The sequence below is a fragment of the Arthrobacter sp. GW460-12-1-14-TSB2 genome (assembly GCF_059423525.1).
In genome coordinates this window covers 1-41,656 of the sequence record NZ_JBWKYC010000029.1, presented here as the reverse complement: position 1 = coordinate 41,656, position 41,656 = coordinate 1, and the positions used below count along the sequence as shown (strand labels likewise).

At 65.5% G+C, this 41,656-nt stretch carries 27 protein-coding genes and 1 tRNA gene; 22 read left to right on the top strand and 6 right to left on the bottom strand.

Going from position 1 to position 41,656, the window contains the following annotated elements; genetic code table 11:
• A partial coding sequence (locus AC07YR_RS21650; RefSeq protein WP_494735213.1) for an aldehyde dehydrogenase family protein occupies positions 1-868 on the top strand: 868 nt, incomplete at its 5' end.
• Between the two features lie 24 nt (positions 869-892).
• On the opposite strand, the gene AC07YR_RS21645 is transcribed toward AC07YR_RS21650, so the two are convergent.
• Genes AC07YR_RS21645 through AC07YR_RS21635 form a run of 3 tightly spaced genes read right to left on the bottom strand, consistent with a single transcriptional unit; the run spans position 893 to position 5,957 of the window.
• The gene (locus tag AC07YR_RS21645) at positions 893-3,427 is read right to left on the bottom strand and encodes a transglutaminase TgpA family protein (protein ID WP_494735212.1); all 2,535 of its coding nucleotides are present in this window, start codon (positions 3,425-3,427) and stop codon (positions 893-895) included.
• Complete coding sequence (locus AC07YR_RS21640) at positions 3,424-4,824, bottom strand: DUF58 domain-containing protein (protein ID WP_494735211.1); 1,401 nt, start codon at positions 4,822-4,824, stop codon at positions 3,424-3,426. The genes AC07YR_RS21645 and AC07YR_RS21640 overlap by 4 nt, the downstream gene beginning before the upstream one ends.
• A 14-nt stretch (positions 4,825-4,838) precedes the next feature.
• Positions 4,839-5,957 carry an AAA family ATPase gene (locus tag AC07YR_RS21635; RefSeq protein WP_494735210.1) on the bottom strand — a complete coding sequence of 373 codons (1,119 nt, stop codon included), beginning with the start codon at positions 5,955-5,957 and terminating at the stop codon, positions 4,839-4,841.
• A 173-nt stretch (positions 5,958-6,130) separates the two neighbouring features.
• On the opposite strand from AC07YR_RS21635, the gene AC07YR_RS21630 reads away from it, so the two are divergent.
• From AC07YR_RS21630 to AC07YR_RS21610, 5 genes are all read left to right on the top strand, one after another.
• Positions 6,131-7,018, top strand: a complete 888-nt coding sequence (locus tag AC07YR_RS21630; protein WP_494735209.1) for a TatD family hydrolase — start codon at positions 6,131-6,133, stop codon at positions 7,016-7,018.
• A gap of 293 nt (positions 7,019-7,311) precedes the next feature.
• Complete coding sequence (locus AC07YR_RS21625) at positions 7,312-8,463, top strand: resuscitation-promoting factor (protein ID WP_494735208.1); 1,152 nt, start codon at positions 7,312-7,314, stop codon at positions 8,461-8,463.
• A 202-nt stretch (positions 8,464-8,665) separates the two neighbouring features.
• Positions 8,666-9,553, top strand: a complete 888-nt coding sequence (gene rsmA / locus AC07YR_RS21620) for a 16S rRNA (adenine(1518)-N(6)/adenine(1519)-N(6))-dimethyltransferase RsmA (protein WP_436057068.1) — start codon at positions 8,666-8,668, stop codon at positions 9,551-9,553.
• Between the two features lie 82 nt (positions 9,554-9,635).
• Positions 9,636-10,598, top strand: coding sequence for a 4-(cytidine 5'-diphospho)-2-C-methyl-D-erythritol kinase (locus AC07YR_RS21615; protein WP_494735207.1), 963 nt, complete (start codon positions 9,636-9,638; stop codon positions 10,596-10,598).
• A 62-nt stretch (positions 10,599-10,660) separates the two neighbouring features.
• Complete coding sequence (locus AC07YR_RS21610) at positions 10,661-12,487, top strand: ABC-F family ATP-binding cassette domain-containing protein (protein WP_436057070.1); 1,827 nt, start codon at positions 10,661-10,663, stop codon at positions 12,485-12,487.
• 105 nt (positions 12,488-12,592) lie between these two features.
• Here AC07YR_RS21610 and AC07YR_RS21605 read toward each other — a convergent pair whose 3' ends face one another.
• Positions 12,593-13,195 carry a TetR/AcrR family transcriptional regulator gene (locus AC07YR_RS21605; protein ID WP_436059279.1) on the bottom strand — a complete coding sequence of 201 codons (603 nt, stop codon included), beginning with the start codon at positions 13,193-13,195 and terminating at the stop codon, positions 12,593-12,595.
• Between the two features lie 192 nt (positions 13,196-13,387).
• Here AC07YR_RS21605 and AC07YR_RS21600 point away from each other — a divergent pair.
• From AC07YR_RS21600 to AC07YR_RS21545, 12 genes are all read left to right on the top strand, one after another.
• Positions 13,388-13,459 (top strand) — tRNA-Gln (locus tag AC07YR_RS21600).
• Positions 13,460-13,552: 93 nt separating this feature from the next.
• Complete coding sequence (gene glmU, locus AC07YR_RS21595; protein WP_494735206.1) at positions 13,553-15,079, top strand: bifunctional UDP-N-acetylglucosamine diphosphorylase/glucosamine-1-phosphate N-acetyltransferase GlmU; 1,527 nt, start codon at positions 13,553-13,555, stop codon at positions 15,077-15,079.
• On the top strand, positions 15,076-16,056 hold the full coding sequence (locus AC07YR_RS21590) for a ribose-phosphate diphosphokinase (protein ID WP_028270407.1): 981 nt from the start codon (positions 15,076-15,078) through the stop codon (positions 16,054-16,056). Before glmU ends, AC07YR_RS21590 begins: the two co-directional genes overlap by 4 nt.
• Positions 16,057-16,278: 222 nt before the next feature.
• The gene (locus tag AC07YR_RS21585; RefSeq protein ID WP_494735205.1) at positions 16,279-16,878 is read left to right on the top strand and encodes a 50S ribosomal protein L25/general stress protein Ctc; all 600 of its coding nucleotides are present in this window, start codon (positions 16,279-16,281) and stop codon (positions 16,876-16,878) included.
• A 91-nt stretch (positions 16,879-16,969) separates the two neighbouring features.
• Complete coding sequence (pth, locus tag AC07YR_RS21580; protein ID WP_055803952.1) at positions 16,970-17,551, top strand: aminoacyl-tRNA hydrolase; 582 nt, start codon at positions 16,970-16,972, stop codon at positions 17,549-17,551.
• Between the two features lie 327 nt (positions 17,552-17,878).
• Positions 17,879-20,521 (top strand): helix-turn-helix transcriptional regulator, encoded by a 2,643-nt coding sequence (locus AC07YR_RS21575; RefSeq protein WP_494735204.1) that lies wholly within the window; start codon positions 17,879-17,881, stop codon positions 20,519-20,521.
• On the top strand, positions 20,499-23,279 hold the full coding sequence (locus tag AC07YR_RS21570) for a helix-turn-helix transcriptional regulator (RefSeq protein WP_494735203.1): 2,781 nt from the start codon (positions 20,499-20,501) through the stop codon (positions 23,277-23,279). Before AC07YR_RS21575 ends, AC07YR_RS21570 begins: the two co-directional genes overlap by 23 nt.
• Before the next feature lie 330 nt (positions 23,280-23,609).
• Positions 23,610-26,288 (top strand): helix-turn-helix transcriptional regulator, encoded by a 2,679-nt coding sequence (locus tag AC07YR_RS21565; protein ID WP_436059280.1) that lies wholly within the window; start codon positions 23,610-23,612, stop codon positions 26,286-26,288.
• Positions 26,285-28,984 carry a LuxR C-terminal-related transcriptional regulator gene (locus AC07YR_RS21560; RefSeq protein WP_436057075.1) on the top strand — a complete coding sequence of 900 codons (2,700 nt, stop codon included), beginning with the start codon at positions 26,285-26,287 and terminating at the stop codon, positions 28,982-28,984. The genes AC07YR_RS21565 and AC07YR_RS21560 overlap by 4 nt, the downstream gene beginning before the upstream one ends.
• Positions 28,985-29,542: 558 nt before the next feature.
• On the top strand, positions 29,543-30,973 hold the full coding sequence (locus AC07YR_RS21555) for a nucleotide sugar dehydrogenase (protein ID WP_494735202.1): 1,431 nt from the start codon (positions 29,543-29,545) through the stop codon (positions 30,971-30,973).
• A gap of 52 nt (positions 30,974-31,025) precedes the next feature.
• Positions 31,026-32,033 carry a dTDP-glucose 4,6-dehydratase gene (locus AC07YR_RS21550; protein ID WP_055803938.1) on the top strand — a complete coding sequence of 336 codons (1,008 nt, stop codon included), beginning with the start codon at positions 31,026-31,028 and terminating at the stop codon, positions 32,031-32,033.
• Positions 32,034-32,130: 97 nt separating this feature from the next.
• Positions 32,131-32,913, top strand: a complete 783-nt coding sequence (locus AC07YR_RS21545; RefSeq protein WP_436057077.1) for a hypothetical protein — start codon at positions 32,131-32,133, stop codon at positions 32,911-32,913.
• A gap of 24 nt (positions 32,914-32,937) precedes the next feature.
• Here the strand turns inward: AC07YR_RS21545 and AC07YR_RS21540 are convergent, their stop codons facing one another.
• Complete coding sequence (locus AC07YR_RS21540; protein WP_494735201.1) at positions 32,938-34,119, bottom strand: chitinase; 1,182 nt, start codon at positions 34,117-34,119, stop codon at positions 32,938-32,940.
• A 591-nt stretch (positions 34,120-34,710) separates the two neighbouring features.
• Between AC07YR_RS21540 and AC07YR_RS21535 the strand changes: the two genes are divergently transcribed.
• The 3 genes from AC07YR_RS21535 to AC07YR_RS21525 all read left to right on the top strand — a co-directional run bounded on the left by AC07YR_RS21535 (position 34,711) and on the right by AC07YR_RS21525 (position 39,556).
• Positions 34,711-36,162 (top strand): polysaccharide deacetylase family protein, encoded by a 1,452-nt coding sequence (locus AC07YR_RS21535; RefSeq protein ID WP_494735200.1) that lies wholly within the window; start codon positions 34,711-34,713, stop codon positions 36,160-36,162.
• A 107-nt stretch (positions 36,163-36,269) separates the two neighbouring features.
• Positions 36,270-38,114 carry a polysaccharide deacetylase family protein gene (locus tag AC07YR_RS21530; protein ID WP_494735199.1) on the top strand — a complete coding sequence of 615 codons (1,845 nt, stop codon included), beginning with the start codon at positions 36,270-36,272 and terminating at the stop codon, positions 38,112-38,114.
• A complete protein-coding gene (locus AC07YR_RS21525; protein ID WP_436057081.1) occupies positions 38,111-39,556 on the top strand; it encodes a glycosyltransferase family 2 protein in 1,446 nt (481 codons plus the stop codon). Before AC07YR_RS21530 ends, AC07YR_RS21525 begins: the two co-directional genes overlap by 4 nt.
• Positions 39,557-39,630: 74 nt before the next feature.
• On the opposite strand, the gene AC07YR_RS21520 is transcribed toward AC07YR_RS21525, so the two are convergent.
• Complete coding sequence (locus AC07YR_RS21520; RefSeq protein WP_494735198.1) at positions 39,631-40,680, bottom strand: hypothetical protein; 1,050 nt, start codon at positions 40,678-40,680, stop codon at positions 39,631-39,633.
• A gap of 403 nt (positions 40,681-41,083) precedes the next feature.
• On the opposite strand from AC07YR_RS21520, the gene AC07YR_RS21515 reads away from it, so the two are divergent.
• On the top strand, positions 41,084-41,656 hold a 573-nt coding region (locus AC07YR_RS21515; RefSeq protein WP_494735197.1), incomplete at its 3' end, for a P-loop NTPase family protein.

Sequence of the window (41,656 nt, the reverse complement as noted above, 5' to 3'; positions counted from 1 at the left end):
CGGCCTGCCCGCCGGTGTCCTGAACCTCATCCCCACCTCAACGGCCGGTGCCACCACGGGCCCGCTGATCAAGGACTCCCGGCTGCGGAAGCTCTCCTTCACCGGCTCCACCGAAGTTGGCCGCCGGCTGCTCTCGGACGCCTCCGAAACCGTGCTGCGGACCTCCATGGAGCTTGGCGGGAACGCCCCGTTCGTGGTGTTCGAGGACGCCGACGTGGACGCCGCCGTCGCCGGGGCGATGCTGGCGAAGCTGCGGAACATGGGCGAGGCCTGCACCGCCGCGAACCGGTTCATTGTGCACGAGTCCGTCGCCGACGAGTTCGCGGAGAAGTTCGCCGCGAAGATGGCGGACATGACCACCGCCCGCGGCACCGAACCCGAGTCCAAGGTCGGCCCGCTGATCGACGCGAAGAGCCGGGACAAGGTCCACGAGCTCGTCACCGACGCCGTGGCCTCCGGTGCGGTGGCTGTGGCCGGCGGCGGCCCCGTGGACGGCCCGGGCTACTTCTACCAGCCCACCATCCTGAAGGGCGTCACCGAGGGCACCCGCATCCTGTCCGAGGAAATCTTCGGACCCGTCGCACCGATCATCACGTTCGACACCGAAGACGAGGCCGTCCGCCTGGCCAACAACACCGAATACGGCCTGGTGGCCTACGTCTTCACGCGCGACCTGAACCGCGGCATCCGGATGGGCGAACGCCTCGAGACCGGCATGCTCGGCCTGAACGCCGGCGTCGTCTCCAACGCGGCCGCCCCCTTCGGCGGCGTCAAGCAGTCAGGCCTGGGACGCGAAGGCGGCCTCGAAGGCATCGAGGAATACCTCTACACCCAGTACATCGGCATCGCCGACCCCTACGCCGGCTAGTCCGGACGCAGGGCAACCGGCAGGCTAGCCCTGCCGCAGCCGCCGCAGGCCGTCGCGCACCGTCCGCCAGGACCGCGCGGCGGCCTGCGCCGGTATGGCGGCGGCCCGTGCGATGGCACGGAACGGGGCGGTGACCATGCGCCCCCACCGGTTCATGACCGACGGCGGGAGCCATTCCGCCCGGAGCCGTCGGGCCGCCCGCGAGTGCCTCCGCAGCGATGCCTGAACCACCGCTATCCTGTCTGTCGCGGAGGGCGGGGCGGCACCGGCGGTCCCGCCGGCCCCGGCACCGGCGGTCCCGGCGGCACCGTCCGTGTGACCGGGCGGCGGCCCGTACTGCTGCCGTTCGTAGTCCGCGGTCAGTGACGCAACCGCCCGGGCTCCGGCGTCGTCCGCATTGTCCGGCCCGCCCAGAGCCCCCGACCCGCGAAGACGGCCGGAGAAGTGCCGCGGAGTTTCGCTGAGGCCGGGAGCCAGTCCGTAATCGGTGGCCAGGTCCCGCAGTTCAGCCCAGGCTGCCACGGCCGTGTTGCCCCCGGAGGACGGTGCGCGCCGGAGCCGTCGTGACCGCAGGCCCGTGCGCACCATCCGGGGCGATGCGGCGATCAGGGCAAGGACCAGGAGGCCGGCAGCGCCGTAGAGCGGCAGCGTCAGCGGGTGCCCGGCTTCACCGGCCGAATCCAGCCCCGGGAGCGGCGCCGGCGTTTCCGGTGTGGCGCCCGGCGTGGCGGCATTGGACGGAATGAGGTCGTCGTTGTTTTCGTTGGTGCCGGCGCCGCCCGGGGTGAAGGCCTGCGCTGCGTAGTCCGGCACCATTCCACGTGAAGGCGTCGGTTCAAACGCCACCCAGCCGAGTCCTTGGAAGTAGAGTTCGGGCCAGGCGTGCGCGTCCCTGGAGTCAACTTCGTATTCGGTCAGTGCGCCCCGCCCGGGAACCGAAACCGTGCCACCCGTGGACCGGCCCGGCGCGTAACCCACGGCGATGCGGCTGGGGATCCCTTCCAGCCTGGCCATCACGGCCATGGCCGAGGCGAAATGGATGCAATAGCCGCTCTTCTGGCTCAGGAAATCCGCGAGAACTGAGAGCCCGTTGCCGTCGTAGCCGCCCTGCACCGGGGACTGCAGGGAATACGTGAATTCGACGGAGCGCAGGTAGTTCTGGATGGCCATTGCCTTGGCATACGCCGTGCTGCTTCCCGCGGTCACGGTGTCCGCGGTGCTGCGCACGATGTCCGGCACGTTGTTGGGCGGCCGGATGAATTCCTCCGAGATCCCGCGCACGGCCGTTGTGGACTGGGACAACAGTTCGGGCGTGAGCCTGGGGGCGGTGGACTGCACAACATACTGCTGGTTCCGTGAGTTGGTGTCCACGCCCTTGATGCTCAAGGTGGCCGGATCCCAGCTCCACCGTCCGGCCAGGCCGTTGACCGAGTCCGGAGCGTACGGCGCCGGCAGGTACGGGCTGGTGAAACGCCCGGTACTGATCGCCGTGACCTGCCGGACCTGCTCGTCAGCGACGATCTCGTACCCGGTGTCCATCCGCCCGACCCCCACCCGGCGGGAAGGGTCACGGTCGTCGGGTGACCACGAATCGCCGTCGAACCGGTCCACGGTGACGGACCGCAGGTAGGGGGGCCTGCTGGCACTGGTGGCATAGGTGATGCGCCCGTCGCCAGCGGGACTCCGCAAGCTGTTGCCCAGGCTGATCATCGGGTTGAGGCCGGTGGACGAACCCCACGGATTCAGCCTGGAACCCTGCGGGAAGGTGCCTTGGTCAAAGCCCGGAACGGCGAGGGGAAGGAGGAGCGTGATCGCCAGCGCCATGCCGCCGGTGAGGGCTGCGCGGCGGAACTGTCCCGGATTCCGGGCGGTGTCGGCCGTGGTGCGGTCAGCCGGAGCGAACCACTGGCTGCAGGCAAGGATCATCAGGTAGCCGGCGGCAGCGGCCGCGAACGCCCACGGCCCGACGCTCTGCGGTTTGACCATGGCCGGCACCACCAGGATGGCCACGAGCCCCAGCCCGCTGGTTGCCGGCAGAGCCAGGGGCACTGCAAGGGCATCGACCAGGATGACCACCAGGCCCAGGACGGCGCAGGTGACCAGTACGATGCCGGCGTTGGGCGCCACCGGGGAGCTCTCGGCCAGGACTGTTTCGCTGGCCCGGCGCAGGTACCTGCCCAGCTGCTCCATGGTGTCGCCGGATGGAATGAACCCGGCGATGCTGAACCTGCGGAAGAACGTGAAGGTCAGGATGAAGATGAGCGCTGCGAAGCCGCCCAGCGCCACCAGGAAGGGTTGCGCCCGCAGCGCCCGCAGGACGGCCATGGCCAGGGCAACAACAAAGACTGTGGTCAGGACCGGAAGATACCAGGCCCAGCCCCGCAGCACCCCGTTGAGGGACAGGGCGGCGCCGGCGACGGCAAGGGCGACAGCCGCGGCCATGACCCACGGATGCGCACCGACTCGGCGCCGCCGTGGAGCGGGAGCCGTGGATGGTGCCAGGACTTCGGAGGTGCGGCCGGTCCCCGGACCGGAGTGCCGCTGGGGAGTCATGGTCATCGGCTGACTCCTGTGGCGCGGCGGACGTCCGCGGCGGCCGTGGCGGCAGCCGCATCGCGCTGGTCGAAAGAGGACCATGCCGCTGCCACCGATGTGGCGGGGGTGATGGCCACGGCCCGCCAGCCGCCGGACCGCAACGACTCAACGGCGTCGCGGCACTCTCCCGGATGGTCGGTGACGATGATCGCAAAAGCGTTGGCCCCGAACCCGGCGGCGGCGGACAGCGAGCGTGCCTCGGCTGCCTGCACGTGTCCCAGGATCGCCATGATGGGGCCGCGCTGGCGGTGAGCGGAAAGCTTGTCCATGAGCCGGTCGTCGAAGGCCCGCTGACCCGACTCGGGCGCCGCGTGGTGTGCGGCATGGTGCGCGCCGGAGAGCTGGATGGCCGCGAGGCTCTCGGCGATGGACTGCAGGCCCGCGGACCCGGTGTATTCCTCGGCCTCAGGTTCCGGGGCGGAGGGAGAATGCAGGAAGGCGGCTTCCCCCGCGGGATCGAGGAACCGCAGGGCATAGTTGCGTTCGGCCAGATGGGCGCTCACCGACATGGCGGCCGTAACCGCCCATTCGAAGGTGTCGCTGGTGATCAGTTCGTGGCCGTCCTCACCGGATGTGGCTGAAAAGGCGGCGCCCGGTCCGCGTGCAAACGCCGACCACCGCTGGTCCAGGATGATGGTGGCCTCCGGCGTGGTCACGGATTCCTCCTGCCGCACCATCAGGGCACCGTGCCTGGCGGTCGCAGCCCAGTGGACCCGGCGCATCGGATCTCCGTGGCGGTACTCCCGGGTCATGACGTCGTCGTCGCTCGGGTTCGCCCGGATCCGCGTGGCCGTAACGCCGTCGTTGCCGCGTGCGCCGGCAAGTCCCGTTGCGGGGAGTTCGACGGCGGCGGGCGTCACCGTCAGTGTGTCGCCGTCGTCGATCGCGTGGCGGTGCAGCGAGAGTCCGAAGGGGTCGGTGAACTCGGCCGTCACCGGGCCGATGACGAACTGACCCCGTTTGCCGGACCGGAGGTGGTATTCGTAGCGGCTGGTCCCGCCGGTCGCCGAGCGGGACGGGAAACGGAAGGCCGGCGATTCGCCGAACCGTGACGGCAGGCGTTCCTCCATGATCACCTGGCCGGTGGCCGGGCCGGTCCGGGCCACGGCGAGGCGCACGGTGGTGGTCGAGGAGGTTTCCACGCTGGCGGGGCTGAATTCGCGGTACACCTTGAACCGGGGCTTGAGGAGGCGGATCCCTGCCAGCGAGACCAGCGGGAGGACGATCAGCAGGATGCCGAGCGAAAGGAGATCGCGCCGGCCCATGACCTGTGCTGCCAGCAACGAAACCACACCGGCAGCCAGCAACCCCCAGCCGCGTGTGCTGAAGAGGTGCCGCGGGAGCCTGTCGGTGAGGGCCATCGTGGCGCCGTCCGCTAGCGGGTGTGCCGAAGGTCCGTGCCGCCGCGCGGGCTGCCGCCCCGGGACGGTGCTGCGGACATTTCCTGGGGCACCGGAAGTTTGGCCAGGATGCTGCGGATGACACTATGCGGAGTTTCGCCCGTGCTGGCCGCCTTGCGGTCGAGGATGATCCTATGCGCCAGCACGGCTTCAGCAACGCTGACGACGTCGTCGGGGAGCACGAAGTTCCGCCCCTCCAGCGCGGCGGTGGCCTTCGCTGCCCGCAGCAGCTGGAGCATGGACCGGGGGCTGGCGCCGAGGCGTAGCATGGCGCTTTCACGGGTGGCGCGCCCCAGCGACACGGTGAACTCCTTGACTGCCTGCGAAACGTAGACGCGCTGGACGGCGGCGATCATGGCGGCCACATCGGCCGAGGTGACGACGGCGGTCACCCGGGTCAGCGGCGAGGTCGCCTGGTGCGTCTCCAGCATCTCGATCTCCGAGTCCTTGTCCGGATAGCCCATGGAGATACGGGCCATAAACCGGTCCCGCTGCGCTTCCGGCAGCGGATAGGTCCCTTCCATCTCAATGGGGTTTTGGGTGGCCACCACCATAAAGGGTTCGTCCAGCTTGTAGGAGTGCCCGTCCACGGTGACCTGGTGCTCTTCCATGCACTCCAGAAGCGCAGACTGGGTCTTTGCGGAGGCGCGGTTGATCTCGTCCCCGATGACAATGTTGGCGAACACGGCGCCGGGCCTGAATTCGAACAGCCGCGAGGCCTGGTTGTAGATGGACACACCCGTGACGTCCGAGGGCAGGAGGTCCGGGGTGAACTGGATCCTGCTCACCGAACAGTCGATGGTGCGGGCGAGTGTCTTTGCGAGCAGCGTCTTTCCCACACCGGGAACGTCCTCAAGCAGCAGGTGCCCCTGGGCCAGGAGTACCGTCAGGGCAAGCTTCGCCGCTTCGGCCTTGCCGTCGATGACCGTATTAATGGCTGTCAGGATGCGCTCGCTGGCAGCGTGGAAGGCTTCTGCGTCCATGGCCGGCGGCCGGGTCCCGTTCAGCGGGTTTCCCGCCACTCCCGCACTGTCGGGGAAGACCTGCCCGTCAGGGAGGGCTTCATCTACTGTCGTGCGTCTGGGGGAGTCCATCGGCAGCCTTTCAGACCTGGGGAAGCCTGGCACGGGTTGGCAGGAAGTGCCGGCGCCCGCCGTCGGGCGTTCGCCCGTATGCCACCAGACTACTAACACAACTGCCGGAGCTAACAGAGAGTTCCGGTATTTCCCGGCAGGATCCGGAATGCCCGGGAAGCTAGGGTAGAAGGATGAACACCCCGTTGACGCCAGCCCCGTTTCGCGTGCCCGGAAGCGATGGTTCCAGCCGGCAGGGCTATCCGCCCGCTCCCGAGCCGCTGCCCGTCCCGGTCATGGACAACCACACGCACCTGGACTTCCCCAACGCCGACGTGAAGGTGGAGGTGGCTGCCGCCCTGGACGTGGCCGCGTCAGTGGGCGTGCAGGGAGCCGTGCAGGTTGGCTGCGACCTGGAGTCCTCCAGGTTCACGGTGCAGGCCGTTGACCTGGACCGGCGTCTTCTCGGCGCTGTGGCCATCCACCCCAACGACGCCCCGGACTATGCAGCCCGCGGTCAGCTGGAGGATGCGCTGGCCGAGATTGAAGCCCTGGCAGCGCATCCCAGGATCCGCGCCATTGGTGAGACGGGCCTGGATTTCTTCCGCACCGAGGGGGAGGGGCTGAAGCACCAGCGGTACTCGTTCCGGCGCCACATCGACATTGCCAAGCGCCTCGGGCTGACGCTGCAGATCCACGACCGCGACGCCCACGACGACGTCGTCCAGGTCCTGCGCGAAGAGGGCGCCCCGGAGCGGGTGGTGTTCCATTGCTTCTCCGGAGACGAACAGCTCGCCCGGACCTGCAACAACGAAGGCTGGTACATGTCCTTCGCAGGCACTGTCACGTTCAAGAACGCGGCCAACCTGCGCGAAGCGCTTGCGATTGCCGACCCTGCCAGGGTTCTGGTGGAAACGGATGCGCCCTTCCTGACCCCGCACCCCTTCCGCGGCCGCCCCAACGCCAGTTACCTCATCCCGCATACGGTCCGGGCAATGGCCGAGTTGACAAGCACTGATTTGTCGGACATTTGTGCCCAAATAGCCCAAAATTCCCTGCAGGCATACGGATCCTGGGACTAGCAACGACCTCGCTCAGGGAACCGTCAGGAATACCAGGTATGCACAATATCTTGGCTGCTTTATAACGCTTCGGTTACAGTGGATAACTATTAGCCGGGGTCGGGGAAGGCCTTCGGATAATTTCGCTCAGTTCCGGACCTGCCGAGAGGCGGTCTGCGGAGTCCTGAGTATGGCGGCGCACACGTCTGCTGCAAACATCCGGACCATGTCCGGAGTTGCCCTGAGGGTGTTTGCGTCGGTGGGTGATGTGCGTTTTTCCCCGTGCCCGGATGGTCCTAGAGTTACGGGCAATCGTGGTCAAGTTCTTCACTTCGGACGGTAAATTCAGTTTCGTCAAGGTCGGCGCCCAGCTGCTTGTGCTCTCGGCACTCGTGCTGGGCCTCGTGGCCTTCGTAGGCAACAACAAAACAGTCACCCTGAACGTGGACGGCAAAGTCAGCTCCGTCCAGACCTTCGGCGGGACCGTAGGCCAAGTGGTCAAGAGTGCCAAGGTGGAGCTGCAGGCCGCGGACCGGGTATCCCCGTCTGCGGACGCCCGCGTGGAGGATGGCTCAGTCATCAACGTCAATCTCGCCAAGGCTGTGAAGATCAGCCTCGACGGGGCCGAAAAGACCATCAACACCACCTCGGCCAATGTCGAAGGACTGGTCACGGAACTCGGCGTTGCCAGCGCCTCGGAAGTCTCCGTGCCGAAGGATGCCCAGCTGGCTGTTTCCGGTTCCTTTGTGGCCATCTCCACGCCCAAGACCGTCAGCATCCTGGCGGACGGCAAAGCCACTAAAGCGACCACCACTGCGGCAACCGTGGCTGAGGTCCTCAAGGACGCGGGAGTGACCGTCGGCGCCGGCGACCGGCTTTCCCAGCCCCGGAACGCCCACGTCGTCAATGACATGGCGATCAAGGTGTCAAGGGTGGATTCCACGAAGACAGCTGCCACGTCCGAGGAGGTTCCTTTCGACACGATGAGTTCCGAAAGCGCCGACCTGTTCGTGGGCGAGAAGAAGGTCACCCAGGCCGGTGTCCCCGGCAAGGTGGACAAGAACTTCAAGCTGGTGCTGGTGGACGGCCGCGAAGCCGCCCGGACCCTCGTCTCCGAGACCGTCTCCGTCCAGCCCGTGACCGAAAAGGTCTCGGTGGGGACCAAGGAAAAGCCCAAGGCTGAAGCCGCTGCGAACACCGGTGCAGCAGCCCCCGCCATGATGAACGAAGCCATGTGGGACAAGATCGCGCAGTGCGAATCCACCGGTAACTGGTCCATCAACTCCGGCAACGGCTACTATGGCGGCCTGCAGTTCGACATCCAGACCTGGATTGGTTCCGGCGGCGGGGCGTACGCACCCAACGCCAGCCTCGCAACCAAGGCGCAGCAGATAGACATCGCCAACCGCGTCTACGCACAGCGCGGCCTCTCGCCCTGGGGCTGCGGCTGGGCAGCGACCAGCTAGCAGTTACTCCAGATAGCAGGCACCACCGTCAACAGCCGCGGCAGCTGACCACCGCCGCGGCGGCATCGAAGGCCGGGTCCGGATTTTCACCGGACCCGGCCTTCGCCGTATCCCTTCGCCGTTCCAGTTTGTCCCTGGTCCCCGTCCCGCGGTCGGGCTTCACGCGCCGTGCCGCCGCAGGCCGGCGGGATAGGATACCTAGGTGACTGAACCGACCCCCGCCGCCTCCGGCACCGCGCCCGCACCACTTCTTGGCGCCTCCGACGTCCGCCGGCTCGCCGAGGAGATCGGGGTCCGCCCCACCAAGACCCTGGGCCAGAACTTCGTGATCGACGGCAACACCATCCGCCGGATCGTCGCGGCCGCTGACATCCACGCCGACGAGACCGTCCTTGAGGTCGGTCCCGGACTGGGCTCGCTCACCCTGGGATTGCTGGACGCCGCCAAGTCGGTCGTCGCCGTCGAAATCGACCCGGTCCTTGCCGCCAAACTGCCGGGCACCGTGCAGCAATGGCGCCCCGACGCCGCCAGGGATTTCCATCTGGTGCTGGCCGACGCCATGAGGGTCACGGAACTGCCTGTGGAACCGACCGCCCTCGTGGCGAACCTCCCGTACAACGTCGCGGTGCCCGTGGTGCTCCACCTCCTGCAGCACTTCCCGAGCCTCCGGCACGGCCTGGTCATGGTCCAGGACGAAGTTGCGGACCGGCTCGCGGCCGGCCCCGGTTCCAAGACCTACGGCGTTCCGTCGGTGAAGGCCGCCTGGTACAGCAGCATGCGCAAGGCCGGCGTGATCGGCATGAACGTTTTCTGGCCTGCACCCAAGATCCACTCGGGGCTTGTCGCCTTCACCCGCCGCGAACCGCCCGTGACGTCGGCCACGCGGGAACAAGTATTCGCTGTGATCGATGCCGCGTTCGCCCAGCGCCGGAAGACCCTGCGGGCCGCCCTTGCAGGATGGGCCGGAAGTGCGGCGGAGGCCGAACGTTGCCTGCTGGCGGCAGGCGTTGACCCCACTGCCCGGGGCGAAGTAATCGACATCGCTGCGTTCGCGCGGATTGCCGAAGCCCGCCAGGCTGCGCAGGATTGATGCCCGGGGGCGCTGCCGCATCGGGTGTCTCCATGGGGGCGCATGCTTGGAGCCTGACGCCGCCATGCCATAGCTTGGACTCATGAACGCAGTGAGAGGGCGCTTTGCCGCGAGGACGGTCCGGGTCAAGGCTCCCGGCAAAATCAACGTCTCGCTGGACGTGGGCCCGCTGCGTGAGGACGGCTACCATTCCGTTGCCAGTGTCTACCTGGCCGTTTCCCTCTACGAGGAAGTGGCCGCCACCAGCACTCCCGCGGAAGGCATCACGGTCAGCATCAGTCCGGCCAGCACGCTGGACCTGGCGGACGTGGACATACCGCTCGACGAACGGAATCTCGCTTACAAGGCGGCCGCCATCATGGCCGACGTGTCCGAGTACTCCACCGGTGTCCACCTGGAAATCACCAAGCGGGTCCCCGTGGCCGGCGGCATGGGAGGCGGCTCGGCAGACGCGGCAGCCACGCTGCTCGCGTGCGACGCCCTCTGGAACAGCGGGCTGTCCCGCGACGAGCTCGCCCATCTGGCCGCAGAACTCGGGGCCGACGTCCCGTTTTCCCTGCTCGGCGGCACCGCCGTCGGACTAGGCGTAGGGGACGAGTTGTCTCCAGCACTGGCCAAAGCGCAAATGGACTGGGTCTTGGTCACAGCTGACTACGGGCTGTCCACGCCGGAGGTCTTCCGCACCCTGGACCGCCTTCGCCTGGCCGAAGGCATCACCGTGGAAGAGCCCGACGCCGTGGATCCAAAGATCCTGCAGGCGCTGCGCAGCGGGGACGCGGACGCCTTGAGCCGCGTCCTGGTCAACGACCTCCAGCGCGCCTCCATTGAGCTGGCGCCGGGACTACGCGATATCCTTGGACTTGGCGAATCGTGCGGAGCGATCGCGGGACTTGTTTCAGGCTCCGGCCCCACCGTGGCCCTGCTCACGCACAGCCCTGCTGCGGCTGCCAGCCTCGCGGAAGACCTCAGTCATCACGGCCTGAACGCGCTGGCCGTCCATGGACCAGTGCACGGGGCCCGCATCATCTCCGATACGCTCCTTTAGTACTTTCGACTCCGTTCGATCCTTCACGTTCAACGAATTTCCACCGAAGAAAGCAGTTCCCAGTGGCTCACCTGCTCGGCGGCGAGAACCTCACGGTCTCGTATGCAACCCGCACCGTCCTCGACGGCGTAACCCTCGGCCTTGAAGAGGGTGACCGGATCGGCATGGTGGGCCGCAACGGCGACGGCAAGTCCACTCTCATGCGCCTGCTGGCGATGCGCTCGACGCCCGATTCAGGGCGCGTCACCAAACGCAGCGAAGTCAACATCGGCTACCTGGACCAGAGCGATGTGCTCGACGGCGACCTGACGGTCGGTGCCGCCATCGTGGGCGACCAGGCGGACTACGAATGGGCCCGCAACCCGCAGATCCGCGAGGTGATGGGCGGCCTGGTGTCCGACGTCGACTGGCACGCCAACGTGCACGCCCTCTCCGGCGGGCAGAAGCGCCGCGTTGCGCTGGCCAAGCTGCTGATCGAAGACCACGACGTCATCATGCTCGATGAGCCCACCAACCACCTCGACGTCGAAGGCGTCGCCTGGCTGTCCCGACACCTCAAGACCCGCTGGCGCGCCAACCAGGGCGCCTTCCTGGTGGTCACCCACGACCGCTGGTTCCTCGATGAGGTCTGCAACAAGACCTGGGAAATCCACGACGGAATCATGGACCCCTTCGAAGGCGGCTACGCGGCCTACGTCCTGGCCCGCGCCGAACGTGACCGCTCGGCTTCGGTAATGGAAGGCAAGCGCCAGCAGCTCGTCAAGAAGGAACTCGCCTGGCTGCGCCGCGGCGCGCCCGCCCGCACAGCCAAGCCGAAATTCCGCATCGAGGCAGCCAACGCGCTGATTGCCGACGTCCCGGAGCCGCGCGACTCGATGGCCCTAAGCAAGATGGCCACGGCGCGCCTCGGCAAAGATGTGCTGGACCTTGAGCACGTGTCGCTGGACTTCCTCGGCGGCGAGCCCGGGCAGAAGCTCTTTGACAACATCACCCTCCGCCTTGCACCGGGGGAGCGGCTGGGGCTGGTCGGCGTCAACGGCGCCGGCAAGACCACCCTGCTCAAGCTCCTCAACGGCGAAATCCAGCCCACATCCGGCAAGGTCAAGCGCGGTAAGACTGTTGTCACCGCCGTGCTGACCCAGGAGGTCAAGGAGCTGGACGACGTCAAGGACCTGCGCGTCATCGAAGTGATCGAACGCGAAAAGCGGTCCTTCAATGTCGGCGGCAAGGAATTCAGCGCCGGCCAGCTGGTGGAACAACTGGGCTTCACCAATGAGAAGCAGTGGACCCCGGTCAAGGACCTGTCAGGTGGCGAACGCCGCCGGCTCCAGCTCCTGCGCCTGCTCGTTGGCGAACCCAACGTGCTGATGCTTGACGAGCCCACCAACGACCTGGACACCGACACCCTCGCCGCCGTCGAAGACGTCCTGGACGGCTGGCCGGGCACGCTGGTTGTGGTGAGCCACGACCGCTACCTGCTGGAGCGCGTAACCGACCACCAGATGGCACTGTTGGGCGACGGCAAGATCCGCGCGCTGCCGCGCGGCGTGGACCAGTACCTCGAACTGCGCGAAGGCGCCTTGGCCGGCTCCACCATCACAGGCGGCGGCAACCCCGTCATCGGCGCCAGCGGCAGCTCGGCACCCGCCACCGCCGGCCCGTCCGAAGCAGAGAAGCGGGACGCCCGCAAGGCCAAGAACCGGATCGACCGCCAGCTGGGCAAGCTGACCCAGCAGGAAGACAAGATCCACGCCCAGATGGTCAAGAGCACGGCCGACAACGACTTCGACGCCATGGCCGACCTGAACAAGAAGCTCAAAACCCTGGCCGAAGAACGCGAAGCCCTGGAACTCGAATGGCTGGATGCCCTGGAAGTCCTGGGCGAATAACCACCAGGGTGGCAGCAAGGCGGGCGAGGGAGTTATCCGGCAGCGTGCGTCAAAGCGACGAAGGAGCAGCACGCAGAGGATGACTGCCTCGCCCGACGGCCGGCCCTAGTCCAGGTCGGACCGGAGCTCCGGTTCCTTCTGCAGACCCGTGAGACCGTTCCAGGCGAGGTTCACCAGGTGGGCGGCCACGGCGCGCTTGTCAGGGGTCCGGCTGTCCTGCCACCACTGCCCGGTCATGGCCACCATGCCGACCAGCATCTGGGCGTACATGGCACCGTCCGCCGCGCTGAACCCGCGGCGGGCAAACTCGTCGGACAGGATGTGCTCCACCCGCGCGGTGACGTGGGAGAGCAGCGTGGAGAAGGCGCCTTCGGGCTGCGACGGCGGTGCGTCGCGCATCAGGATCCGGAATCCGTCGGTGCGGTCCTCGATGTACGTCAACAGGGCCAGGGCTGCCCGCTCCACCTGGACACGTGGCTTGGCTTCGTCCGTGAGGGCGTCATTGATGGCGGCCAGCAGGATCCGGAACTCGTACTCCACCACCTGGGTGTAGAGGCCTTCCTTGGACCCGAAGTGCTCGTAGATCACGGGCTTCGACACGCCAGCAGCCGCCGCAATCTCTTCGATCGTGGTGCCGTCAAGGCCCCGGATGGCGAAGAGCCCGCGTCCGATGTCGATCAGCTGTGAGCGACGCTGCGCACCGGTCATGCGGGGCCGGGGGACGTATCCGGGTGCCCTGACGGGCCTGCCGGGAGGGTTTCCGGCGCCATCGGGCGCACCGCTGATCTTGCTCACCGTCCCATCATGCCTTAAGGGATGCGCAGGGCCCCGAGTCGCAAGTGCGCCGACCTTCGTGGCAGAATTGGTTCTCGTGCCACGGGGCTGCGGGTCCGGGCACGGTCCGCCCTGGTGTAATGGCAGCACCCCGGCCTTTGGAGCCGTGGAGTATAGGTTCGAATCCTATGGGCGGAACTGCCGCTGTAGACGGGTCCCGGATCCGGAACAGACCGGCGAAGGTGTGAAAGTGCGCGCAACTGAGATCCACCAAGCAAGGAGAGCCTGTACGTGAGCCCCGAGACAACCGGCCCCGCCGCCGTCATCGTCCTAGCTGCAGGTGCCGGTACCCGGATGAAATCCCGGACGCCAAAGATTCTCCACGAAATCGGCGGCCGGTCGCTGGTTGGCCACGCCCTGCGCGCCGCCCGCACTATCGACCCCCGTCAGCTGGCCCTTGTGGTCCGGCACGAGCGCGACCTCGTGGCCGCACACGTCTCCCGGCTCGATCCCGCAGCGCTGATCGTGGACCAGGATGAAGTCCCCGGCACCGGCCGAGCGGTGCAGGCGGCGCTGGAAGCCCTCGACGCCGACGGTCCGCTCAGCGGCACTGTGGTGGTCACCTACGGCGACGTGCCGCTGCTCTCGGCGGAGCTGCTTGCCGAGCTGGTCCTCATCCACGAAGACGAAGGCAACGCCGTCACAGTCCTGACCGCGGTCCTGGACGACGCCGCAGGCTACGGCCGCATCCTGCGGGCGGCCGACGGCACTGTCACGGGAATCCGCGAGCACAAGGACGCCTCCGACGAGGAACGTGAAATCCGCGAAATCAATTCCGGGATCTACGCTTTCGACGCCGCCGTCCTCCGCGACGCCCTGGCCCACGTCACCACGGACAATGCCCAGGGCGAAATGTACCTCACAGACGTTCTGGGCATTGCCCGCGCGGCCGGCGGGAGGGTGGCCGCTGTGGTCACCAACGACCGCTGGCAGGTGGAAGGTGCCAACGACCGTGTCCAGCTCTCGGCATTGGGAGCCGAACACAACCGGCGCACGGTGGAGGCCTGGATGCGCGCCGGAGTTACGGTCGTGGATCCCGCCACCACCTGGATCGACTCAACGGTGACGCTCGCAGAGGACGTCCGGATCCTGCCCAACACCCAGCTGCACGGCGCCACGACTGTGGCGAGGGATGCCGTCGTCGGGCCTGACACCACCCTGACCGACGTCACCATTGGCGAGGGCGCCAAGGTGACGCGGACGCACGGCTCCGGAGCGGCGATCGGCGCGAACGCGAGCGTCGGGCCGTTCACCTACCTCCGCCCGGGAACGGTGCTGGGGGAGACCGGCAAGATCGGCGCCTTCTACGAGACCAAGAACGTCACTATCGGCCGCGGTTCCAAACTGTCGCACCTCGGCTACGCCGGCGACGCGGAGATCGGGGAGGACACCAACATCGGCTGCGGCAACATCACGGCCAACTACGACGGCGAGCACAAGCACCGCACCGTGATCGGTTCCGGCGTGCGCACGGGTTCCAACACGGTCTTCGTCGCTCCGGTCCAGGTGGGTGACGGCGCCTACAGCGGGGCCGGCGCAGTGATCCGGCAGGACGTTCCCGCCGGCGCGCTGGTCATCTCTGTGGCCAAGCAGCGGAATGCCGAAGGCTGGGTCGTCTCGCACCGCCCGGGCTCCATCTCAGCAGTACTGGCCGAAGCCGCGGGGGCAACGGTGCCGGTCAGCGAAACAGCCGCGGCACAGCCGCCCCTGGATTCCTCAAGCACCCCGGCACCTACAGAAGAGGGCAAGCAATCATGACCGAAATTACGGCACGCGGCGAGAAGAAACTGGTACTCGCCGCAGGGCGGGCCCATCCCGAGCTTGCGCGGGAGATCGCCAAGGAGCTGGGCACTGAACTGCTGCCGGTGGATGCCTACGATTTTGCCAACGGGGAAATCTACGTGCGCGCCGGAGAAAGCGTCCGCGGCACCGACGCCTTCGTCATCCAGGCGCACCCGGCCCCGCTGAACAACCACCTCATGGAACAGCTGATCATGATTGATTCGCTCAAGCGGGCATCCGCCAAGCGCATCACCGTGGTTTCGCCCTTCTACCCCTACTCCCGCCAGGATAAGAAGGGCCGCGGCCGCGAGCCGATCTCCGCCCGTCTGGTGGCTGACCTGTACAAGACGGCCGGCGCGGACCGCATCATGAGCGTCGACCTGCACACGTCGCAGATCCAGGGTTTCTTCGACGGCCCGGTTGACCACCTCATGGCCATCCCGCTGCTGGCTGACTACATCCGCACACGCGTCGCCGCCGACAACATCACTGTTGTCTCGCCGGACACCGGGCGCGTCCGCGTGGCTGAACAGTGGGCCGAGCGCCTCGGCGGTGCCCCGCTGGCGTTCGTCCACAAGAGCCGCGACCTCACGGTTCCGAACCAGGCCGTGTCCAAGACCGTCGTGGGCCAGATCGAAGGCCGCACCTGCGTCCTGATCGATGACATGATCGACACCGGCGGAACCATCTCCGGGGCCGTCCAGGTGCTCAAGAACGCCGGCGCCAAGGATGTCATCATTGCGGCGACCCACGCCGTCTTCTCTGACCCGGCAGCCCGCCGGCTCGCGGAGTCGGGCGCCCGCGAAGTGGTGGTCACCGACACGCTGCCCATCCCGGCCGACAAGCGCTTCGCGCAGCTGACAGTGCTGTCCATCGCACCGTTGATTGCCCGCGCCATCCGTGAAGTGTTCGACGACGGCTCCGTCACCAGCCTGTTCGACGGCAACGCCTGAGCTTCCTGACCTAAGCCCGCCGGCGTTGGGCCCCGTTTTCAATAACGGGGCCCAACGCTGGTAGGCTGGTCCACGATACCTTGGCGAGGGAGAGCAGTCTCCGTTATCGACTGGGTCTGAATCTCCCTTCTTGAAGGGCCGGCCACGGGCCGCCCGGCGTTGAAGGTCGCAAACAGACCTCCGCCCTTGCTGAACACCCGTTTAGATTTCAAGGAGATTTACATGTCTGAGCAGAAGCTCGCAGCAGAAGTACGCACCGAATTCGGCAAGGGCTTCGCCCGCCGCGCACGCATGGCCAACCTGATCCCCGCCGTCATCTACGGCCACGGCGCAGATCCGATCCACATCACCCTCCCGGCGAAGGCCACCACCCTGGCCGTCCGCACCGCCAACGCCCTGCTGACCCTGGACATCAACGGCGAACAGCACCTGGCCCTCGTCAAGGACATCCAGCGCAACCCGATCAAGCAGATCGTCGAGCACCTCGACCTCCTGACCGTCCGCACCGGCGAAAAGGTCACCGTCGATGTTCCCGTCCACCTCACCGGTGAGCTGGCTCCGGGCAACGCCTACAACCAGGAAATGACCGTTGTTTCCCTCGAGGCCGAGGCAACCCACCTGCCCACCGCCGTCGAGGTCAGCATCGAAGGCCGCTCCGCCGGCGAGCACATCCACGCTTCCGACCTGGTCCTGCCGAAGGGTTCCATCCTGCTGGCCGACCCCGATTCCCTGGTGGTCAACATCTCCGAGGCCACCGAGGTCTCCGAGGAAGAGGCTTCCGAAGGCGCCACCTCCGAGGCATCCGGGGCTGCAGCCGAGTAATTCCGGCAGCCCGTTTCTCGTGGCCGGGTCCCTGTCGGGGCCCGGCCACTGCCGTGTTAAAGCCCGTTTGTAACAACCCTAGGATTGACGCATGACTGACACTTGGCTGATCGTGGGCCTTGGCAACCCCGGCACCGAATACAGCAACAACCGTCACAACGTCGGCCAGATGGTGCTGGACGAACTCGCGCGCCGGGTGGGCGGCAGTTTCAAAGTGCACAAGGCCCGCGCCCACGTGCTGGAGGGCCGGCTCGGGATCGGCGGACCCCGCGTCATCCTGGCCAAACCCATGAGCTACATGAACGTCTCCGGCGGTCCGGTGTCCGCCCTGTCGAAGTTCTATGACATAGGTCCGGAGCACGTCGTGGCCGTCCATGACGAAATCGACATTCCCTTCAATACCGTCAAGCTCAAGATCGGCGGCGGCGAAGGCGGCCACAACGGGCTTCGGGACATTTCGAAAGCGCTGGCCACCAAGGACTACTTTCGGGTCCGCGTCGGAGTGGGGCGTCCGCCGGGCCGGATGGATACCGCCGACTTTGTCCTGAAGGACTTCGCCACGGCCGAAAAAAAGGAACTGCCGTTCCTCCTGGATGACGCCGCCGACGCCGTGGAGACCGTGGTCAAGGACGGCCTGGCGGCCGCGCAGCAGAAATATCACACGTCGGTTTAGTAAAAATGCCTCGAAGCCGCCATTTTAGCGGTAGCCTGCGGGTGGGGACTGGTCACGGTTAGTGCAATGCAATTGGTTAACCAGTTGCACAAAGCGGCCTAATTGTTTAGCCATACCTGCTATGGTAATTTTCACATTCAAGGTCTTGTTGCCTCGTTTGGCGGCATCGGAAAACTGAACACCCGACGGCTCAGCCAACTCGCATCAGCTGGAGCCACGAAGGTAGCGTGATCGATCGTGCTTGCATCACCAGGCTCTGAACACGGGGGGCTCCTGGAGACTGAACGCCGGGGCATGGGAGCCTCCGCGCGTCGTAAGTGGTCGTCTTTGGTCAGGCAGGACATCCAGGCGTCCGTCGTTTCGATCCTGTCCGAGAACGAACTTCACGGCGTCGTAGTTGTCGGCGCGCAAGGCGTCGGCAAGTCTACATTTGCGCGCGCAGTGGAAGCCAAGCTGGTGGGCAAGATGCATGTCATCCACCTCCACGGAACCACCACCGATCCTGCCATTCCGTTCGGTCAACTGGCGTTTCTCGTTGCCCGGCTGCCCGGACATGTGCTGGAATCCCCGGGTGAAATTGTCCACGGCATTTCCCGGCTCATCCGCGAAGACGCCGCAGGGCGCCCTGTCCTGGTAGTGCTCGAAGACCTGCCGGCGATCGACAGCATGAGCACCGCCGTCCTGATGCACCTCATCCTGAGCGGCGCCGCGAAGCTCATGGTCACCGTACGCAACGTGACGGACATGCCCGAAGACCTGATCCGGCTCCTCCGCAACAATTCGCTCGAGGAAGTCCGGCTCGAAGTATTCACCCGGCCGGAAGTGAGCAAACTGCTTGCCGGCGTTCTCGGGCGTCCCGTGACTGCTACAGCCGCCAGTTCGCTGTACGCGGCGAGCGGCGGAAACCCGCTGGTTCTCCAGGCGATCGTGATTGAGCAATTGCGTTCAGGCAACCTCCACCTCGCGGGGAAAGTGTGGGCGCTCCGCGGGGGGATCAACCTCGCGGAAGCCGACGCCCTTGTGGACCTGGTCAGGTCCCGGCTTGCACGTGAAACCCCCAAAGTCAGGGAAGGCCTGGAGTGGCTCGCCCTGATCCGCCGGGTTCCCTTATTCGTCCTCCTTGATGTCCTGGACCCGGCGGTCGTAGCCGACCTCGAAAAGGCCGGGTACCTGCAAGTCGGCGAGACGGGCCGCCGCTGGGTGAGCCTGAAGGACGAATACGTCGGCGAAGTCATCCGGGGCTGGATGGACCTGCCGCGGCGCAAGGAACTGCACCAGCTCGTCGCACGGGTTGTGGGTGCAACCCCTGCCGAGATGGATGTCGAAGAGCTCCTGGGGTATGTCGCCTGGACCCTTGACTGCGGTGAGCCTGTGGAGCCGGCGTTCGCACTGGCCGCAGCCGCTGCGGCGAACCGGCTGTTCGACCCGATGTTCGCTTTGGAAGCACTGGCGCAGATCCACGTCGGAGATCCTCACTGGGCTGAAGCTGCCAGGCAACGGGCCGCCGCCTACATGACGCTGGCCGAGCATGAATCGGCTGTGGCGGTCCTGGAGGAGGTCACACCCGAGCAGCTGGCTGAACTCCCCGCGACCGCCTACGCGAGCTGCGTGCAGGATTTCTGCAGCGCGCTGCTCTGGGTCCACGGAGGGTACACCCGGATCGACAGCATCCTGTCGGCGGCCCGGCAGGAGCTGGCCCGGCGGGAAAGGGCATCCATCGGCAATGAGACACCTGCCGACTTTGCCCGTGCCCACGAGCTGATCATGCTCGCCGAATTCGAGCAAATGATCCACCAGGGTGAGTATGCCGCCGTCGCCGGAGACCTGGAACAGGCCTACAAAGAAGACGGCGACCCGCTGTACGTCCTGAACTGCGCCTGCCTGCTGACCATGGCGTGGGCAGTGCTGGGCAGGGAAGCCGACGCCATTGCCCTGGCAGCCGAGATTCAGCACCGGATGGAACAGTCCAACGTGGTGCCCGGAATGCTGAGCTGGCAGGCCGAAGGACTGTTTGCCGCCCTGCTCTGCAGCGGCCAATGGGAGGACTGCGTCAGGATACTCACTGACGCGCTGGACCAGAAGCCCAAAATCATGCAGTACCTGGGCGGGGCGGCGGAACTTGCGCTGGGCGTCGCCTACACCTATGCCGGACGGGCCGACCTCGCCATCGACACATTGCTCGGCGCCCAGGCACAACTGGAAATCAGGCGAAGCTACTACGGACCGTCACTGGCCTGCTCAGCGCTGGCCTTCGCCTATGCCCAGGCCGGTGATATCCAGGAATCGCGAAACTTCCTCGACCTGGCCGCCCAGGAGGAACAGCATGTCGCCTGGTTCACCTCCTGGATGGCCGACTTCTGCGTGCGGATGGCCAAGCGGTGGCTCAAGGATCCGGGCGCAAAGCAGAAGCTGATCGAGTCCGCGCACGAGGACATTTCCAAAGGGCGGACCACCACTGCCTCCATCAGCCTGTTCGGTGCTACGGTGCATGGAACGGAGGAAGAACTGGTCCTGCTGACCGAGGTTTCCTCCCGCAGGCAGGGAAAGATGGCCAGCGTCAACCGTCTGGTCGGGGAGGGGAGCAGAAAGAAGGATTCCAAACTACTGCTTGAGGCGGCGACACTGGCCCAGGAGCTGCACCTCGACGCGGTGGAGTCCAGATGCGTCGTGCTGGCGCTGGACATCGCCAGGGAAAAGGGTGACTCCCAGTCCGCACGTGCCGCCCAGCACCGGCTGGACCGGCTCGTGGAAACGTTGCCGGTGCTGCCGCTGATGCCGCATACGGTGGGACCTGAACTGACCGAACGGGAACGGCAGGTTGCCAGGATGGCCAGCCAGGGGTTGAGCAACAAGGAAGTCGCCAACCGGCTGCAGCTTTCCATACGCACGGTGGAAGGCCATCTCTACCAAATCTTCACGAAAATGGGGATTTCATCGAGGAGTGAGCTTGAAGGAACCGCTCAAGTCTGACGGGAAGGCTTCGGGGCGGTCGCGCGCCGGGACCCGGCGCCAGAATGCTGATGAACCCTGGATAGACCGGGGGGACATGCTGTCCGCGGTCAAAGACGCCCTCGCGTCGGATGACTGCTGGGCGGTTTTCGTCGTCGGCGACGCCGGATTGGGAGCGTCGTCATTTCTGACGCAACTGAATAGCGCAGGAAATGGCCGGCAGGCGGTCATGACTGTCCACGGAAGCCCGTCACTTTCGCCCGTTCCGTACGGTGCACTATCCCCCTACCTCGCCGATCTCTCAGTAGAGGACGTGACCTCAAAAGTGGCCGTCCTCAGGGCGCTGTGGGCGCACCTCGAAAGTGGCAGGAAGGGGCCGGGACCGGCCTTGCTGCTGGTCGACGACGCACACGACCTCGACACCGCCACGGCCGAGATGATTTCCGAACTTGTCCAGGCGGGCTGGGCCAAACTCGTCGCCACCTGCATTCCGCGACCCGGCATACCCCAGCCATTGCTACGGCTTTGGCATGACGGCACGGCCGAACGGTTCGACATCGCCCCCCTCACCCTGGAACAGGGTCATCAACTGTGCGAGGCGCTGCTTGAGGGCAAAGTGCTCAACAGCACGTCGCGTGAATACTGGCAGGAGGCCGGCGGGAACACGCTGCTGCTGAAGACCCTGATCCGCGAGGCCCAGCGTTCGGGCGACCTGATCCAGCGCAACGGGGTCTGGCTCAACGCAGGTTCCTCCCATGTACGGACGCTGGAACTCACCGCCGTCGTCAAGGTCCAGCTCATGCGCATCTCGGCCGACGGCCGTGAGGCGCTGAACCTGATTGCGCTGGCTGAACCGGTGGACAGGACCCTCGTGGGAGAAATTGCCGGTGAGCCCGCGGTCAAGGAACTGCTGGACCAGCGGCTGGTAGTCCAGTCGGTGGACAGTGAACCGACCCTCCGGCTGGTCAGCCCGGTCTACGGGGAAGTTCTGCGCCGTATCGTTCCCGCGGCCCGAAGCCTGCAGCTGCACCGGGAGCTCGTGTCCCGGATGGAACTTTCCGCTGATAAACCCGAGTCCCTGCTCCGGATGGTTTCCTGGTCTTTGGACTGCGGAGCGGAAGTTCCTGCCAGACTGCTGATCCGGGCTGCTGTGCTGGCCTGCAAGCTCTTCGAAAGCGAAACGGCCCTGCGCATCGCCTGGGCTGTCCGGGATCCTGAACTGCAACAGACGGCACGGGCCGTGATGGCCCGCTCGCACTACAACCTGGGGCACTACGACGAAGCCGCCGCCCTGTTGAACGTGAATGTGGACGCCGGCAGCGGCCTCACGCACATGGTGGTGAACAGCCTCCTGAGGTCGGCCACCCGGACGGCACTCGGGCACCCCGCCTCGGCGATTACGGACGATGCCCGGCGGCTGCGCCAGTGGGGCGAAGAAGAGGCCGCGGCCCACCCCGCGGAGTCGGCCGCCATCCGCAAGGTCACGGCACGGCGGGCGTCCCTGGTGGAACTCATGGCGTACTCGCTCACGGGCGACTACAGGCAGATGGGTCCCAGGCTCGATGACCTGCTGGTGGCCGACGCTTCCGCCGGGGAACCGGACGGCGCGCTCACCAGGTCGATGGCACTGGCCCTGCAGGCCGAACGGCTGTGTGCACTGGGGTATCCGTTGCAAGGGCGCCAGCTCGCGATGGATGCCTACGGCCAGGTCCAGCCTCCCGACAACGACATCTTCTTCCTCCCGGAGTTCACCGTGGTCCGGCTCGTCGCCTGCGACCTGGCCGCAGGGGAGTGGGCAGAGGCCCAGCAGCTCCTGGACGGCTACGCCCAGACGTCTTTCGGTTCCGCCATGGTCTCGTTCAGCGGTGCCTCGTACGTCGTGATGGGCTACATAGCACTCCGGCAGGGGAAGCTCGCCGAAGCCCTGGAGTTGCTGGTCACGGGGCTCGAGGCCCTCCGCGACAGCGATCCCCAGCAGATGTTCCGGTTCTGCGCGGCCATGGCCTACTACGTGGCCGCAGCCCAGGGCTTCAAGGCCGAGGCCGACAGGCTGCGGTCAGACTATGAAGCATGGGGCGAGCGCGGCATGCACCTTGTGACAGCGTTTGCGCGGGACTTCGTTGCTGCCGGTGAGGAGCTCCAGGCAGGGACCGGGTCCGGCATCGCGGCCCTGCACCGCAATGCGGAGGAAGCCGCGCGACAGGGCGCCGCGTTTTTGGAACTGAATGCCCTCGCCCTGGCCATGGGCCTGGGAGACGCCACCAGGCTGGGGCGGCTGCAGGAGCTGGCGGGCGCCGTCGAAGGCACCTGGGCTGCGGCACTGGCCGACTACTCTGCCGCGCTCGCCGATGGCAGCGCCGAACTGTTCCTGCGTGCGGGGGAGTCCCTCTTCGCGGCGTCGGCCTTCCAACTGGCCTCGGATGCCTATGCCGCAGCCCTGACCTCATTGGACCGAAGCCGGAACCGGGAGCTGGCTGCCATGGCCCGGGCCGGCATCGCCCGGTGCAACGAAGAGCTGGGCCACGCCGGCAACGAAGCCCAGCCGGACACGGTGGCCCCCATCCTGACCAAGCGCGAACGGAACATTGTGGGGCTGGCGGCCACCGGACTCAGCGACCGGATGATTGCGGACAAGCTCCAGATCTCTGTCCGCACGGTGGAAGGCCACCTTTATCGTTGCTACCTGAAGCTTGGCATCGCGGGACGTGACGAGTTGGCTGCCGCTGCGGGCCTCGGAGAGGACCCGCCGGTTAAGGCCAAACCATCACCCGGGAAATGAGTACCTGGACCGGGAGGCCCTACTCGGACGCGGCCGTCGAAACGGTACGGCGGCGGCAACTTGTTAACTATTTCGAAGCGCCCCGGGCGCCGCTCTAGCCGCCTGTCAGCGGCAGATCCGCGGGCCTGCGTACCTTGGACCGGCGACCAGGGGTACTTGCTTTCCAAGTACAGGTATGGCTAAGGCGCAAATTCGAGTACTCACTACTGGTGCCCGCGGGCGTGACAGCTGGTTAATTTGGGGTACCAGGAATCGCTCGTAAATACAGAGGTCTCACTCATGTTGACAGCTGATAATGTGGCCAGTTCACACGCCACCAGGTCCGCCGGAATGTCACGGGGCGCCGCATGGCCTTTGATCGGTCGCAAGCAGGCGGTCAGCGATATTACCCGCGCCTTGGCGGAGTCAGCAGGGGGAGTACTGGTGACCGGAGCCTCGGGCACCGGAAAGACGTTCCTTACCACCCACGCACTCAAGCAGTTCCGTGACGATTCCCTGGTTGTGACGCTTCGGTGCAGTGCCGCCTTGTCCCGTTCGCCGTACGGGGCCCTCAACATGCTGCTGAGCGACCTGGAGCCGGGATACTTGAACCACCCCGTGCTGGTGTTGTCCGGTCTCATGCGGCTCCTGCGGGAACGGGCCAAGGGAAAGACCGTTTACCTTTTCGTCGACAACGCCGGCGAAGCCGACGAACTGACGGCCGTGACAATCGCCCAGCTCGCCCGAAACCGCGCAGTCCGCCTGGTCCTGACTTGCTCAGATCCGCTGCGGCTGTCGGCAGAGATTTCGGGACTGTGCGACGGCGGATTCCTGACCCGGGTGAACCTCGAACCACTGTCCTTCCGGGAAGCCGTCAGCTGGCTTGAAGAAGGCCTCAGCGCAAAGGTCTCACACTCTGCCGTCCAATCGCTCTGGGCAGCAAGCGATGGCAACCCGCACTACCTCAAGATGCTCGCCATGGAGCTGGCTGACTCCGGTTCGCTGGTGGTCCGGGACGGGGTGTGGGTCCTGACGGCCGATCACAGGGTCCATGGACGGGCCATCACCGACCTGATCGCCACGCGGCTGGGGCGCATGGGCGAGGCTGACCGGCGGATCCTGGAAATCCTCTCACTCGCGGAAACCCTGCCGTTGGACACGCTGCTGACGCTCGTGGCTGCCGACGACGTGGACGCCCTCGAAGAGCGCGGGGTCCTTGCGGTCGAGGACTCCCTGCCCCGCCGCGTGAGGATCCAAAGCCAGCTGGTGGCAGATGTGGTCCGCGAGAACGTTCCGCCCGGCCGGAGCAACGAGCTCCGTGAAATGGTCCTCCTGGCAGCCGCCCCCTCCCTCCGCACCCCCGCCACGGAACTGCCGTTCGCGGTCTGGGCCCTCGACTGCGGCGCACCGTTGTCGATCGAAGAATCCCTTTCGGCCGCCCGACTCGCCAACAGGCGGCTGGATGCTGCCTTGGCGCTCCGGTTCGTCCGCTCCATCCCGGGACACGATGCGCTGGCCGCAGCAGTTACCGAAGAAGTGGCGGCGCTGATGACCCTCGGTGAAGTGGAGGAGGCCCTGGCCGTGGTTCGGCGGCACCGCAAGTTGTCGCAGGGAGACCCCGCGCTCGCCGAATCGATCGGCATACTGCTGTCTGAGAGCTCGGTTTTCCTCGCCACCCCGGACGCCTGGCGCGAGGCGCCGGCGTCTTTGGCCAAGGCCCGGAAAATACTATATGACGATACGTCCGGTCCGGCAGAGAAAATGTCGGCACCGGACCTCAGACGCATCAGGGAACAGCTCACGCTGGCCGAAGCTGAAGCAGCCGGCTATGACGGAAGCTACCGGGACATGGCGGCGGACCTCACCGATTCCTTGAACAATGTCGAGTTCCACAGCCCGGAATTCAGGCTTCAGGCGGGCAGTTGGCTGTGTGAAGCGTGGGCCGTGACGGGACGCCAGTCAGATGCCGCCGAGCTCGCCGAACAGCTGAAGTTGCAGTGCCTGCGGCCTGAGATCCCGGTGGCCATCGCGCAGTCGGTGATCTCACGGCTCCGCTTTGCGTACCTGGTGGCCGGCAGGTGGGATGAGTCGACCGAGACCCTGCCAACGGAGGACTGGCTCCCGTCATCCGTGATCTACCGGCGGTTCAGTGCCACTGAAATACCGGAAGCGATCTGCGCTTGCATGCAGGGCCGCGGACGCGACGGACTCGATCTCCTCGTTCCCGGCATCAGCCAGCTGCGAATCCAGGACAGTGATGGCATCCTGCCCCTGGCCTGTGCCGCGGCGGCCTATGCTTCCGCGCTGCAGGGCGAACGGGAAGCGGCACTCGCTTATCTTGCCGAGACGGAATCCGTGTCCAGGCGGAAAACCTGGAAGGTGTCCCGGGCAGAAGGTTACTTCACGGCCCTTGCGCGGGCCGAACTGGACGGCTCGCGGACGGGAATTGAGCAGTTGCTCCGCATGGCGGAGGATGACCGTGGTTCCGGCAACGTCGGGCATGAGCTGCTGTGCCTGAGTTCGGCCGTCAGACTGGGGGAATCCGATGCGGCGCCGAGGCTGCTGAATAGTGCGCGCGAAAGTCAGGGACCCTTCGCGGAACTGTGCGCACATTACGCCCGGGGCGTCATGACCCGCGAAGCCGACGACCTCATGGCCGCCGCAAACCTCGCAGCCAGGATTCACAATGACAGGTTCGCCCTGGACATCGCCGAGTCGATCCTGAACCTCGACCAGGCGCACCTCGAAAGGAGCCTGGTCAGGCAGGCGAAGCACCTGGCGGAAACGTGTCGCCGGCGGTTGCGGACGCCACAGGACGGCACCCATGACCGGCTAACGCTGACGGCCCGCGAACTCCAGATAGCACAGCTGGCCGCCGCCGGGGCGAGTAATAAGAGCATCGCGGCCCAGCTGCACGTGTCAGTGCGGACAGTGGAGGGCCACCTCTACCAGATTTACGGCAAGCTAAAAATCGAAGAGCGTTTGGAGCTTCCGGTAGCCCTTGGCAGTACAGGAGATGACCAGCCATGACTGAAACCACCATCACGGCAGAGCGGCTGATTGGGCGATTCGGCATGGTTGCGTCGGTTGTCGACTGCCTCCTCGACGCCAACGGCCCCGGCGCACTGATCCTTGGAGACGCCGGCATCGGCAAGACCGCCCTGATCAACGAGGTTGTTTTTGAGCTTGGCAGCCGGATCCGGCCCTTTTACGTCTACGCGGGACCGTCGCTTTCCGAGGTACCGTATGCGGCCCTTGCACCGTTGCTGACCGCTTTGACTCCCGGACAGACGGACCAGCCGCGCGCAGTGCTCAAGGCGTTGGTAACGGAACTCAATCCGGAGGGCCTGCGGGACCAGTCGCAAGCTGTGCTGGTGGTGGAGGACGCCCAGCATCTGGACGACAGCAGTGCAGCCGTCATTGCACAGCTGGCCGCTGCGGAGGCCGCCAGGGTGGTCTTGCTCTGCCGCCCGCATCCTTCGGCGCCTCCGGAAGTGCTATCGATGTGGTCGGAAGGGCTGGTGGACCGTTTCGAACTGCAGCCGCTGACCAAGCAAGAAGTGGACGAGTTGTGCACGCGCGTGCTTGGCTCGCCCCTCGTCCCCAGCGCCAGCGCCGTATTGTTCAGGTCATCCGGCGGAAACCCGATGTTCCTGCTGGAACTTATAACCCATGCCAAGTCCCGCGGCCACCTGCTTCAGCGAAATGACACCTGGGTGCTCCTCGGCGAGCCCGGAGCGGCCACCGTCCGGCTGATGGACCTGGTCCGGAACCAGATCATGCAGCTGAACCCCGAACAGCGTCAGGCACTGGAATCGGTGGCGCTGGCAGAGGCTATTCCGCTCAGCGTCCTCCAGCGGGCCAGCGACAGCCACGCCGTCGATGAACTCAAGGAGCTCCAGTTCATCGCAATCTCTGCCGACGCCGCGCGGCACGTCCGCCTCGCGCAGCCGCTGATCGGCGAAGTGATCAGGCAGCTGGTACCGACCGCCCGCAGCGTGACCATCCGACGACGGATTGTCGACCTTCTGGACTCCCGCCCCGAGACCCTGGACGGCAGGCTCCGGCACGTCACCTGGGCGCTGGAGTCCGGGGCAACCGTCCCTGACGCAGACATCCTCGAGGCAGCCCAGCTGGCGAACCGGCTCTTCATTCCCGACTACGTGGAACGGGTCGTGGGTGCGATCCGGGAGCCGTCCCTCAAACTCGCGGCACAAGTGGAGCTGGCCCGCGCCAAACTCTATGGGCGCGATCCCGTCGGAGCGGGCCTGTGCCTCGAGGGTGTGGTGGAACAAGCCACCGACCTGCGCACCGTCCGGCAGGCATCGATGCTCGCGGCCCAGCTTGCCGCGGGCAAGCGCAACGGGCCCGAGGCCGTGTTGCGGGCAGCCGATGCGTGGGCAGAGGCCGTTTCCAGGCTGGAAGACGCCACTCCCGGGTTCGACACGAAGGAGTTGGCCACCGCCCGGCTGGGCAGCAGGCTCCTTGCCCTGGAAGGCTACCAGGCGGCAGGACGCCATGTGGAAGCGGAGCAGGAACTCCAGGAGATCTGGGAATCCACGGACGACGACGAGTCCCGGCTTCTGGCCGGAACGCTGCTGGCAGAGTCGCTGGCACTTACGGGACGCGCCGTATCTGCATTGCAGATTGTGATGGACGTCGAGGACATCCTCGCGGCCAGCGGTGATCGGCGGCTTGAGTACGCCGAGTTCGTGATGAGGCGCTACTTGCTGGCGCTGCTCCATGCCGGTGAACTCGACGTCCTCGACGACTACCTGCAGAACCATATCGCGCAGGCCTCGAACTCCCTGATCTACTTTGGCGGGATGCTGCACCTCGCGGCTGGCACGGCAGACCTGCGCCGGGGCACCATCGGGGCGGCCCTGCCGAAGCTGAGCCAGGCAGCCGAGGTGCTGCGCCTCTCCGACGCCGGCGGTGACTTGCCCGATGCGCTCGCGGCCACCGCGTACGCCGCGTCCATCCTCAACCGGACGGACACGGCCACTGCAAACGCGAACGCCTACGACGCGCTGCTGTCGGATCACCGCCATACTTCACTGCTGGGACAGGCCTACACAGTTGCGGCGCGGGCCGAACGGGTCGGTGTCCAGGCAGCTGTATCAAAGCTCATGGCGCTTGCCGACGCCGCGGCAACCTCCGGATTCCTCAGTTACGAAGTGGAGATCCTATCCCTGGTGCTCCGGCTCGGGGACCTGTCCATTGTGCCGCGCCTGGCTGCGGCGGCGGAGGGCTGTGAAGGGCGAAGCGCGGAGTTCCTGGCCGCGTACTGCCGTGCCCTGGCTGCCAAGGACGTCAATCGCCTCGTCGAAATGAGCGATGCGGCGGCACGGGACGGACTGGACCTGGCGGCCGCGGAATGCGCCACCCACGCCCTGCGGATCCTCGAGACCCGGGGAGACAAACCCCGGCAGTTCGAGGCCCAGAAACTCGTCAAACAGCGGAATGCTGCACTCAACAAGGCCGGTGCTTCGGCGGCCGAGATCCCACCGGACCTGCACAAGCTGACACGGCGCGAGCAGGAAATCGCGGCTCTGGTCCAGGCGGGGGCGAGTAACCGGGAGATCGCGCTCCAGTTGGGGCTTTCACTGCGGACGGTGGAAGGCCATCTCTACCGGATGTTCGCGAAACTCGGTATCAGCCACCGTGAGGATCTGGCTTCGGTGGCCTACGGTGCCCGCCACTCCGGCCTGCCTGGCCCTGCCTAGGGCCCGTGACGGGCCCGGTTCGCTGATTCAGGCTCTGCCCCGTCCTGCCCTGCCCCTCCGGCCACGGACCGGACTACATAGCGCCCGCCAACGGTAGTCAAGCCTCCGGCTACCCGCTGGATAATTGCCTGCGCCCCGAAACCGGAGCCGCCACTGCGTTCGCATGGCCCTCAAACGAGTATCCATGCGAGTGGTGGGGGCGGACCGCGCGGGTACCACCCCGTTCCCCTCAGTGATGCACCCGCAAAGACGGGTAGAGCCCACTCGCGCCCCGGCAGGTGGTTGGTTAATACGCTGTAGGTTGTTGGGCCGCAGGCATTTATTGGGGAAAGAAGTGAATCTCTACGTGTATCAATCAGCTGACAACTGGCTTTCGGAATTTCATGTGGCTATCGCCCTCGAACGCTCCTCCAGGGCGACCAGCATACCGCCGATTGCGGGCACCCCATTCGAGCCGGCGACGAAGCAGGCAGCGTCTTCTGAGACCGGGACCTGCCACCCGTCGTCGCCGGCCTTCACACAAACGGGACAAATCGAATACCGGGAGGTCGGTTTAGCATGACACCGAACACCAAACTAAAGGCTCACAAGGCCCCGCTGACCCGGGCCGAACTTCCACCGCTGCTTGACGATTCCCGGGAATGGCCGGAGAACGGGGCAGGGGCGCCTGAACGCGCGCCCGAGGCCGTGGAATCAGAGGCCGTGGCGGACGACGCCGCCCAGGATCTCACGTTCACGTTCGACGTCGCGATAGTCGGACTCGGGTACGTTGGCCTGCCGACCGCGCTGGCCATCAACGCCTCCGGACGGCGCGTCCTGGGACTTGACGTGTCCGAGAACAGGCTGGCTGTCATCCGGTCCCGCCAGGCGGACCTGCTGGACTCCGACAAGGTCCGGCTGGGTAACGCCCTGGAGGATCCGACGTTCATGATCAGCACGGATCTGTCCCTGCTGGCACGGGCGGCGGCAGTGGTGGTCTGTGTCCCCACGCCGGTGGATCCGTACCTGGTGCCGGACCTCGGCATTCTGCGAGCGGCGTGCGCCTCGGTGGTGGAATTCGCGGTACCGGGCCAGCTGCTGATGTTGACGTCCACCACCTACGTGGGCTCCACCCGGGATCTCCTGGCAGTGCCGCTGGCCGCCAAGGGCCTGATCCCGGGCTCGGACGTGTTCGTGGCCTTCTCGCCGGAGCGGATCAACCCGGGAGTGGACGCTTTCTCGCATGAGGACGTCCCCCGGGTGGTGGGCGGAGTAACTCCCGCTTGCGGTGAGGCCGCGTCGGCACTGCTCCAGGCCAGCACCAAGCTCGTGCACGTCGTGCCGTCCGCTGATGTGGCCGAGATGACCAAACTTGTCGAAAACACCTTCCGTGCGGTGAACATCGCGCTGGCCAATGAGTTCGCGGATATTTGCCACGAGCTGGGCATGGAGGTCATGGACGTGATTGACGCGGCCTCGACGAAGCCTTATGGCTTTATGCCGTTCACCCCCGGTCCGGGTGTCGGCGGCCACTGCATTCCGTGCGATCCGCACTACTTGTTGTGGCAGCTCAGGAAGGCACGGGTCACGGCTCCGGTCATCGAGCACGCCATGGCGGGCATCGCAGGCAGGCCCCACCAGGTAGTGGAAAAGGCCCGCCGCATCCTCTCGGACCGGAACCACGGAATCAGCGGAGCCCGTGTGCTGGTTCTTGGCGTGGCTTACAAGCCGGACGTCGAGGACCTCCGCGAATCGCCGGCCTTGGAAATCATCGCCGCAATGGTCGCCCACGGCGCTGTCGTTGCCTACCACGATCCGTGGTGCCCCACGGCTCCCGACGGCCAGGGAAGTGCCCTGGAATCGCTCGAGGATCCCTCGGGCTGGGACGCGGACCTGGTCATCCTTCACACGAGGCACTCGGCAATGGACATCGAGTGGCTGCGCGACGCGCCGGCCGTCCTCGACACCACCTACCGGCTTCCGGCCGGGACCAACGTCACGAGGTTGTGAATTCAGGTTGTGATTCCAGCGGCCCGCTGGGCTTCAAAAGAAAGTAGGAGAAGTGAAAACAGCAATCACCGGCGGAGCCGGCTTCATCGGGAGCCATCTCGTGGAGCACCTCCTCGCGGCCGGAGACACAGTCACCGTTCTGGATGACCTCTCGACCGGTCGCCTGGAGAACCTCCGGACAGTGATTGGCCACCGGAACTTCCACTTCGTGGAGGGCACCATCCTGGACCGCGCGGCGGTGGACAAAGTGGTGGCAGGTGCTGACCGGGTGTTCCACTTGGCGGCAGCAGTCGGCGTCAACCTCATCGTGGAGCACCCGCTGGAGAGTCTGCGCACCAACATCCACGGCACGGAAGTGGTCCTGGATGCTGTCCTGGAGTCCGGTGCCACGCTGCTCCTGGCGTCCACCAGTGAGATCTACGGAAAGAACACCTCGGACAGCCTGTCAGAGGAGTCGGACCGGATCCTCGGCTCCGCGCTCAAGTCCCGGTGGACCTACGCCGCGGCAAAGGGGATCGACGAGGCATTCGCGCACGCTTACTGGCGGCAGTTCGGCCTTCCGGTCGCCATCGTCCGGCTGTTCAACACCGTTGGTCCGCGGCAGACCGGCCGGTACGGAATGGTGGTGCCGCGCCTCGTCAAACAGGCGTTGGCCGGCGAGCCGTTGACGGTCTATGGCGACGGACACCAGACGCGGTGCTTCTCCTACGTCGGCGACATCGTCCCGGCTATCACCAAAATCTCGGAGGAAGAGTCCGCCCACGGCAATGCCTACAACCTCGGCGGCAGCTATGAGATCTCGATTTTGACCCTCGCTCAGCGAATCGTGGAGCTGCTCGGCAGTGAAAGCCCCATCACCCTGGTGCCCTACGAACAGGCCTACGCGGAGGGTTATGAGGACATGCGCCGCCGAGTACCAAACAACAGCAAAGCCAAAGATCTGGTGGGCTTCGACCCCAAGACCACGCTGGACCAGATCATCCAGAACGTGGCGGCCGATCACCGCCCGGTGAAAGCACCCGATCCGCTCGGGTGGAAAGTCACGATGGCGGCCAACTAGCCGTCCGTGAGGTGCCGCGCCGGACGGGGGCGCAACTGTCCCAGAATGAAGTGAAAACAACTGAGGTCCGGGCGGCTATCGATTCCTAGGGGAAACAGTGCGCGAAACTGACTCCGAGCTGGTTTGCCGTGCACGCAGTGCAGGCAGGACAGGGCTGCTGGCGGCCGTGCTGCTGCTGTCAATGGTGGCCACAGCCTGCACACCTCCGGAGTCAGAGCAACGGTCGCAGGGGAAATACCCTTGGCACACGAACATTGTTGCCACCACCTTCTGGGTGGGCGAAGTCTTTGACCCCGACGCCGCCGACGGCAGCCAGGTCTTTTCCACCTATGACTCGAAGTGGATGGACAGTTATGGCGGTTGTGACGGCCGGCTCACATCTGACGGTTGTGAGACCGAACCACGGTCAGGTTCCAACGGCTATGCGCCCGCCAACCTGAAGCCAAAGGAGAACCCCTTCTACCTCGACCTGCCGTATGACGATATCAACAATGCCGCCGCCTTCCGGGAGCGGGCAACAGTCATCCCCTGGGCAAACGACGACGGATACAAAGGCCAGGCCACCAACCGCTCCTTCAGTTACATGAAGAACCGCTGGGTCAAGATCCGCAAGGACGGCAGGGAGTGCTACGGCCAAATCCAGGATGCAGGCCCGGGGGAATACCAGGACAAGGAGTACGTCTTTGGTGCGAACGATGCGCGGCCGGCCAACAAGAAGTTCAATGGCGCCGGAATGGACGTTTCGCCGGCCCTCAACGGCTGCCTCGGCTTCAGCACCCTCAACGGGGAAGCGGACAAAGTGGATTGGCAATTCGTGGATCAGAAGGATGTTCCGCCAGGCCCCTGGCTGGACGTAGTCACAACCAGCCAGGTGAAGTAAGGCCCGCGCTCAATCCATCCGGCCTCAATCCATCCGGCCAGGGAGTCCTGATCCCAGGAGATCGGAGAATCTGCTGCCTCCCTGGTCCACGCCGCTGCAGGTAAAGCTGGCGTCTTCCCTTTGCTCACTGGAGGGGCAGGTCGCGTCGCGGTTCAGCGACCACATCGACAGGCGCTGGATCTCCAACTCCACGGCGTAGTCTTTCAGGTCACGGGCAGCGTCCAGCCCGAAGATCTCGCCCGGCAGGTCGTTGCGGCCGATCATGGGGGTCAGCCCGATCTTCTTCCAAAGCTGTTCGCGGCTGAGGTTGATCCCGGCTCGCTGGTACACGATGCTTAGCTGGTCATGCGTGGCCTCCGCCGCAGCCTTGGCGGCTTCGAGCATGCCTTGGGAAATGCTCCGGCTGGCGCCGTAGTTCATGGTCATGATGTTGACGCCGGCCAGTTGCACGCCAGCCTGGAGCATCTGTTCGACGGCGGCTATGCCGGCGTCGGTGAGTCCTCTCGGAGAAGCAGGAAGAGTCAGCCAGACCGCGAGCTCCTTACCTGACGAATTGCGGTCTCCCTGCAACGCCGCCACTGCCCTGGCCCTGCGTTCGCCACCGGCCTGGTCCAGCAGGTCGGCGCCCTCCAGGTCGAAGTCGATGAAGGCAGGTTCGTAGCGCTCAATGACGTCCCGGTAGGCGGTGCGGAGCTTCCCTTCGTCCCGGCATGTTGTGGCCAGTTCACCGTTCCGCGCCCCGCCAAAGGACACGGCCGCCGATCCGCCGCGGGAGCGAAGATCGGAAATCCGCTTCTCCAGGCCCAGGGCGGTGTTTGCCTCCTCGAGGCCGTAGGTGGGGCCCCAGCTGGCCACACAGAAGTCCTGCGGGGAAGCGACAAGAAAAGCCAGCACAACGTCCCTGGTGCCCGGCGTAGCACCCTCCTCGAAGGCGTAGGGCGGGGAGACAGTGACATCGACGTACCCTGCGAACCACGTGGGTTGCGCGGCTCCCGTGGCCAGGCCGGAACGCCAGGCCCAAAAAAAGATCACGCTGGCGAGGATGGTGGCCACAGCAATTCCGGTTATGAGGGGCGACGAGGGCTGGCGCAGCTGAAACGGCCGGCGGGCGCGGGATCCACCGGCAACCGGCTGCTCAACCGGCTGCGGCGACGGCTCCTTTTCGGCCCTGGCGGCCGGACCCGAGCCTCGGCTGATGGCTGACATCCGGTTCCCACGCCCCCCTCTGGTTTACTTAGACACCATTTCACCACGGCACCCCTCTCGGTGGCTCCCAGGCGCCTGCCACTTCGGGTGTCTTCGGGTACGCAACGAGTACCGCGCCGGGTAGCGGGCGAGTGGCGCCGGGCCCACCCGGCACGCGATAAAGGCAAAGACGGGTAGGCACCACTCGTGCCGCAGGCCTCCCGGCTTAATAGGCTTTGGATGTCGGATAGATACAGAGTTCCGGGGGAGCATCGGGTCTCAAAATGGGAATGGACGCACCTTTGCGGGCGAATGCACGCAACCATACCCCTGAACGGCAGTCCGTGACGGCCATGGCAGCAGGAATGCCCGGGCCAGCGGAGCCCGCCGGTGAAACCTCTCCCAATTCTGCCGACGCAGCTGCCGCGAGGCAGCCAGCCCTGGCGCGCAGGCCCGGGGCCCATGATCGGGGGTCGGTGGCGAACAAGCCTTTGAGACCAAGGCTTCCCCCCAGTCGTCACCGACCCCTTCAAGGTGTCACTTCATGAAACACTGCGGCCTGGGGGATCCTCTTGCGGCCGGGCGATACGGATGTAAAAGGGGATGTCTGTCATGAGCGAAAGGTATGAACTGCCGGGGGAGCAGGGCGGTCCGCCCGGTTCCGGATTGACCAGGCAGCGGAAACGGACAACGCTCTTGGCAGTTTCGTGGCTTGCCGGACTGGCACTCCTGACAGGGTCCGCCGCCCTGGCGCCAAAGGACAGCATGATACCGGCCAAGGACGCACAGGGGCCGCTGAAGAATTTTGCGGCACCAGTGGACACCAGCCTGGCGCTGACCACGGTCACACTGACGTTCGACGGCGGCAGGGCCAGTCAGTTGGCTGCGGCCCGGACCCTTCGAAGCCAAGGACTGCGGGGGACGTTCTTCGTTAACTCCGGGTTCATGGGGGCAAAGGACTACATGACAGTGGAGGACCTGCACGCGCTGGCCGCCGATGGCAACGAGATTGGCGGCCACACGGCAACCCTCGCCGACTTGACGGCACTTGAACCTGATGAAGCCACCCGGCAGGTCTGCAACGACCGGTCCAACCTCACTGACTGGGGCTTCAAGGTCACCTCCTTTTCCTACCCGTTCGCCGCGAAGTCGCCGGAGGCGAAGGCGATGGTTGCCGGCTGCGGGTATAACAGTGCACGCAGTGAGGGCGATCTCCGCAGCCGGCTGGGTTGCGGCGACTGCGCCGTGTCTGAAACGGTGCGGCCGGCTGACCCGTTCAGCACGAGGTCGACGCCGGAGGTCGGTTCCGCGTGGACCATTGCGGATCTGCAGCAGTCAGTGATGGAAGCTGAGACCACAGGAGGGTGGCTGCAGCTGGCCTTCTATGACATCGACGACAGCGGCAGCCCGAGGTCCGTCAGCCCGGCACTCTTCAATGACTTCGTCTCATGGCTGGTAACCCGGACTGACGAGGGCACCACTGCCATCCGCACCGTGCACGACGTCATCGGGGGAGGGGCCAAGCCCGCAGTTCCGGGACCTTCTGCTCCGCCCGCGCCGCCAGGCACCAACGCGCTGCGTAACCCGGGGCTGGAAACAGCCGGAAAATACGGACTTCCGGAGTGCTGGCAGGTCTCCTCCTACGGCGAGAATTCACACGTTCTAAGCGTGCTGGCTCCCGGCCGTACCGGCAACATCGCGCGGCGGCTGGACGTTACCGGATACACATCCGGGGACGCGAAGCTGCTGCCTGTCATGGACCTGGGGGCGTGCGCGCCAAGCGTCGTCCCCGGCCACAGCTACACGCTGCGGGCCTGGTACAGCTCCACGGCATCCACGCAGTTCGAGTTGTACTACCGCAACAAGGTTGGCACCTGGACCTATTGGACAGCCAGCCCATGGTTTCCCGCCAGCGCTGCCTACCGGCAGGCTGAGTGGACTGCACCGCCGGTGCCGGCAGACGCTGTCGGGATCAGTTTTGGCTTGAATCTGTTCAGCGACGGGGAGCTGGCTACAGATGACTACGAGATGTACGACACGGGGGCGCCGGCCGCCGCCCCCTAGGCCCCGCCCGTTGCCGCCAGTGCTGAGGCTCCACGGGCTCGAAAACAAGAATCGAGTCGATTCCCATGAGGTTCAACACTCCGGGGCGATTGCCAACGAAGGTTGACGTGGGACCTGCACCCCGCAGGATTGGAAAACTGGCACAGACCGCCGTGACGGTCCTGGGCATCGTGGCCCTCGCAGTGTCAGGTGTGGCTGCGCTGGCCTTTCCCGCCCAGGCAGCGGTGCCAACGGTGGTGTCGTTGACGTTCGACGACGGCAATGCCGACCAGATGACCGCCGCCCAGATCATGAACAATTATGGGCTGGACGGGACGTTCTACATCACCTCCGGAGTGATCAGCACCCCCAACTACCTGACCGTCGCCAACCTCCAGAGCCTGGCTGCCAACGGCCACGAAATCGCTGGGCACACGGTAACCCACCCGGACCTCGTCACACTCCCTGCGGACGAGGCGACCCGGCAGGTCTGCAACGACAGGGTAAACCTGACCAACTGGGGTTTCGCCGTCACAAGTTTTGCCTATCCGTTCGCATCCTCCAACGCAACGACGGAAGGCATCGTAAAGAATTGCGGATACAACAGCGCGCGCGGCCTGGGTGATATCCAGACCAGGTTCAGCTGCGCCGGATGTGCCCTGGCCGAGACCATCCCGCCAGCCAATGCCTACAACACCGCCGCGCCGGACCAGGTAGACAACAATTGGTCACTCGCCGATCTCCAGCGGTCCGTCACACAGGCAGAATCGGTGGGCGGCTGGATTCAGCTGACGTTCCATCACATCGCAGCCTCCAGCGCGGATCCCCTGAACGTCACCCCGACCGTCTTCCAACAGTTTGCGGCCTGGCTGAAAGCCCGGCCGGCCACCACTACGGTGAAAACGGTGAATCAGGTCATCGGCGGAACGGTCAAGCCTGCCGTGTCCGGCCCCGCCGTTCCGCCGCAGCCCACGAGCGGCAACCTGGTCAAGAACCCAAGCCTCGAAACCCTGGTCGGCGGTGTGCCCCAATGCTGGCAGGAGGGCGGCTACGGCACGAATTCGAGAACGTTCACCACGGTGAGCCCCGGACGGACCGGATCCGTGGCCGAGCGGCTGGTAGTGACCGGCTACGTCAACGGCGATGCAAAGTTCCTGCCGTCCCTGGACCTAGGCGGATGCTCTCCGACGGCTACGCCCGGGCACACTTACCAACTGGGCGCCTGGTACAAGTCCACGGCCAACACTCAGTTTGCGCTCTATTACCGGACAGGCGCCGGGTCCTGGGTGTACTGGACCTCGAGCCCGTGGTTCGGGCCCGCCACTACGTTCCAAAAGGCCAGCTGGACAACGCCCGCCCTGCCCTCGGGAGCTAGTGGCATTAGTTTCGGGCTCAACCTGTTCAGCAATGGCACGTTAACCACCGACGACTACGAAATGACCGACACTGCGTCCTCGCCACCCCCTCCGCCAGCCGGTACCAACCTGGTACAGAATGCCAGCCTTGAAACGGCAGGCGCCGGTTCCACGCCGCAGTGCTGGCAAACCGCGGGATTCGGCTCCAACACCGCCTCCTTCAGCACCGTCTCAACCGCCAGGACGGGGACCAAGGCAGAGCGCCTCGTGGTGAGCAACTATTCCAGCGGTGATGCCAAGCTCCTGCCAACGCTCGACGCCGGATCGTGCGCACCGGCCGCCGTCGCCGGCCGGAGCTACTCGCTTCGCGCCTGGTACACCTCGACGACGGTGACGCAGTTCGCCGTGTATTACCGGAACTCTGCAGGCACCTGGGTTTACTGGACGTCCAGTCCCTGGTTCGCAGCGGCAGGTTCCTACACGCAGGCCACCTTCACCACTCCCGCGTTGCCCGCTGGCGCAACCGCGATCAGCTTCGGGCTGAACCTCTTCAGGAATGGCACACTCGTCACGGATGACTATGCCATGTACGACACGATTGGAGCACCGTCGCTGTGATAGCCGTATATATCGTCCTCGTTCTTGGAATCAGCACGATCTTCTGGTCGTTCGTTGGCTTGCTGCGCCTGGCCAATGAGCAGTACGTCCGGCGAGTGGCGCTGGGCCCTCCGCTGAGCGGACGCCTGCTCCGGCTCCTGCAGCGCTGGCCGCTGGCCAACCGGCTTGGCTCCAGTGTCCACGGCGTCCACACGTTGCCTGCACCGCGGGCACACCGGGGGCAGATCCAGCGGGAGCATGGCCGGCACCGTGCCAGGGCCCCGAGGATCCTGCCGGCAAATGTTGCGGTACTCATTGCTGCGCATAACGAGGCGCTGGTCATTCGGGAGACCATCCGGGCAGCTGCGGCCCTGGTGCCGCTCCGGAACATCCACGTGATCTCGGACATGTCCACGGACGATACTTCAGCGATTGCCCGCGCCGCCGGGGTCAAGGTGCTGGATCTGGAACCGAATAGGGGGAAGGCCGGGGCGCTTGCCGCCGGAATTGCCTATTTCGAGCTGTGCCGAAACTTCAAAGTGGTGATGATGCTGGACGCGGACACCCGGCCAACCCCCGACTACCTGGACACCGGCCTGCCGCTTTTCGGTGATCCCTTCGTGGTTGCCGTGGCTGGCCGTGCCAAGTCCATCATGACGCCGCCGGCGCCCACGGTGCTTGGGCGCTTCCTGGTTGCCTACCGTGAGCGGCTGTACATTGTGGTGCAGCTCCTGCTGAAATACGGGCAGGCGGCCAGGGGTGCCAACGTCGTCTCGATCGTGCCGGGCTTTGCCAGCATGTACCGGACCAGCGCCCTCGCAAAAATCAAAGTACTGGCACCGGGCCTGGTCATCGAGGACTTCAACATGACCTTCGAGATCCATGCCAAGAAACTGGGACGGATCGCGTTCCACCCTTCGGCCGCCGTCGCCTACACCCAGGATCCGGACAACCTGCAGGACTACACCAGGCAGGTGCGGCGCTGGATCCTCGGATTCTGGCAGACTGTCCGGCGGCACCGGCTGCAGGCCGGAAAATTCTGGTTCGTGCTGGTGTTCTACATCATCGAACTGGTCATCAGCTGCATCTTTTTCGTCTTATTGATTCCGGTCTTCCTGCTCTCTCTGGTGGCGTCAATGCAGTTGGAAGCCTTCGGAGACAACGGCGCATCCTTCCTGTACCTGTCCGGTCTCGTGCGTCCGCAGGACGTCCTGCTGGGTGTCCTCATCCCGGACCTCACGCTCACCGTCATCGCGGCCATTGCCCTCCGCCGGCCGGCCATCCTGCTGATGGCGCCGTTCTTCCCGTTCATGCGGATCCTTGACTCGGTGATCTGCCTGATGGTCCTGCCACGGGCCTACTCAGCGGCCTCATCGGGCGTGTGGGTAAGCCCGATGCGGCGTGTCCAGGGTGAAGTGCTCGAGTTGGAAGAAGCCACCGCGGGCGCCGGCGTCACTCGGTAGCGCAGAAAAGCGCCCCTCCCGAGGGACATTATGTCCAGGGGAGGGGCGCCGCTGCGTTCAGCGAGATGCTGCTGTTACCAGCTCACACCCGAGGTAGTTTGGACGTTCAGCCACGGCCCGGCGGGGACGTCGGCGCGGTCAACAAACCTCCACGAGACGTGGTCGCCGCTGCCGTCCAGTTCGGCGAAGCCGAGGCAGCCGTTCAGTGCGGGGGAAACATCCATTCCCGCGCCCTGGGTGCCATCGGCGGAGAAATCGGTGTTCGCCGGACGTGCGTCGGCGGCACCGAAAACGTAGTTCGCATCATGATATTCGGAACCGCTTGAAGGACCGGCGTCCTCAATCTGTCCGTAGCAGACGTTGCCGTTGGGTCCGGTCATCTGCACCCAGCGGTTCTTCATGTAGGAGTAGCTGCCGTCGGCGCAGTGGTCAACACCGGTGGCAGCGTTGTCCGCGGCAGCCCAAGGGATGACCTGGCAGCGCTGCTGGAACGCGACGCTGTCATTAACGTCGTCGTAGGGCAGGTCAAGGTAAAACGGGTTCTCCAGCGGGGCGGGCTGGTTCTTCGGGAAGTATCCGTTGGAAGCGTCGCGTGCTTCGGTAGCGCAGGCGAACGAGGCGCCTGTGCCGGAGCTCACACCGTCGCAGCCGCCGTAGATGCTGCCGGGGCAACCAGAGGCCGACGCGGGTGTGGTGCCCGCGTTGATGCCCGTGTGCTGGAACGCCCACTGGCCGTTGTACGTCGAGCACACCTGGGATCCGTCAGCAAGGCTGGCGTTGAAGATTTCGCCGACCCAGAAAGTGGTGCTTACGACGTTGGTGTGCAACGGGTACTTGCTGGTTGCGGGCGCGGCCGCGGGCACTGCTGCAGCCACTGCTACCGGCGCGGGAGCCGCGGCAGCAGTCTCGGGAGCGGAAACCGCAGCTGGTGCAGGTTCCTCGACGGGGGCCGCCGCCGGCGTCTTACTCGGTGAGGGTGATGCCTTCGGAGTTGCCGGCAACGCTTCTGCGGTGGCTGACGAAGGACTGGTGGAGGCCGACGGGCTGGGCGCCGATTGGGCGGCGCAGCCGGCGGTCAATACTCCGATAAGGAGGATCAACACAGCCATGATTGGTGTGGTCATGTGTTTCATTTTTTTTGGGATACATATCTGTTGGGGACATTAACAGGGATGGCAGGTACCCCATGAGGGCACGCCAAGTACGGGTCATGACCGCCAGATTGGCGCAGCAATGGCCGCGCCCAGAATCAATGCTGATAGTGAAACCAGCTAAGCCGCATACTCCCCAGAAGCAGCCAGCGGGACCGTCAAGAGACCCGAAGAGACCGTTAACACCCGCTCCACTTTACACGGATGCCTGTGAGTAGCCTGAACGGGGCTGAGAGCGAGGGGCGGGCATATTCGAGTAGTCACCACTCACGCCAGCGCAAGCAGTGGCTAGGTAGCGTGGAAGTTGCTAATGCCGGCAGGTGGGTTGGGGGCGGTCCGGATCTTCGCGCTCCACGGCTAAGGAATCGGCGCAACCATGGACGTTAGGGCAGGAAATTCACCTTTCCCCCCGGTCATTCGGGTGGCTGAACTGCGGGCTGCAGTCACTGCCCTCACAGGATCCGAGAGTTCAGGCGTCATCGTTACGGGGGCAGCCGGATCGGGCCGTAGCAGGCTCATCGCGGCGGCGGCCGAGGCACTCTCCGGCCAGCTCACGGTCATTGTGCACAGCATTCCCGCGTCCTGCCGTCGGATGAAGTTCGGCATCGGCAGTGTATTGGCACCTGCGTTGCCTGCAGGTGCCAAGGTGTCGCCGCTGAACATTGTCCGGGCCTGCCGTGATGCGCTGCGGAGCCAGGACCCGGGAGCCAACGGAATCCTGGTGGTCCTGGACAATGTGGACCACCTCGACGGGACATCCCTGTGGGTGATCAACCAGCTCCTCGCAGAACCGGACATCAGGATGCTGGCGAGCCACCGTTCCGACCGGCAACTGCCGATGGAGCTGATGGAATCGGTGGTGGCCCGGCAGCTGTCGATCGTGACACTGGATGACCTCACGCTGGACCAGCTCCGGACTTTCCTCGAGTCCCGGCTCCCGGCCCCGCCC

What these genes read in the sequence shown, in the direction of transcription:
- AC07YR_RS21645 (WP_494735212.1), bottom strand. Translation starts at nt 3,427, where the DNA reads ATGACCATGACTCCCCAGCGGCACTCCGGTCCGGGGACCGGCCGCACC.
- AC07YR_RS21640 (WP_494735211.1), bottom strand. Translation starts at nt 4,824, where the DNA reads ATGGCCCTCACCGACAGGCTCCCGCGGCACCTCTTCAGCACACGCGGC.
- AC07YR_RS21635 (WP_494735210.1), bottom strand. Translation starts at nt 5,957, where the DNA reads ATGGACTCCCCCAGACGCACGACAGTAGATGAAGCCCTCCCTGACGGG.
- AC07YR_RS21630 (WP_494735209.1), top strand. Translation starts at nt 6,131, where the DNA reads ATGAACACCCCGTTGACGCCAGCCCCGTTTCGCGTGCCCGGAAGCGAT.
- AC07YR_RS21615 (WP_494735207.1), top strand. Translation starts at nt 9,636, where the DNA reads ATGAACGCAGTGAGAGGGCGCTTTGCCGCGAGGACGGTCCGGGTCAAG.
- AC07YR_RS21605 (WP_436059279.1), bottom strand. Translation starts at nt 13,195, where the DNA reads ATGACCGGTGCGCAGCGTCGCTCACAGCTGATCGACATCGGACGCGGG.
- AC07YR_RS21590 (WP_028270407.1), top strand. Translation starts at nt 15,076, where the DNA reads ATGACCGAAATTACGGCACGCGGCGAGAAGAAACTGGTACTCGCCGCA.
- AC07YR_RS21585 (WP_494735205.1), top strand. Translation starts at nt 16,279, where the DNA reads ATGTCTGAGCAGAAGCTCGCAGCAGAAGTACGCACCGAATTCGGCAAG.
- pth (WP_055803952.1), top strand. Translation starts at nt 16,970, where the DNA reads ATGACTGACACTTGGCTGATCGTGGGCCTTGGCAACCCCGGCACCGAA.
- AC07YR_RS21565 (WP_436059280.1), top strand. Translation starts at nt 23,610, where the DNA reads ATGTCACGGGGCGCCGCATGGCCTTTGATCGGTCGCAAGCAGGCGGTC.
- AC07YR_RS21560 (WP_436057075.1), top strand. Translation starts at nt 26,285, where the DNA reads ATGACTGAAACCACCATCACGGCAGAGCGGCTGATTGGGCGATTCGGC.
- AC07YR_RS21555 (WP_494735202.1), top strand. Translation starts at nt 29,543, where the DNA reads ATGACACCGAACACCAAACTAAAGGCTCACAAGGCCCCGCTGACCCGG.
- AC07YR_RS21540 (WP_494735201.1), bottom strand. Translation starts at nt 34,119, where the DNA reads ATGTCAGCCATCAGCCGAGGCTCGGGTCCGGCCGCCAGGGCCGAAAAG.
- AC07YR_RS21535 (WP_494735200.1), top strand. Translation starts at nt 34,711, where the DNA reads ATGAGCGAAAGGTATGAACTGCCGGGGGAGCAGGGCGGTCCGCCCGGT.
- AC07YR_RS21520 (WP_494735198.1), bottom strand. Translation starts at nt 40,680, where the DNA reads ATGACCACACCAATCATGGCTGTGTTGATCCTCCTTATCGGAGTATTG.